This is a genomic window from Cupriavidus sp. 22TCCZM01-5 (assembly GCF_057798915.1).
In genome coordinates this window covers 56,289-111,853 of the sequence record NZ_JBYOJR010000018.1, presented here as the reverse complement: position 1 = coordinate 111,853, position 55,565 = coordinate 56,289, and the positions used below count along the sequence as shown (strand labels likewise).

Sequence of the window (55,565 nt, the reverse complement as noted above, 5' to 3'; positions counted from 1 at the left end):
GCCATCATCGGCGGGGAGGCCATCGTCGCCTGGGCCCACGCCGAGCCGGCCAGCCGCTACTGCCGGCACGACGTGCAGGCCAGCGCCGCATGGGACGGTGCCGGCTATGTACTCAACGGTCACAAGTCGGTGGTTGCGAGCGCTCCATCCGCCACGCATTTCATCGTCAGCGCGCGTACTGGCGGCGCACGGCGCGACACCCGCGGCATCAGTCTGTTCTGGGTGCCGCGCGACACGCCAGGCCTCACGCTGCGCGAGTACCCGACCATCGACGGCAACCGCGCCGCTGAAATGTTGTTCGAGCGGGTCCGGGTGCCGGCCAGCCACCTGATCGGCACCGAAGGCCACGCGCTGCCCCTGATCGATCAACTGAGCGATGCCGCGCTGGTGGCCCTGAGCGCGGAGGCAAACGGTGCGATGGCCCGCATGCTGGCGGACACGATCGACTATGCGCGCCAGCGCAAGCAGTTCGGCGTCGCCATCGGCAGCTTCCAGGTCCTGCAGCACCGCATGGCCGATATGGCGATGCAGCTCGAACAGTCCGTGGCGCTGACCCAGGTCGCGGCGATGCAGGCCACGGCATCGCCGGACGAGCGCGCCCTGGCGGCCTGCGCGGCCAAGGCCCAGGCCGGCCAGGCCGGCCGCTTCATCGGGCAGGCCGCGGTGCAGATCCATGGCGGCATGGGCGTGACCGACGAACTCGCGGTGGGGCACTACTTCAAGCGCGTGACGGCCATCGACCTGCAGTTCGGTTCGGCCGATCACCACCTGGACCGCTACTCCGACCTGCTCTACCCCGCGGCAGCCTGAGGCTGCGCCACCAAAATCCCAAGCATCCTTCAGTCCTTCAGCGAGGCCCGCCGATGCATCTCGAGTTCTCCGAGCAAGACCTGCAGTTCCGCGACGAAGTGCGCGCCTGGATTGGCGAGGCGTTCGACCCTGAACTGCGCGCCATGATGGCGCAAACCAAGAACGGCTACCTGGACAAGGCCGGCCAGGTGCGCTGGCAAAAGGCGCTGCACGCGCGCGGCTGGGCCGCGCCCAACTGGCCCGAGGCCTATGGCGGCCCCGGATGGTCGCCCACGCAGCGACATATTTTCCAGTCGGAACTGGCCGCGGCCGGCTGCCCGCCGGTGTCGCCGATGGGCCTGAAGATGGTGGCGCCCGTCATCATGAAGTACGGCACCGAAGCGCAGAAGGTGCGCTTTCTCCCGCCCATCCTGAAATCCGATGTGTGGTGGTGCCAGGGCTACTCCGAGCCCAATTCAGGCTCCGACCTGGCATCGCTGCAATTGCGCGCCGATCTGGCCACCGACCGTGAAGGCGCCCACTACGTGCTCAACGGCTCCAAGATCTGGACCACACACGCGCAATGGGCCGACTGGATGTTCTGCCTGGTGCGTACCAGCCGCGACGCACGGCGCCAGGAAGGCATCTCGTTCGTGCTGGTGGACATGCGCACGCCTGGCATCACGGTGGCCGCGCTACCCACGCTCGATGGCCCGATGCCCGGGCAGCAGGAAGTCAACCAGGTGTTCTTCGACAATGTGCGCGTGCCGGTCGAGAACCGCATTGGCGAAGAAGGCATGGGCTGGACCTACGCCAAGTACCTGCTCGAGTTCGAGCGCGGCGGCACCTATGGCCCGACCTTGCGCAAACAGCTGGCCAAAGTCGCGGCGATCGCCGCGGACCAGCCCGGCGACGATGGCCGGCCGCTACTCGCGGACGCGTGCTTCCGCCGCAAGCTGGCCCAGCTTCACCTGCGCGCGGCCGGGCTGCAGGCGGTGGAACTGAAGCTGTTCAGCGGCGTGGAATCGGGCAAATCGATCGGCGCCGCGTCGAGCATGCTCAAGCTGCTGGGGACGGAGGCCATGCAGGCCATCAGCGAACTGGCCGTGGATGCGGCGGGTCCGGCGGCGCTGCCCTTCGTGCAGGACACCTGGGCGGAGATCCAGGGCCGGGAGGCGCCGCCGCGCGTCGGGCCCGACTATGCCGCCGTGCTGGCGCCGCGCTATTTCAATTACCGCAAGGCTTCGATCTACGGCGGCTCCAACGAGATTCAGCGCAATATCATCGCCAAGCTGATGCTCGGACTCTAGCGCTACCGATACCGGCCGAACTGCCACATGCCGGATGCGGCGGCGGCTGGTGGAAGACAGAAGCCCGCCGAAGCGGGTTTCTGTTTGTACCAGCCGCCTCCGTCAGATCCCGCCGCTATTCGGCCTTGATGTCGTACTCGCGGATCAGCTTCGCCCATGCGGCGGTTTCCTCGCGGATGCGCGCAGCGAGCGCGTCGGGCGTACTGGCCACCGGCTCCATGCCCTGGCGCTGCAGCTCGGTCCGGACCGAGGCCGTGCCCAGCAAGGCACGCACCTCGGCAGCCAGTCCGTCCACGGCCGCCGCCGGCGTGGCGCGCGGCACCAGCAGCGCATACCAGGAACTGACGTCGATGCCGGCCACGCCCTGCTCGGCCAGCGACGGCACGCCGGGCGCGGCAGGCGAACGCTTCGACTGCGTCACCGCCAGCGCGCGCAGCTTGCCCGACTGGATGAATGGCGCCAGCGTCGGCCATGTGCCCAGCAGCACCGGTACCTGGCCGCCCACCACGTCATTGAGCGCCTGCGTCGTGCCTTTATAGGGCACGTGCATCAGCGTCACGCCTGCCTTGTGCCGGAACAGCTCGCCGGCCAGGTGCAGCCCGCTGCCGACCCCTGGACTGGCATAGCCAAGCGGCGTCCCGGCCTGCGCCGACTGCCGCGCGAGCCCGATCAGTTCCTGCACGGAATTCGCCCTGACCGACGGATGCACGGCCAGCACGTTGGGCGAACTGGCCAGCAGCGACACCGGCCGGAAATCACGCTCCACCTGGTAGGACAGCGCCGGGAACAGCGTCGGGTTGATGGTCAGGTTGCCGGCCGGCACCACGAGCAGCGTGCAGCCATCGCCCGCGGCGCGGCGCACGGCGTCGATGCCGATATTGCCGTTGGCGCCGGGCTTGTTGTCGACGATATACGGAACGTTCGCATGCCGTTGCTGCAGCCCGTGCGAGAGCGTGCGTGCGAGCTGGTCGGCCGGCCCGCCGGCCGGGAACGGCACCACGATGCGCACGTTGGCACAGGCGGCCCAGGCATTCTGCGTGGCGAGGCCGGCTGTCACCAGCAGACCCGCCGCCATGGCAGCAAGCCAGCGGCGTCGGGTAGGGAATCCGGCCTGCTTGCCGTCGTAACTGATATGACTTTGCTGCATCGGTTGAAGGTTCAGCCCAGGCCGAACGGCCGGGGCGGTTCGGGCGGACGGTAGTCGAGCAGACGCGACAGTTCCGCGCCGGCGCCCCTGACCATTTCCACCATATTGTCCAGTTGATCCGGGTCGATACGCGAAGCCGGGATGGTTGCCCCCAGTGCCGCCACGACCTTGCCGGTACGGTCGCGCACGGGCGCCGCGATCGTCGAGATGCTGGCCTCGAAGAAGCCTTCATGCAGCACGTAGCCGCGTTCACGGTCGCGCTGCACCATCTCGTAGAGTTCCTCGACCGTGCGCGGCGTGCTTTCCGAAAACACCTCCAGCCGCGCTTCGGGATACAGCGCCCGCAACTCGTCCAGCGACAGGTCTTCGAGCAGCACGCGCCCGAGCACCGTGGCGTGCGCCGGCAGCCGCGTGCCGACGTTGACCGTGCTGGCAAACGGGCGCGGCGACACGGACTTGGCCACGTAGACGATCGAGCGCCCGTCGCGCACCACGAGGTTGCACGGGTAATGGATCTCGTCGCGCAGCCGGTCCAGCAGCGGGCGGCCCAGCTCGGTCAGTTCCAGCGAGGCCAGGTAGTCAAAGCCCAGCCGCAGCACCGCCATGCCGAGCCGGAACTCGCGGCCGCCATCGGTGCGCTCGACGAAGCCCATCATCTCCAGCGTGGCCAGCAGGCGGAAAACGGTCGAGCGCGGCACCTTCAGGCGCCGCGCCAGCTCGGCGGCCGACAGGGTGCGCTCGCGGCTGCTGAACTCGCCCAGCAAGCGCAGGCCGCGCTCCAGCCCCGGCACGATGTACTTGTCCTGGGCGTCTTCGGGCGGCGATTCGGTGGTCATGGTTTGTCTCTGCTATGCGTGTTATGGCGTTCCGGACATGCTTCGGGTGCCTTGCGGGGCCGTTTTCCACCCCTGCGTACACCGGCAACGTTCCCATATATCACGCCTGAGCCCCATAGGGTACCCGTCGCGCCGACAAACCTCGCGCGGCGGCGGGTTGTTCCCCCGCCACGCCATGTCCCCCGCCCTACTTCAGATAGTCGCGCAACCAGGCCGCGCACTGCTCGCCATGCTGGGCCGGCCAGCGCACGACGATGGTCTCGTCACGCCGGCGCAATTCCACGCAGATGTCCGAGAGCGGCCCGCGCTGCGCCGGCGCACGCCCGAACAGCCTGGACAGCAGGCCACCGTTGTCACTGTGGCCGTTCCAGGCCGGAGCGCTGGCTGCATGGCCGTTGTGCGCGGCGAGCGGTGCCGGCGCTGCCATCGCCGGCATGGCAACCGGTGGCGCCGCGGTCGATGCAGCAGCCGGCACCGCTGCGGCCTGGCCGGCCTGCGGCGACAGCCGCGCCAGCAGGTTGGCGCCGAACTCGTCCCACATCCGGTCGGCCTTGGTCTTCATCACGCTCAGGCCAAAGGTGCCGAGCCGACCCAGCACGTCGACCTGGACCCGGATGCGCAACTGGGTCGAGCCGTCCTCCTGCTCCGTCAGGAAGATCTCGCTCGCCTGGCGCAGCGAACTGGCGACCGACGCATCCTCGCCGGTGCCCTCGGTGCGCAAGTAATGCGGCGCGCGCGTCTCGACGATCTTCGTATGCAGGCGGAAGCGTGCATTGATGAACGCGATCTTCACCGCCATGTGCGCGATGTATTCCACATCGCTGATGACCTCGATCGATTCCATGCCGGGCACGCAGGCGCCCATCACGTTCGGGTCGAGCAACAGTTCCCACACGCGCGCCGGCGGCGCCGCGGTGACCAGGATCTTTTCAATTTCCACGCATTTTCTCCGCGGCGGACAGGATGGATTCGACGATGCCGACGTAGCCCGTGCAGCGGCACAGGTTCCCGTTCAGCCCGTGACGGACCTCCTCTTCCGTTGGGTTGGGGTTGTTGGCCAGCAGCGCGCACGACGTCATCAGAAAGCCCGGCGTGCAGTAGCCGCACTGCAGGCCGCCGCATTCCATGAAGCTTTGCTGCAGTGGGTGCAGTTCGCCATCGGCCGCGAGGCCTTCGACGGTCATCACGTGGCGCCCGCGCACCTGCGCGGCCAGCATCAGGCAGGACTTGACGGCCTCGCCGTCGACCAGCACCGTGCAGGCGCCGCAAATGCCCGTTTCGCAGCCGCGCTTGGTGCCGGTCAGGTTCAGGTCGTCGCGCAGCAGGTCGGACAGCATGCGCCGCGCCGGAACTTCGACGCTATGTTCTTCTCCGTTGACGGTGACATCGATGGTGATTTTGCTCATGGCAACTCCTCATTCCGCGGCCACGCCGAACAGCTCGGCGATGGTGCGGCGTGCGACCGTGCGCACGATGTGGCGGCGGAAGTCCTCCGAACCGCGCATGTCCGATACCGCGTTGATGTCGGCGGCCACGATCTCCGCGGCCTCGGCCGCGAGTTCCGCCGTCACGGCCTGGCCGATCAGCAGCGCTTCGGCACGATGCAGGCGGGCCGGGATCGGCGTGGAAGCGCCGACGGCCAGCCGGGCCTCCACGCAGAAATCGCCCTCGCGGCGTACCGACAGCGCCACGCTGGCGAGCGGGCGGTGCTCGGCCGCTGTACGCAGGAACCGCGCGTAGCGCCCGTCCGCACCCGCTGCCGGCGCCGGCAACCGGATCTCGGTAACGATCTCACCCGGCATCAGGGCCGTGACGTAGTAGTCGACGAGAAAATCTTCGATCGCCAGCACGCGCTCCCCACCCGGACCGCTCAGCACGACCTGCGCACCAAGGGCCATCAGGCAGCCCGGCGGATCGGTGGCCGGATCGGCATAGCAGAGGTTGCCGCCGATGGTGCCCTGGTTGCGCACCTGCGGATTGGCCACGCGCGCGGCCATGCTGGCCAGCATCGGATAGTGCGCCTGCACGACGGGCGAGCGCGCCACCTCGGCATGCAAGCTCAGCGCGCCGACGCGCAGGCCCTGACGCGGGTCGAACGCGATGCTGCGCAGCGCATCCAGCTTGCCGAGGTAGACCACATGGCTCGGCGTCAACATGCGCTGGCGCATGCCGAGCATCAATGCGGTGCCGCCCGCGTAGGCGCGGCAGTTGTCGCCGAGGTCCACCAGCATGCGGCTCGCCTCACCGACCGTGGCCGGCTCCAGGAATTCGAAATCACGCATGGGCGGTCTCCATCTCCGTCTCATTGCGCTCGCGCAGCGCCGCCAGCACCTTCTCCGGCGTGATCGGCAGCGAGTGGATACGCACGCCAATGGCGTGATGCACCGCGTTGGCAATCGCCGCCGCGCCGGGCAGGATCGCGGTTTCGCTTGCGCCCTTGGCACCGAACGGGCCATTGGGATCGTTGGACTCCACGAGGTCGGTGCGCAGCATCGGCAGCGCATCGGCCGTGGCCATGGTGTAGTCGGCAAAGTTGCCGTTCTGCAGGCGGCCGTCTTCGTAGCGCAAGTGTTCGTAGAGCGTCCAGCCGATCGCCTGCACCGTCGCGCCGTGGGTCTGGCCATGCACCGCGAGCGGGTTGATCGCCTTGCCGCAGTCGTCGGCAACAAAGCTGTCGATCACGGTCACGCGGCCCGTGCAGGTATCGACCTCGACCTCCACCGCCTGCGCCGCGAACGAATAGGCGGGCGCGACATTGCCGTAGTAGTTGGCGTCATGCATCACGGTGGGCGCGTCATAGGTAGCGCGCACATGGATGCCCTCGCCGCCGTGGCGGAAGATATGCAGCCGTGCGATCTCGGCCAGCGTTGCCGACTTGTCCGCCTGGCCCGGCACGCTGATGCGGCCATCGGCATACGACAGGCTGTCCGCGTCCACGCCGAATTTCTCCGCCACCAGCGCCAGCACCTTCTGCTTCGCTTCGCGCGCGGCGCGCAGCACGGCATTGCCCGAGATGATGGTCACGCGCGAGGCCAGCGAGCCCAGGCAGAACGGCGAGGTATCGGTATCGGGCGCCATCACGGTCACGTGCGACAGCGGGATCCCCATCTCCTGGGCGCAGATCTGGCTGAGCATGGTGTTGGCGCCCTGCCCCATGTCGCATTCGCTGGTCTGCAGCATCACGCGGCCGTCTTCATTGAGCTTGAGCAGGATGGTCGAGCCGTCCCAGTTGCCAAGCGTGCGGTTGCCGCTGACGTGCATCGCCGCCGCAATGCCCACGCCGCGCCGGCGCATGCCGGTGCCGCGCGGCGCGGCGCGCTTGGCGTCCCAGCCGATCGCCTGGCGCGTCATCTCCAGGCACTCCTGCATGCCCGTGCTGCCGATCTGCCAGCCATGCACGCTGGTCTCGCCACGGCCGATGGCATTGCGCTTGTGCACCTCGATCGGATCCATGCCGAGCATCTCGGCCAGCACCGTCAGGTGGCAGTTCAGCGGGAACTGCATCTGCTGCCCGCCAAAGCCGCGGAAGGCGCCGCGCGGCGGGTTGTTGGTATAGGCCAGCACCGCGTGCGAGCGCACGTTGGTGATGCGGTGCATATTGTCGCTGCGCATCGCGCTGACGTGCATGACATCGCCGGCCAGACCGGAAAAGGCGCCGCACTCGGCCGTGATGCGCACGTCCTTGGCCACGATCATGCCGTCCGCCGACAGGCCCATGCGCAACCAGACCTTCGCGGGCACACTCGCGCGCGCCCCCTGGAAATCTTCGAGGCGGTTGTTGACGAGCCGCACCGGGCGATCGAGCCTGGTCGCCAGGAATGCGCAGATCAGGCTGTTGTTCTCCTCGACGATCTTGGCGCCGAAGCCCCCGCCCGTGGTGGCCTGCACCACGCGGATGGTCGAAGCCGGACGATCGAGCGCCTCGGCCAAGCGGCTGCGCGCGAGGAACACCGACTGCGTCGACGCATACACCGTCAGCCGCCCGTTGCCATCCTGCGCCGCGACGGACGCCATCGGCTCCAGGTAGCCCGGATACTGCGAGTGCATGTCGTAGGTCGCCTCGTATACCGCGGCGGCCTCGGCAAAGCCGGCTTCCACGTCGCCGCGCTCGATATGCATCTCATGGCCGATATTGCGCGTGCCGGCATGGATCTCCGGCGCCCCGTCGGCCAAAGCGGCCTCGGGGCTCAGCAGCGCCGGCAACGGCGCGTACTCGACGCGGATCAGGTCCAGCGCATCGCGGGCGATTTCCTCGCTCACCGCCACCACGGCCGCGACTTCCTCGCCCACGTGGCGCACCACGCCGGCGGCCAGGATGCGCTGCTCCTTGCGGTGCGGCCCCCACAGGCGCGTGGGCGTGTCGCGCCCGGTCACCACCAGCTTGACACCGGGCAGCGCCTTCGCCGCCGAGGTGTCGATGCCGGCGATGCGCGCATGCGGGTGCGGGCTGCGCAGCACCTTCGCGTGCAGCATGCCGGGCAGCTTGATGTCGCCGGCATATTGCGCGCGCCCCATGACCTTCTCCCGCGCGGTCACCTGCGGCGTGGACGCTCCCACGATGGACTGGCTCATGCCCGCCTCCTGCGTCTGGTATTGCATCGATCTGCTGCGTGCTGCGTCATTCCGCGGAAATGCCCATGTCGCGGATGACCTTGCCGAGGCGCTCGTAGTCGGAAGCGTTGACCTTATCAAGCGCCGCAGGGGCGCCACCCACCGGCAGCGCGCCGAAGGTCGCCATCTTTTCCGCGACGTCCGGCAGCTTGATGACGTCGTTAAGCTGCGCGTTGAGCACCTTCACCACCTCGGCGGGCGTGCCCTTGGGCGCCATCACGCCATGCCATGCACCGACCACCACGTCCTTGTAGCCAAGTTCGGCCAGTGTCGGCACGTTCGGCAGCAGCGCGGAGCGCTTCGCATCGGTGATGGCCAGGGAGATCAGTTTGCCCGTGTTGATGTACTGCGCGACCGGGCCCAACGTGACGTAGGCAAAGTTCACGTGACCGGCCACCACGTCGTTGACGGCCGGCGCCACGCCCTTGTACGGCACGTGCTGGATCTTCACGCCCGCGGCGCGGTTCAGCATCTCGCCGGCAATGTGCATCGGCGAGCCCGCGCCCGGGCTGGCATAGGTGAAGCTCTTGCCCGCCTTCGCCGCGGCGATCATCTCCGGGACTGTCTTGACGCCGGCTGCCGGGTTGGCCACCAGCAGCACTGCCTGCACCGCGGTCTGGATCACGGGCGTGAAGCTGTGCAGCGGGTCATAGCTGGCTGCCGGCGCAAGCTTGAGCACCATCGGCGCGAGCGTGAACGGGTTCGGCGTATAGAGCAGCGTGTAGCCATCCGGCTGCGCGCGGCTGACGAAGGAGGTCCCGACCACGCCTGCGGCGCCGGGCCGGTTCTCCACGATCACGGGCTGCTTCAGGCGTGCCGACAGCTTGTCGGCATACAGGCGCGCCATGGCATCCGTGTCGCCGCCCGGCGGATAGGCGACCACCATGGTCACGGTCTTGGTCGGATAGGCGGCGGCAGCGGCCGTGCTGCCCGCGGCAAGCGCCAGCGCCGCCATGGCAGTGGCGGCAAGGAAAAGTCGGCGATCTCGTTTCATCAACAGCTCCTGTGGGGGCGCTTCGCGGCGGGAGTCGGGTCAGTTGTGCTCAACGCGAAGACAGGGTTGGCTCGATGGAAAACATATCTGCGTATGTTTTATTGGTAAAACGCATGTTCACTACAGGAACACAACCACCATCGTAGGTCGCGATTATTGACTACTCAACTTACGTTTATTACCAATTGACAAATTGACTGACGTGTTTTCCGTTCACACTTTTGCCTTTGAGGGCAAAGCGTTCGCCTATGAGACAATCTGGCGCCCTGCACGCCGCTTTCGCGCCTTCCCGGCCCGTTATACGTGCTGAATACGTCTCAACCGGAAAGAACGCGATGACCCGAAGCACCGGGCCTGCAACAGGCCAGCCGGCGCCCCGCACGGAAGACACTCCCTGGACGAACCTGGACGAGGCCGGCAGCGGCCTGACGGTGGACAACTTCCTGACCACCATGCTGAGCCAGCTCATCACGAGGCTGCGCAGCACGGTGACCCAGCCCTATGCCGAACAGTTCGGGCTGACCGTGCCGGAATGGCGCATCCTGGCGCTGCTCGCGCATGCGAAGCGGCTGCCCTTCTCGGAACTGGTGATCCAGTCCACGTCGGACAAGGCGCTGGTCAGCCGCACACTGCGGCTACTGGAGGAACGGGGGCTTGTCCTGCTGGAGACGGAGGGGAACACGCCGCGCAAGAAGCTCATTTGCAGCGTGACGGAGGCCGGGATCGCGCTGCATGACGAGGTCATGCCGCTGGCGCGGCGCGGGCAGGCCGACGTGATCCGGCAGTTGGAGCCGGATGAAAGGCGGGCGGTCTATCTCGGGCTGAAGAAGTTGTTGAAGGGCCAGGGATAAGGCCGGCACTCGACCTCCGTAACGAATGAACAAGAGGGCGCCGCTCATTCTCACGTGAGGTGGCGGGCCTGACGACGGGGGTGAGAAAACCGGTCGTCACGGAAACCGGTCCAGCCGAAGCTGGCCCCGCCCGGCCCGCCGGAAAGCAATTGCGTGCACCAGCGCATCGGGAGGACGAATGATGGCTCGCGCCACCATTCGCCGCAACGTAAACGGGTTCTCACGCCCGACCCCTGCTGTTTCAGGAGCCCGACCAGTCTAGAGAGCCCTGCCGTTCACACTCAAGTAGCGCATTGTGAAAGATTGATGCGGCCAGTCAATCGCAGAATGCTGGGAGATTCAGACGAAGGGCATTGAGGGTTCGGCGCCTGCTCTGCGCGGTCGATCAGCTGCGACACGAGAGGGCTACAATAGCGAGCACGATTTCTCTATGAATCATGCTTTAATTCACTATGCCACTGCACGCGGATCAGCAAGCCGAATTTCTCACCTTTGCCGGTCGCATGGCCGATGCAGCAAGCGCTGTCACGCTCGCCTATTTTCGTGCAGTGATCGATGTGGTGGACAAAGGCGCCACACGCTTTGATCCCGTTACCGTGGCCGACCGGGAAGCCGAGCGGGCCATGCGCGAGCTGATCCGGAGTACCTATCCCACCCACGGCATTCTCGGCGAAGAGGAGCAGCGAATTGTCGGGACCGAGCCGTTCACGTGGGTACTGGATCCCATTGACGGGACACGTGCGTTTATCACAGGACTGCCGCTTTGGGGAACGCTGATTGCGCTCAATGATGGCCAGCACCCGGTACTCGGGGTCATGGATCAGCCGTTCACGCGCGAGCGCTTCTCCGGTGACGGCACCCACGCCTGGCTCAATGGCCACCTATTAAGGGTTCAGCCTTGCAAAGCCCTGTCAGACGCCAAGCTGCTCTGCACGACTCCCGACATGTTTGAAGCGGGTGAACAATGGGAAGCTTTCCAGCGTGTGGCACGTTCCGCCCGAATGCAGCGATACGGCGGAGACTGTTATGGATATTGCATGGTCGCCGCAGGCCAGATCGACGCCGTGGTCGAGGCGGGACTACAGCCTTATGACGTGCAGGCCCTGATCCCAATCATCGAGGGTGCCGGCGGCGTCATGACAAGTTGGACGGGCGACGACCCTCAGAATGGCGGTGCAGTGGTCGCATGTGGCGACGCTCGCGTGCATGAAGAGATTCTGCGTCTACTGAATGCGCGAGGATGAGTGATATGCGATGCCATTCGCTCTGCGCGCAGGGGAATGGCATGACGCTTGGGGCGCAGGGGTTGTTGTACGACCCCCACCCCTTGACCCGCTAGGCGGGTCGAGACAAGCCCATGATGTCACGGGCTTCAGCCGGCGTGGCCACGGACATGCCCAGGTGCTCAATCACGTTGCGAGCACGCTCGACAAGCTGGCCGTTGGTGGCAAAGACGCCACGGCTCAGGTACAGATTGTCCTCCAAGCCAACACGCACATTGCCGCCAAGCAAGGCTGCCTGCGCCATCATTGGCATTTGGTCTCGTCCAATACCGAACGCGGCCCATTGGGCATTCGGCGGAATGAGGTTGCGTTGATAAAGCATTGTCTCCGTGCTCGCGGGCGCTCCCCACAAGACGCCCAGTACCATCTGGAAGAGGGGCACTCCGTCAATCAGGCCCTCTTCGATTAGCGATTTGCCAAACAGAATGTCTCCGGGACTGAATACCTCCAACTCCGGCTTGACGCCGAGCTCCTGGAAACGCCGAGCCATCGCGCGCAGGGTTCGAGTGGTATTCAGGTAGACAAACTCGAGTTTGCCTTCCACCTGGTTTCCAGTCGTAATATCGAGTGAGGCAATTTCCGGCAAACAATCTTCGAGATGCCGGACCCGCTCAGCCACGGGGATGACGTCACTTTCCGGTAGCGCCTTCGATTCGTCTTCGGGATCCGGCAGCAGGAACGCACCCAAGCCACAAGTGAGATTCAGCACGATGTCCGTACCCGAAGAGCGTACCCGGTCGACCACCTCCTTGAATAGCAATGGATCGCGGCTGCCTCCGCCCGTCTTGGGGTCGCGCACGTGAATGTGCGCGACAGAAGCACCGGCCTTCGCCGCCTCCACGCAGGCATCAGCAATCTGTGCCGGCGTAATCGGCATCGAAGGATGCTTGGGATTAAACGGAGCGTTTCCTGTTACGGCACAGGTAAGGATAACTTTGCGTGACATTGTCAGATCTCCCACTCGACGTTTCCGCTGACGGCCAGTAGCTCGCCGGTAATCTTCGCCGCGGCATCCGACGCGAGAAAGAGAACGCTCTGCGCAAGGTCTTCTGGCTGAACCTTGCTGCGCAACGATATGTACTTCAGGTAGTCCGATTCCACCTCTTCGGCGGCACGCCCCGATTCCTGTGCGATGTTGGCGACGATTCGCCGCATCCTGTCGTTATCGATCATGCCCGGCAGGATCGCGTTGCAACGAACATTGAACGGACCCAGCTCGCGGGCTGCATTCAAGGTGAGCGACTCGACTGCGGCTTTTGACACCACATAGGGCGTGCGCATTGGCAGCCGGGTGCGCGTGGACCCGGTCGAGAAATTGATGATTGCGCCATGACGGTGCCGCTTCATGGCCGGGACGACACGCTTCATGAACTGGAACATCGCGCCAACATTGACGTCGAGTGTCTCTCGCCATGCCTCGTCGGGGATATCTTCGATTGCCGCTCGAGGGCCCGCGATGCCGACGTTGTTCACGAGGACCGAGATGTCGCCAAATTGGCGCTCGGCCTCCCGCACGACTCTGCCAACGTCATCGGGCCTACCCACATTGGCGACCGTTCCGGTCATGCCGGGGTTGGCGCGCAGGGTCTCGGCCAGCGCGTCGGCACGTACGTCGCAGATATGCACCAGCGCGCCGCTAGCGCGGAACTGCTCCGCAATAACGCGGCCGACACTATCGGCGCCACCCGTCACCAGGACTCTTTCTTTCATCTTGGAAATGCCTTCTTATCGTTGATTCGAACACCCGGTCACGCTTTCACAGCCCGGCGGATATGCCCTCGTCCATCAACAGGCAACTGCCATGCATGGCGCGCGCGGCGTCGGAGGCTAGGAACGCGATGGCGCCTGCGATGTCCTCGGGCTCGGAGAACGTTCGCGTGCTGGGCGTACGTGCCGCCATGAAATCACGCAGCCCCTGCATGGCAGCCTCATTGCGAATGTCGTCGTTCATGGCGGTGGCCGTATTGCCGGGCGCCACGCAATTGACGTTGATGTTTTCACGGCCCAGTTCGCAGGCCAGGGCACGCGTCGCGAGGATGATGCCGGCCTTCGTCGCGCAATAGATCGCATAGGAGCCAAAGCCGGTCAGCCCGGCGACCGACGCCACATTGACGATTCGCCCTCCACCATTGGCCCTCAGCACAGGCACCACCGCGTCAATGGTGTTCCATGTGCCCTTCAGGTTCGTGTCAATCATCTGGTTGACATGCGTGGCGTCGGAACTGCCAGCCGGTGTCGGCTTGAAGATTCCCGCAGCATTCACCAGGACGTCGATACGGCCGAACGCGTCGTGAACCTCCGCGATAAGCCGGCGGGCCGCGTCGGGATTACGGACGTCGCATGCAAAACCCGCCGCATCGCCCCCTTTGGCATGGATGGCTTCCGCGACCCTGCCGGCCTTCGCCCGGTCCGCGCTGGCAACTACGGCGACGCGGAAGCCCTCGGCCGCGAGCTTCGTTGCGGCGGCTTCGCCAATCCCTTGTGAACCGCCGGTGACGATGGCGACTTTCGTTGTGTCGTGCATTTCCTGCTCCTCTGTTCTGAATTCGTCGACCGCCTTTCGGGCGGGGTTCTGCATCAGGGGCAAAGGTAGCTCTTTTGTGATCACAAATCAAACATATTTTTCATGGGCGCCGAAATTACCCCTTATATCCCGCCGTAAAGTAGTGGTTTACCCGTATTTATCATGTTTCATACTCAATATTCTTGTGATCACAAACATCGATAAATATACTGCCCTCGCTGACGGCGTCATGATGCGACGCCCCACCGGGTTGGCTCACAGGAGACAGTTCATGCGTTTTGCAGTAGACACAGGCGGTACCTTTACCGACCTCATCGTTGAAGATGAGGCCGGTAACTTGCATATGTTCAAGTCCCCCACGACTCCGTCGGATCCAATCAGCGGAGTCCTGGATGCCCTGCAGGTCGCCGCCGACGGCCTTGGGCTTGCGCGCGACACCATGTTGTCGCGCGGCGAGATGTTCATCTATGGAACCACTCACGCGATCAACGCCATCATCACTGGCAACACGGCGCGTACGGCCTTGATCGTGCCGTCTGGCCACCGCGATATCCTTACCTTGCGGGAGGGGGGGCGCCTGGAGCCGTTCAACTTCACGGTGGCGTACCCCGATCCCTTTGTGCCAAGGGCACTCACCTGGGAAGTCCCTGGCCGCATCCTGGCTGACGGAACCGAGCTGGAGCCACTGGACGAGGCCGCCCTCATCCGGTCCCTGGATGAGATGCGGCGCGCGGGGATCGAGGCCGTTGCGGTATGCCTTCTGTGGTCGATCGTGAATCCTGCACACGAGCTGCGGATCGCGGAGTTAATTCAAACCCACCTTCCCGGCGTGCCGTTTACGCTGTCGCACCGCCTCAACCCGATTCCCCGAGAATTCCGTCGGGCCTCGTCCAGCTGCATCGATGCTTCCCTGAAGCCGATGATGCGGGCCTACATGCATACGCTGGTGGATCGGCTCAAGTCAGCGGGCTTCCCGGGACGCGTCGTGGTGGTCACCTCGCAGGGCGGCGTCATGGATGCAGACCACGTCGCGGACGCCCCCATTCATCTCATCAATTCCGGCCCTTCGATGGCCCCCGTTTCCGGCCGCTACTTCGCGCGGGCCGACGAAGACACAGGAACGGCAATCGTGGCCGACACCGGCGGCACGACCTACGATGTCAGCCTGGTGCGCCGCGGCCGCGTGCCGTGGTCCCAGGAAACCTGGATCGGCGCGCCCTACCGCGGCGTCATGACCGGCTTCCCTTCGGTGGACGTGAAAAGCGTGGGTGCAGGGGGTGGCTCCATCGCCTGGGTAGACAGTGGCGGCATGCTCCACGTTGGCCCTAGCAGTGCCGGCGCGGTGCCGGGGCCCGTTTGCTATGGCCGAGGCGGAACGTTCCCGACTGTCACGGACGCCTCGCTCGCGTTGGGCTATATCGACCCCGACTTCTTCCTCGGCGGCACCATGAAACTGGACGCCGTTGCTGCGCGTGAGGCAATTCAGGCCCATATCGCCACTCCGCTGGCTATGTCCGTGGAAGCAGCCGCGGCCTCGATCATCAGCATTGCCACCGAGAACATGGTTCAGGCCATCTGCGACATCACCATCAACCAGGGCATCGACCCAAGCGAGGCCGTCCTCATCGGCGGCGGTGGCGCGGCCGGACTGAATTCCGTACTGATTGCACGTCGCCTGAGTTCGCCGCGCCTGGTCATTCCGCAAGTCGGTGCCACCATGAGCGCTGCCGGCGCCATGATGTCCGACCTGACCTCTCATTACCACGCCACCTTCTTCACGCGAAGCGACGCCTTTGACTTCACGGGAGTGCGGGAAGTCCTGAACGACCTCACGGGTCGTTGCCAGGAATTCATCGATGGGCCAGGCAAGGGCTCCCTGGCTCAGACCGTAACACTCTGGGCAGAGGCACGCTATCCGGAGCAGGTATGGGAACTTGAGGTGCAGCTGCCTCCAGATGGACTCCACACAGAAGCGGATATTGCCGCGCTGGTCGAAGGCTTTCACCGCGCCCACGAAGAAGTCTTTGCGATCCGCGATGCGGACTCGCCCATCGAGATCGTGGGCTGGCGAGCGACGGTTGCCTGCCGCATCCGCACGCAGGAGGGCGGCACGCTTGCCAACTCGATCGCGCGCCCGATCGCAAACCCCGTTCGCAAAGCCTATTTCGAGGGCGCGGGCTATGTCGACACTGCGGTGGTCCGCTTCGAAGCACTCGATTCCTCGGAAACCGTCCAGGGACCAGCAATCATCGAGTCGTCATTCACCACTGTCGTGCTGAACCCTGGGGCGAGCGCCACGCGCCGGGCAAGCGGCAGTCTTTCTATTCTTCCCGGCCGCGATTAATCAGGAGCCACTCATGCAACGAGACCAGATCGAGCGTCCCGCCACGGATGGCGTCCAGCTCGCATTGATTACCAACCGGCTTGAAGGCGTCGCCCGCAAGATGGCCAATACACTGCTTCGTAGTGGTCGGTCAGGCGTGCTCAATATCGCACGGGACTTCTCCTGCTGCATCGTCACCGCGGATTGCCAGCTGCTGGCAGCGGCCGAAAGCCTTCCCATCCATGTGCTGAGCGGTCCGGACATGATGAGCGCGACCATGAAGCAGTTCCACCCTGAACTGCGCCGTGGCGATGCGTTCCTCCACAATTCGCCCTATCACGGCTGCTCTCACCCGGCCGACCACACAATCCTGGTGCCGGTGATCGATGACCAGGGCGTTCACCGCTTCACGGTGGTGGCCAAGGCGCACCAGGCCGACTGCGGCAACTCGGAGCCAACCACTTATATGGGCGGGGCCCGCGACATCTACCATGAGGGAGCCCTGATCTTCCCCGCGGTCAAGGTGCAGCAGGACTACAGCAATATCGACGATATTGTGCGCATGTGCAAAATGCGCATTCGCGTGCCCGAACAATGGTGGGGTGACTATCTCGCGATGGTTGGTGCCGCCCGCATTGGAGAGCGCGAACTGCTGGCGCTGGGTGAAGAACTCGGATGGGACCGACTGGAGCAGTATGCAGTCGATTACCTGGATTACTCCGAGCAGCGCATGATCAGCGCCATTCAGTCCCTGACTCCCGGGCGCGGGACGGGCACCAGCACCCATGACGCGCTATTCCCCGGCATGCCGGAGGAAGGCGTAACAATCCGCGCCGAGATCGAAGTCGATGCCGTCAATGGCAAGGTGACGGTGGATCTGCGTGACAACCCGGATTGCCTGCCGTGTGGTCTCAATCTCAGCGAAGCGTGCGCACGCACGGCCGCGATGGTTGGCGTCTTCAACAGTATCGAGCACACCGTGCCCAAGAACTCAGGGTCCTTCCGCCGAATCGATATTCGCTTGCGCGAAGGCTGCGTGGTTGGCATCCCGCTGCATCCCACCTCGTGTTCCGTCGCCACCACGAATATGGCCGACCGCGTCGCCAATGCCGTGCAGACCGCCGTGGCAGAGATGGCGGATGGCGCCGGACTGGCGGAATGCGGTGCCGTGATCCCACCGGCAATCGGTGTGATTTCGGGCGTCGACCCCAGTACGGGTCACCGTTTCATCAACCAGCTGTTCCTTGGCTTCACCGGCGGCGCCGCGGGGCCGACGGCCGACGCATGGCAGACGATCGGACACGTTGGTAACGCGGGCCTGTGCTTCCAGGACAGTGTCGAACTCGATGAAATGCGCCACCCTCTGTTTGTTCGCTCTCGCAGCTTTGTGCCCGACAGCGAGGGAGCCGGACGCTACAACGGTGCGCGAAGCATGTTTGTCGAGTTCGGCCCGCGCGGTTGCGAAATGGACATTGGCTACGTCAGCGATGGCTCTGTTAACGGCCCCAAGGGCGTCCGTGGCGGTCTCGCCGGTGCCAACTCCGCGCAGCAGCGACGCCTGGTATCCGGCAGCCTCGAAGCCCTGCCGGCCGGCGGCGTCGTCACACTGCGCGACGGCGAGACCATCCTGTCCTATTCCTGCGGGGGCGGAGGCTACGGCGACCCGCATACCCGAGACCCCGAGCTGGTTCGAAAGGACGTGACTGAGGGTTACTTAAGCATCGAGCGTGCGCGTGACGTCTATGCCGTGGTAGTCAGTTACGACGGCGCAATGGATAGCACGGCGACCGCGCGATTGCGTAACGAAGCCTCGACACGGAAGGCGGCGTGATGCGGGTACGTTTTGGCAAATCGATACCGTCGATCGGCAAGTCCTGCTTCCTTGCCGACAATGCGACTGTCGTGGGCGCCGTGACACTGGGAGAGAACAGTTCCGTATGGTTCTCCGCGGTACTGCGTGCGGACGTGGAACCGATTACCATCGGTGCCCGGACCAACCTCCAGGACGGCGTTGTCGTGCATGCCGACCCAGGGCACCCCGTCATCATCGGCGATGGCGTAAGCGTCGGCCATCAGGCTCGGCTGCACGGATGCATCGTCGCGGATGGGTCCTTGATCGGAATCGGGGCCACGGTGCTGGACGGGGCGCGGATCGGCGAACAGTCCCTGATCGGGGCCGGTGCGCTGATTCCTCCCGGAAAAGTCATCCCGCCGCGAAGCCTTGTCATGGGTACGCCAGGCCGTATCGTGCGAACGTTGACCGATGAGGAAGTCGCCGAGCTGGCTTGGGCAGCCGATGAATACGTGAAGCTTGGCCGAGCCTACCTGCAGGAAGCGGAACAGGCCTTTTAGGGCCCGCGAAGGCTGGGAGGCCACTGGCGCTCGCCATGCGCTGTCGACTCCAGCGTATTACTCCGTCGTCGCCGGGGCCCTGCCCCGGCGCTTTCGTTCCGCGGCAGGCACCAGAATCGGCGTACCGTCCGCAGCGAAGATCTGCGTCTTGTACCACTTGGCCGCATCGAGGATATCGGACTGCACCGCGTCGCTGGATGCTTGCGGATCGCGCTTTGCAAGCGCGGCCAGAATATTGAAGTGGTGCATGATGCCCCGGTCATGCAGGATCTCGCGGGTCGACTGCATTTGCTTCATGACCGCTGCAATGTAGGGCCCGCTCTGCAGCCAGAGCATTTCAATGAGCGAGACCAGCAACTCCGAACGCGAGGCCCGGTAGATCGTAAAGTGCAATTGCTCGTTTGCCGCGACCGCGGCCGGCACGTCGCCAGCGTCCACAGCGTGACTGTAGTCTTCCGCCGCAGCCTTGATCAGGGAGAAGTCTGCCTGCGTCATGCGCTCGGCGGCCAGCCAGGCAGCGCGCCCCTCGAGCGTGGCACGCGTGTCGATGAGATCGTCCAGGCGCTCCACCGACACATTCGGGACACGCAGCGTCCGATTCGGCAGCAGCTCCAGCGCGCCCTCGGTTACCAGGCGGCTTACGGCTTCGCGGACCGGCATTGTGCTGGTGCCGAGCAAGGCGGCAAGACCGCGAATGGTCACCGGGCTCCCCGGCGAAAAACGCCCTGCTCGCAACGCGTTGGCCAGTTCGGTATAAGCGCGTTCACGGAGCGCAACATTGGTCAGCCGGGAAACCGCCGGACCGTCGTCGTCGAACCCGCCCTTGTCTTGGCGCCCCTGTTCGCCCAGCCCGTCCATGGATGCTCCTGTGATCTCTGATAGTAGAAGCGCCCTAAAAACAGCATCGATCGCCTCGAATGCGCTTTTAGGGCTTATTTGTGATCACAATTATAGGCGATCCGGCATTGGACTGTCGAATCGCCACAGGAGCAGTGGCTCAGGATACGCCAGCGAGTTTCTCCAGCGCCCACTGGTCGGCTGCGCGCGACAGGGGCTCGCCCGTCTGGCGGGCGCGCATGAACAACGACTCTACCCGGTCGGCGATGCGCAGCACCTCGGCATCCACATCCGATTCAGCAAAGCCGCCCTCGTATTCACGGACGCAACTGATAATTCCGCCCGCGTTCACGAGATAGTCGGGCAGATAGGCGATGCCACGCTCATGCAATGCGTCGCCATCGGCATCTGTGGCCAACTGGTTGTTGGCCGCCCCTGCTACCAGGCGCGCACGCAGGGCAGGAATGCTGTGCCGATCCAGCGTCGCGCCCAGCGCGCAGGGTGCCAGGATGTCGACATCCTGCGCGGCGATATCATCCACCGCAACGACGGTGGCGTCGAACACGCGATTTGCCGCGGCGGTGCGGATAGCGTCAATATCGGCCACCACCAGCTTGCAGCCCGAGCGGTGAAGGCGCTCGGCCAGCGCCCAGCCTACTGCGCCAAGGCCCTGCACCGCGACGCGAAGGCCCTTCAGATGCCCAGCGCCGAATACATGCAATGCGCCACGCTCAATGGCGGCAAATACCCCCAGGGCAGTCTTTGGAGAGGGATTGCCACCAAAGCCGTTTGCGCGCGGAATACCCGCCGCATAAGGCGTGACTTCGCGCACCGAAAGCATATCCGACACCGATGTGCCGACATCTTCCCCAGTGATATAGCTGCCGGCCAGGGCTTGCACCGCCCGGCCGAAGGCCTGGTACATGGCCTTGCGCTCATGCTGCCCATCTCCGCGCAAGATAACGGCCTTGCCTCCGCCAAACGGAAGATCCGCCATTGCATTCTTCAGGCTCATTCCCCGCGACAGGCGCAAGGCGTCTTCCATGGCGGCGAGGTCCGACCCATAGTTCCAGTAGCGGCATCCTCCGAAGGCCGGACCGCGCGCTGTGCTATGGATGGCAATGATGGCCCGTAGTCCGGTTTTTTCATCCGTAACCAGCGTGATGCGCTCGTGGGGCGTGGTGCCGGCCAGGCAAAAAAGGCTCACGGAATGATGATCCGCGCCTGAAACTTCGTGTGCGTTCATTGGGAAAAGTGGTAAGTGCCATAGAAATGGTGCCGACCGAAGCCGGCACGCATGATTGCGTCATCCGTCACTGCGCCCGATCTTCTCTCGAAGGCGTTCGAACTCCGGCCTCGCCTCTTCGAAATGACGGATCTTGACGTGCCCAAATCCCCGGACCTTCTCGTATAGCCGGACCAGCGCGACAGCGTCATCCACGGTCTTCAGTGACAATCGCTCGAGAACCGCATCGACATCGCGCTCGAATTCGATAATCAGCCTACGCTCCAGCTGACGGTCGGCCTGCAGGCCAAAAGGATCGAGCACCGTTCCACGCAGTACCTTGCCGTGCCGCAGCATATGCATCAGCGGCACGATGAACCAGCCCTTCAAGGCAATCTTGCGACGCATTCCATCGGCACCGCGGGCTCGCGCCAGGATCGGGGGAGCCATATGAAAGACACGCTGCGCTCCGGGTGCAAAACCTTGCAGCAGGGCTCGCGACGTCACAGGGTCCGTGTGAAGACGTGCCACTTCGTACTCATCCTTGTAGGCGAGGACCTTGAAATAGCTACGTGCGACAGCTTCCGTCAACGCCCCTGGCGTACCCGCGATATGACCTTCCGCACGGGCGACACGGTCCACGAGGACGGCATACCGCCGGCCATAGGCGGCATTCTGGTAGGCACGAAGGTCTTGCGCGCGTGCGCTGACGAATCCGCCGATGGTGAATGGCTCGCTTGCCGCAGCGGCAGCTTGCCCCGCCTTCTGCAACGCCGTCTGGTCGTGGGCCAGAATCCGGCCCCACAGGAACGCCCGCCGGTTGGTCTCGACAGCAGCGCCATTGAGTTCAATGGCACGCTGGATAGCGATCTCCGAAACCGGGAGCCAACCGCGTTGAAAGGCATGGCCCACCAACATCAGGTTAGCCGCAAAGGTATCACCGAATATCGTTTGCGCTGCGGCGCTCCAGTCATGGAATTCCGCCCTGCCCTCACCAAGCACACGTTCGATTGCATGCCGATGCGCCAGCAGGGAAATCTGCATATCGCCATTGCCGACAAAATCCGCGGTCGGTGTCATTGCGGTTTCCACCACAGCATGCGCCGAGTCTGGATGAAGCCTTGCCAGCACATCCGGCGAGGCCGCCACGACAGCATCGCAGCCAAGCAAAAGATTGGCGCTCTTCGACTCGATGCGTGCCGTGGCAATGTGGTCAGGCGACCGGGCCAGCTGTATATGGCTGACAACCGCCCCATTCTTCTGGGCCAGGCCCGTGAAATCGAGCGTCGAGGCGCCACGACCTTCCAGATGAGCCGCCATGGCGAGGATTGCGCCAACGGTGACGATCCCGGTCCCGCCGATCCCTGCCACAAGTACCCCACAATGCTGCAGTAACTCGGGCGAAGTCGTGGCGGGTGGTGGCAACGTAAGCTGCCACTCGGCTTCCAGACGCTGCAGCGTGCCTGATTGCACCACGCTTTGCCGCTCCCCCTCGATGGTCACGAAGCTTGGGCAGTAGCCTTGCACGCAGGTCATGTCCTTGTTGCACGCTGACTGGTTGACAGCACGCTTGCGGCCAAGCTCCGTCTCCAGCGGCTCGACGGCAATACAACCGGAGCGCGCCGAGCAGTCTCCACAGCCCTCGCACACGGCAGGATGGATAGCGACGTGCCGTTTGGGCGTCGCCAGCGAACCGCGCTTGCGCCGGCGACGCTTCTCGGCCGCACACGTCTGGTCATAGATGATGGCGGAAACGCCGCGGTACTCGCGCAGGCGCTTCTGAACGGTATCAAGTTCGCTGCGCTCCACCACTGCCACACTGGCGGGCATTTCGCCCGTCGAGTGATACCGCGCGGGTTCCTCCGAGACCACCACGATTTCTCTCACCCCTTCGGCCATGAGCTGCGCGGCGACCTTCGATACCGTCAGGCCCCCTTCGGTCGGCTGGCCACCGGTCATTGCGACCGCATCATTGAAGAGGATTTTGTAGGTCACTGCGGTCCCCGCCGCCACGGCCTGCCGAATTGCCAGGCTGCCCGAATGCTGGTAGGTCCCGTCGCCCAGGTTGACGAACAGATGTGGCATGGTGGAGAAGCTCGAAAGACCGACCCACTGCACGCCCTCGCCACCCATCTGACAGAAGGTTGCGGTTCGCTCACGCTGCCCCAGCGCCATGATGTGGCATCCGATGCCGGCCGCAGCATACGAACCGTCTGGCAGGCGCGTGGAGCTGTTATGCGGGCAGCCGGAGCAGAAGAACGGCTTGCGCGACAGGACCGGCTCGGCCGCCTGGATTGGGATCACCCGTGAACGGGCACACGCTTCAGCGCTGGCACGGTCCGTCCCGCGCGCCTCTGCGAGAACAACGCCCTGAGCGTTGAAGAACCCGCGAAGGACACCTGCTACCTGCTCAGGAGAAAACTCCATCGTTGCAGGCAACCACGTTTCACCGTCAGGCCCGTGCTTGCCGTACACCGCGGGACGGACTTCCGCCCGGTGGTTGTACAGCAACGCCTGGATCTGTTGCTCGACCATACTGCGCTTTTCTTCCACCACGATGAGCGCTCGCATGCCCGCGCAAAAGCGCTCCACCCCTTGCCCCTCCAACGGCCAGGACATGCCGACCTTATAGACACCGATACCTTTGGATTCCAGCGCGGCCGTATCCAGATCAAGGCGCCGCAGCGCCGCCATCACATCGAGATGAGCCTTGCCCACAGTGATGATCCCGACTCTGGCGTTTGCCGGCCGTACCACCGCGCGATCGATCGGATTGGCACGGGCAAAGGCAAGCGCGGCGGGCAGCCGTTCCTCGATCAGGCGCCGCTCGAGTTCGGCGCGCTGCTGCGGCCATCGTATGTTGATATCGAGACCAAAACCTCGTTCGGGAATCTGGATATCCGTGGGAACAGCAAAGCCACCATGCAGGCCTGCGCCAGATAGCGTCATCGACCTGCCACTCTCCACCGTTTCGGTAATTGCCTTGAATGCGACCCACAATCCGGAAAAGCGCGAGAGTGCGTAGCCAAACAGGCCGAACTCGATGTACTCCTCCACGGAGGACGGGAACAGGATGGGCATCATCGCCCCCTCGAACACGTGATCCGTCTGGTGCGGGAACATCGAAGACTGCGCCGCGTGATCATCCCCCGCGACCGCAAGTACGCCACCGTGGCGCGACGTGCCGAGGATATTGGCATTGCGGAATACGTCACCGGTTCGATCAACGCCTGGCCCCTTGCCGTACCACATCGAGAACACCCCTTCGACCCGCTTCCCTGGAAAGGCATCAATCTGCTGTGCTCCCCACAGCATTGTTGCCCCCAGATCCTCGTTCAATCCGGGTTCGAAGCGAATATCGTGCTCGGCGAGCATCTTGCGCTGTCGCCACAGCTCTTGATCCAGCCCGCCAAGCGGTGATCCACGATAGCCAGACACCAGACCACCGGTGCGTAACCCGGCGACGCGGTCGGCTCGGGCCTGTTCGAGCAGGATACGCACCAGCGCCTGTGTCCCCGTGAGAAACACTCGTCCGGAAGCGCGCAGATAGCGATCCTCCAGTCGGTAGCTTTCATCGGTAAGAAAGTGGTTCTCGTTTGCGCGCTGGTTCATGCTTTGCCTCCGTGCTTCTGATTGCTTGTGCGAAAATTCTAGGTATCCATCGCCTTTGATATGTGCCAAACTGACTCAAATAATTGACTCCAATTAGCACGATCCGCTGATCTTTTTTCCGAAATACCTTCAGGTGTGCCAAATGCGTTTTGACCGTATCGATGTGCGTATCCTTGCCGAACTTCAGCGCGATGCGCGGGTACGGGCGAACGAACTGGCGGAGCGAGTTGGCCTCTCGCCGTCCCCGTTCTATCGACGTATCCGGCTACTTGAGGAAGAGGGAGTCATCGACGGCTATGTCACGCTGCTAAACCAGGAGAAAGCCGGCTTTCCCGTCAGCGCATACGTGCAAGTGGCAATCGAAAAGAAGACAGAAGAGCGACTGGCACGCTTTGAGGCGGCCATCGCGAAACTCGACGAGGTGATGGAGTGCTATTTGATGACAGGCAGCTTCGACTACATGCTCCGTGTCGTTGCACCCGATATCGCAGGTATCGAGCGATTCGTCATGACGCAACTGACGACCATTGAAGGCGTCAGTGATATCAGTACCTCGCTAGCGCTGCGACGGGTGGTGTACAAGACAGCGCTGCCGGTCCAGGAGCGAAATGGCTCCTAATGATGCGGATGCGCCGGAATTCTCCGGCGCATCCGATACACAGGTCAGCCGGCTAAACCATGGGAGGTTCGGCTGAATTGCGGCGGCACCTAGAACAGCGTACGGATACCGGCGCCCACCGCCAATTGATTGTGTCCGATCGTCGCTGGGCTGGCGAGGATGCTTGTGTTACTCCCCGCACCCAACATGCCCTTGGGCTTGTTATTTGAGTACGCGACGTCGACGTACAAGGTGGTGCGCTTCGAGAACGCATAGCCAGCCCCGATCTTGTAGAGGTCTGCACCGGCTTCACTGACCTGCTTGTCCTGGAGGTGCAGCCAGTCGGCGGTCAGGCGCCAGGCAGGCGTCGCTTGATAGGCAGCTCCGACGTAGTAGTAATTCTGGTCTGCTCCGGTGGTCGGGTTCTTGAACTTGGCAAGATTCACCCCGGTCTTAAGTGCCCCCCACGTATAGGTAACGCCGATGGTATAGGCGCGCATCCAGGGATCGTTGGTCTGCCCTGTTGGATCCTTGCCATCGAAGTATCCCGACGCGAAGCCAATTTTTCCATTGGTCCAGTTCAGGTTGGCCGTCAACGTGGACTTGTTCGAGAAGCTGCCCGCCGTACCACCAAGGCCGTAGGTGACGCCACCGCTGAATCCATAGAACTCATCCGGCAGCATGTACTTGATCGACTTGTTGACCCACGTGTACATCAGGCCACCATTGACAGCGCTGTTTGTACCTGAGGCAATACCGGAAAACCCTTCGCTCGTTTTGAGGTTCGATGAATTCTGGAAGGTCGCGTTCGCGAGCGACCCGAAGTTCATGTACCCCGTGGCATCACCGGCCGAGATGCCATCGAAGAATGAAGACCAGTTGCGCCCTAAGCGCACTGTCCCCCAAGGTGCAACGACACCGATGGTTGCCCCACGGTCGAACAGCGATCCATTATCGTGAGGAAATGGAACAGACGCATTGGCCGCGCCGGTGTCCGCCGCAAAGCCACTCTCCAGCTTGAACGCAATCTTGTACCCCTCGCCAATGTCTTCAACGCCGATGAGACCCCAGCGACTGGTCAGCTCATTCCCGGAGGCGAGTGCCAGCGCACCAGCGGCGCGCCCCGTGGACGGATCCACTCCGGCCACCGATCGATAGTTCAAACCGACGTCGAGCACGCCATATAAGTTCAGGCTTGCGCGGGCGGATCCACCAAAGCCCATACCGATAGCAGTCAGCGCTATTCCGATTCGCCTGACTCCCTGCCTGCGCCGCCGCTGACAGGCCACGCCTCGCATTGACTGTACGACTGCCACTTCTTGATTCCACTTCATGTGTCTCCTCCAAGAAAAGCATTTCGATGCAATACCGGTTGCCGCCCTTACCAGCCTCGGGAACGCATTGTCGATATGCGTAACTCGTCAGGCCAGCGCCGGTGCTTCTGCCGACGCGACGCCCAGGAAGCGCTCCATCAGTACCGGCTGGCCTGCCAGTTTGGTCGCGCGATCCGTATATGCGACGCGTCCACTGACGAGAACCGCCACATCGTCAGCGACCGAAAGCGCAATCTTGCTGTTCTGCTCGACGAGCAGGATCGATATGCCAGCCTCCCGCAGCCGCGCAACAATCGCCGAGACTTCATCAATCATTTGGGGAGAAAGCCCCTCCGTGGGCTCATCCATCAGCAGCACGCGCGGGCGGCTCAACAGCGCCCGTCCGATTGCCAGCATCTGTTGTTCACCACCGGAAAGCGTTGCGGCACGCTGATGGAATCGTTCCCCTAGTCGTGGAAACATCTCCACAATCTGCGCGATAGTCCAGGGCGGACCTGCATGGGCAGCGTCGGCGGTCCTGGCAACGTTAAGGTTTTCGCGTACCGACAGGAGCGAGAAAAGGCGACGACCTTGCGGAACCAGTGCCACGCCGCGTCGGACAATGCTCTCAACCGGCAGCGCGACGATGTTTTCGCCGAACAACTGAATGGCTCCTCGATACGCTGGGACCATGCCCATGACCGTATGGATGCAGGTCGTTTTGCCCGCGCCGTTTCGGCCGAGCAGCGCAAGCACGGTACCAGGGCGAACGGTCAGCGAAACGTCCTGCAGGATTTCACTTTGGTCGTAGCCCGAGGTAACGCCGGACAGCGCGAGTGCGGGAAGGGTATTAGTGGCCAAGGTATATCTCCTGCGTGCGCGGGTCGGCCAGGACAGAGCGCTTGTCCCCATCAACGACAACGCGGCCGCTCTGCAGCACCGTGATGGACTCGGCAAAGGAAAGCGCCACATCCATGTCGTGCTCGACCATCACAATCGTCAGAGCCTTCGGCAGGTGCGACAGCAGTTCGGCAACGCCCACGCGCTCAGCTCCCGACAACCCCGCCAGCGGCTCGTCCAGAAGCAGGATGCTGGGCTGCTGTGCAAGGGCCATAGCAATCTCCAGCCGCCGCAGTTCTCCGTACGAGCAGGCGTGCACGGGTGTTTCGGCGCGGACCTCGAGGTCCACACGCGCCAGCACGGCACGGGCCTCAGCCTCGAGCGCTGAGCCGCCGAAACGCTTCCAAGGACTCAAACGGTCGGGTGTGGTCGATTTCCCAGTCAGCGACATCAGCACGTTCTGCAACAGCGTCTTGTCGCGAAAGGGCGTGAGTATCTGATAGGTCCTGCCCACGCCCATGCGCGCCCGGGCATGCGTGGGTTTGGCTGTGACATCTTGTCCAAGCAACGAGATGCGGCCGCGCGTGGCACGCAGATCTCCCGCGATCAGATTCAGCAAGGTTGTCTTTCCGGCGCCGTTCGGCCCCAGGAGTAGCCTGCGCTCCCCCCGCCGTATCGTCAGATTTACACCGTCCACGACGCGCAAGGCGCCGAACGAGATAGACAGGTCAACAAGGCCGATTGCAGTCGAGCTGCCGTCGACAGAGACCCCCGAAGCGGCGGCATGCGTACCGACCGGTAGGACTGCAGAGTGGATCATCGAATGCTCCTGCTGCGAAAGAGAGAAGCCAGGCCGGGCACGATCCCCGCGGGAACAAACAGCACCACAGCAATGAGCAGCAGGCCCAGGAACGTTGGCCAGCTCTCGATATAGCCGCTTACCAGTACGCGAAAGCCGACAACGATCGCTGCACCGATCACAGGTCCGAGCAGCGTGGCAGGGCCGCCGACTATGACCATCAGCAAGCTTTCCGCGGTTTCGCCAAGCGATAGCGCGTGGGGACTGATGAATTGCTGGTGGAAAGCAAGCAGCACCCCTGCAATCGCTGCTACCAGTCCGGCAAATGCGAAGGCGAGCAGTCGAATACGCCAGACATCAAAGCCCAGGGCGGACATCCGGCGCGGCTGCGATCTCGTGCCGTCCAGACAGCGGCCGAGTTGCGAGCGCATGAACCTGTGCACCAGGCACTGCATCGCGAGAAAGCAGACCGCCACGAACTCAAACCAGACGATGGGATTTCCCGTATCCACCCACGGCAGCGCAGGCCTGGAAATTCCAGTCATGCCATTCTCACCGCCCGTCACGCTGCCCCAGTGCATGGCTACTCCCCACAGCACCTGGGCAATAGCCAGCGTGATCATGCCGATACTGAGTCCACTGGTTCGCAGCGCAAGCATCCCGACGACTACAGAGAGCGCTACGGCGGCGCCCACTGCAATGGCTGCGAGCATCCAGGGCCCCAGCCCTGTGTGCTGGCCGGCGATGGCTAACCCATAGGCGGCCGCACCCGCTAGCGCCGATTGTGCGAACGACAGCAATCCCCCCAGCCCAAGAAGCAGATTAAGACTGGTTGCAACCAAGGCGGCGAGCATGATGTGGATCGCCAGGTCCAGGTAGAAAGGCGAATCGCTCGCCAGCGGCAGCATCAGGACCAGTGCACCAGCAAGGCAAGGGCCGAAGAAAAAAGTAGGGATTTTCATGCCGCGACCCTCCCGAACAATCCCTGGGGCCGATACGCCAGCACGACGATCATCGGCACGAACAAGAGCACGTATGACATCTCCGGTACAAGCGACTGTCCGAAGCTATGGACCAGGCCTGTGATCAGGCTTCCGAGCATTGCGCCGGGAATACTCCCCGTACCCCCCAGCACGACGACGATCAGCACCAGCGGAAGCACCTCCATATCGAGCCCGGGAAACACCGACAAAATTGGTGCGCCAATCGCGCCGCCCATGCCAACGAGTGCCGCGCCGGCGAAGAAGATCGTCATGAAGAGTCGGTCGACGCGAATACCGACGGCACGGGCCATGGCCCGATCCTCAACGGCCGCGCGCAATCGGGCGCCGATCAGCGTCCGGGACAGCGAAAGGTCCAGAGCCACCGCGGTCACCACGGCAAGTGCCATGACGAACAGTCGATAGATGGGAAAGGTCAGCTCGCCAAGGGACACCGCACCCGTTAAGCGTGGTGGCACCGCGACCTCCAGCGGCATGCCGCCCCAGACGGTCTTGCAGCTGTCGGCAATGACGAATGCCATCCCAAGCGTCGCCAGCACCTGTGCCAGCTCGTTTTGCGTAATCCGCTGCAAGATCGCGCGCTCCAGTACGATCCCGAGAATGCCGACGACGATGGCACAACCCAGTGCGGCAAGCACAAACGGCAGTCCTGCATCGACCAGCGTGACACAGAGGTATCCCCCCAGCATGAACAAAGCGCCATGCGCCATGTTGGGGATGCTCATCAAACCGAAGATCAGCGTGAAGCCCGCCGCCATCAGAAACAGCACTGAGGCGAAGGTCAGCCCGTTGAGCGTCTGGATCAGAAACGTAGACATGGTGAATCCTTGACGCATCAGTCGAGGTTGCGTGATGGTGGGTAGTCCCGCGAATAGACGGGATTGGCCAGGAACGCAGACGGGTCATACGTCCAGAACTGGGTGACACCCGGGTATTCACGAACGACCGTGTTGACCAGCTTGCCCCCGACGCGCGCGACCTTGCGAATGTAGACAGTCACCACGGGGTTCCCGAGGCGATCCAGCGTTAGCGGACCGCGAGGGCTTTGCGATATGCGAACCGCATGCATCGCGTCCGCAAGGGCACGGCCCGTCAGCGTGGTTGTGCCACCCGCTTGCAGCGCCTGCTCGAGAATCAGCCCGGCGCTGTAGCCGCCGGTTGCATAGAAGCCTGGCGCGATGTGGTACTGCTTGCGGAAGCCCGCGACATAGCGGTCGTTGGCGGGCGTGGCGATGGCACCGCTATACCAACCGGCGGAGACAATGCCGAGGGCCTCGTCGCCCATCTTCTCAAGCAGAGATTCATCGACCGTATTCATCCCCGCCAGCAGGGGAATCTTCTGCTTGAGCCCATAGTCGCGGTACTGCTTCAGGAAGCGCGCTGCATTGCCGCCAGAGAAATTGATCAGGACCGCGTCAACGCTCGGGCGAATCTGCGCGATCACGGTCGCGAAATCCGTGCCGTTGAATGGCGCCCACAGCTTTTGGACAATCTTCCCGCCGGCTTCCTCGAAGGTCCGCTGGAATCCAGCTACCGTTTCATGGGAGAAGGAGAGGTCCTCTGCAACGACCGCGATGCGCCGGTACTTGAGGGTATTGGCGGCGTACTCGCCAAACGGATGCATGGCCTGCGCGGAAGTCGACGAGCTTCGCACCATCCAGGGGTCCGCCTTGCGCTGGGTCAGGTCTTCGGCTGCGGCGGAACTGAGAATGACCGGGATCTTCGCGCGCGCGATATCGTCGCGAATGGCAACGGCCTCGAAGGCGGCTAGCGGGCCGACCACAACATCGACACGGTCGCGCTCGGTCAGTTGCAGGAACTTCGCCTTCGCGACTGCCGGCGACGCCGCAGTATCGGCCACCACTACCTCCACGTCGCGGCCAGCAAGCTTTCCTCCCCGCTCTTGCAGCAGGTATTCGAAACCGTCCTGCATCTGTTGCCCGATCCCCGCGGCAACACCTGTCTTGACGGTCAGCAACCCCACGCGCAGTGGCGCGGGTTGCGCCGCCATCAGCGACCCGTTGAACACGCTGGCGACCAACGCGGCCAGCACCATTCGAAGCCTTTGACGTGACATCTGTTCTCCCCTTTTGGCGGTCAGGCTCCAAGCACGGCCTGCGTGTTGACACTATCGTTTTAGTGATCACAGATATCAACTAGGGTATACGAGACCGCCGTTCGGACGGCGGTAATTTCCGGAATCCGGCGTATATCGCTTGCCACATATGCCTAGTAGATTGCTTTTCCGCCTCTTGCAACTTTCTATTGCGTGATCACAGATATCACTATATATTTCTGCCGAAATACACAGGAGGGAATCAATGGATGCAATGCGAAAAGGCCAGCGTTGGGTGCTCGACGCATTCCTGGCTGTCGGTGGACTGGATGTCCTTCACCCGGACGCCGGCGCGATCTTCGAGCAGATTGGCTACGACTCGACGGACCTGAAGCGGGTGTTCGGGCCGGTCAAGGCGGGCTCAATGCTCCCTTCCGCGTGGAGCGCGGCCGCCAGGGAGATTGAGCATCGAGCCCGGCATTGGGATGCTCGCGGCTTCAGCCGGACGGCGCGTCGGCTATATGAGCGCGCCACGCTGCTATATGCACGCACGCATTACTCGATCCTCGGCGACGACCCTCGCCGCATGCGATATCTCAAGAAGGTGGTTCAGTCCTTTGAAAAGGTGATCGCGTTCGCCGACCACCCTATCGAGCGGGTCGCCCTGCCTTTCGAGGGTCACCACCTGCATGGGATCCTGGAAACGCCGCCCAACGCCAAGAATCTGCCTTGCGTGATCATGCTGCCCGGCATGGACATGTTTAAGGAGGACTGGCATAAGCTGATGGAGCAGCGGATCCTTCCCCGCGGTTGGGCCGCTTTTGCGCTCGACGGCCCAGGGCAGGGCGAGAGCCTGACCAGGGGCCTGAAAATGTCGCTCGATAACTATGATCGAGCCATTACTGCGGTGATCGATTGGCTGTCCGCACACCCCGCCATAGACCCCGAGCGGATCGTGATCATGGGATCCAGCATGGGATCCTGGTGGGCAACTCGTGCTGCCGCAGTCGAACCGCGCATTCGTGCCATCGCCGCCAATATGTCGAACCTGGGCGACAAGTACGTGCTTCTTAATCAGGCACAGCCCAGTTTCATGGCAAACCTGATGTTTATGACTGGCATTTCCAATACAGAGGAAATTCAGGCGCTGTCGAAGGCCATGACGCTCGACGAGATCGCCTCCAAGGTCGACATTCCGTATCTGATCATCACTGGCGAAAATGATGAGCTGACCACGCTGGACTCCAGCATCGGTGTGTATGAAAAGCTGCGCGGCCCCAAGGAACTGTGGATTTACCAGTATGAGTTCCACCCGATCGGTCCACAGTCCGATGAATGGCTGACAGCCTCACTGGACTGGCTTGGTCACGCGCTGGCAAATGGGTTCGCTCCGAAGCACGAACTTCGCACCTTTATTACGAAGCAAGGGGAATATCTCGAGGGCAGCGGTGAGCCGCCCTGGTGGCATCCCTGATTCCTCGCACGGCAGCACGGACTGAACCGGGCATTCGCACAAGCGGCTGCCCGGTGAGCCTTGGTGAATCCTCCGGCGCCCTCTACGCCACGTCTGCTCAGCGGACAGCGGCAGGCTTCAGGAAGATCTCCGGGTAGTTGTTTTCCGTTACGACGCGCCCCTGCGCCACTGCCTCAGCGAGTTCCCGCCGCACTTGCGCCCGGGTCACGGCCTGGGTTGCACCGCATGGGGGCTGACTCTCCGCGGCAACGGCGGGGAATATGACCGGGATTACGAGTAAAAGTGTACCCAGCAAGCCAGTTCGATTCTTCATGTTCGCTCCTTTCCTGGCCGCCAGCAGTCGCTGGCAGTCCAATACGGTCCAATACGCAGTTTCGATACTCACAACAGTAGCGACCCGAGCGCGATGCGACCAGATTGGGAACGCTCATATGGCGTTTCACCCCCTGAAACAATCCTGAGACATCGAAATTGGATCGACTTTTCAGCATGCGCATCTTTGTGCAGGTGGTGGAGAATGCTTCGTTCGCGGCCGCCGCTCGCGCGCTTGACATCTCGCCTGCCATGGCGACCCGCGCGGTCGCCAGCCTGGAAAGCCGACTCCGGACTCGCCTGCTACAACGCAGTACACGTAGCGTCACGCCGACAGACATTGGACTGGACTACGCCCAACGCTGCCAAGCTATCCTCGATGCTGTCGCGCAGGCTGATGAAGCCGCGGTAAAAGACCACATCCGCCCCAGTGGCGTGCTCAGGATCGCGCTGCCTTCCACCCTCGCGCTTACCCTTTTGCCAAGGGTCTTCTCCGACTTTACTTACCACTTTCCGGAGGTATCACTCGACATCTCGATCGTCGACCGCCACATCGACCTGGTAGAAGAAGGCTACGATATGGCCATCGCACTTGACACAATGCTCACCAGCGAATCTATCGTCAGTAGGTATGTGCCCTTTGGGCGGTTCATCGCATGTTGCACCCCAGCCTATCTTGGATCCAGGCCAGTTCCAACCCAGTGGCACGATCTCATTGATCATCGAGTCTTATGTTTGCGTCGCTTTACCGAAAAGGTCCGTGCATTGCCGAGTAACCGCGTCGACACCAGTACCAGCAGCGCCATGCTGAGAATGCTCGCGCTCGAGAATTGCGGGATAGCGCTAGTGCCGGACTTCATGGTCAGGGACGATCTACGCCAAGGACGCCTCATTCAAGTATTGAGCGCAGCGCCCCTTCCCGATATGTGCCTTTGGCTTGCCTACCCCACCCGCCAATACATATCGGCCAAAGTCAGCAGATTTATGGAGGCGGCGCTTTCCGCGCTTGAAACGTGAGCATCACTGCATCAATGCAGCTCAGCCAGCCCGTCGATGCGGATGATCGTGGCGATGGTGCCGAGCAACTCCATCGACGTACGGTGGTGGTCCTCATTCGCCGCGGCGCAGCCATCTTCCAGCACGAGTACTTCATAGTCGCGGTCGTGGGCGTCGCGCACGGTGCCTTGCACAGCCCAGGCGCTGCTGACCCCGGCCACCAGCAGCCGCTGCACGCCGCGGGCCCGCAATGCCGCGTCGAGGCCGGTACCATAGAAGGCACTGACGCGTGGCTTGACCATGACCAGATCGGCCAGATGCTGGTCCAGGCCGGGATGAAGCGCCGTCCCGGGCGTGCCAAGCTCGATCGCGCCGGTTTCGTGTGCGCGCCCGAACAGCGGCGAGTGCTTGGGTTGATCGGGATAGCCCCTGGCGAAGCCGACGTTGACCAGGATCGTTAGCCAGTTCCGGCTGCGGGCGAAGCGCAGTGCGCGGTTTGCCGCGCCGATCACGTCGCGCTCGGCGACCCGGCGGGCAGCGTGCGCGATCTTTCCGTCCGGATGCGTGATATCGACGATATAGTCGAGTCCGATGAATGCAGTGTTTGTCATGGTCTGAATCGAAACGTTGCGGTGAGTCGGCCGGCATGGCATGCGGCCGCCATGGATCTCAGTGCGGCTCGGCCACGGCCAGGACCCAGGGCCGTGCCTCGCGCAGTAGCTCCTGGTACGCCTCGATCGCAGCCCGGCGTTTCAAGGTCAGGCCGATCGCATCGAGCCCTTCGAGCAGCAAGGTGCGTTCGCTCGGAGGCACGGTGAACGACAGGCTGCGGCCATTCGGGTGTCGCACCGAGCACGACCGCAGGTCGACGGTCAGTTCCAGCGTCTCGCGCTCGGCTTCTGCCGCCAGCGCCGCAATCTCGTGCGCGGGCAGCACCACCGGCAGCACGCCGTTGCGGTAGCAATTGTTCTGGAAGATCGCGCCGAACGACGGCGCGATGACACAGCGGAAGCCGAACTGCCGGACGGCCCAGACGGCTGCCTCGCGCGAGGAGCCGCTGCCGAAGTTGTCGCCGGCCAGCAGGATCGTCGCCCGGCGGTAGGGTTCGCGATTGAGCACGAAATCCGGCCGCTCGACACGCCTGCCGTTCGTTCCCCCTTCATAGCGCCATGGCGCGAGCAGCTTCTCGCCATAGCCATCGCGCCCGGGCGAGTTGATCTCGCGCGAGGGAATGAGCAGGTCGGTATCGATGTTCGCCCGCATCAGCGGCGCGGCGATCCCCTTCAGTTGGATGAACTGTTCCATGGAATTTCCTTAGCCCCCTAGCGCAGCAGCGGACGCGGATCGGCAATGCAGCCGGCAATGGCCGAGGCGGCCACCGTGGCCGGGCTGGCCAGGTGAGAACGCACGCCCGGCCCCTGCCTGCCCTCGAAATTGCGGTTGGTGCTGGTGATCACGCGGCGCCCGGGCTTGCCCGGCTGGTCGAAGTTGTCGCCGCCGGCGAAGAAGCACAACGAACATCCGCTTTCGCGCCATTCGAAGCCCGCTTCCGTGAACACGCGATCCAGGCCCTCGGCTTCCGCGGCATGCTTCACGCTGGTCGACCCAGGCACCACGATGGCCTTGACGCCGGGGCGCACGCGTCGTCCCCGCACCACCTGCGCGGCAGCGCGCAGGTCAGGCAGGCGGCTATTGGTGCAGGAGCCGATGAAGGCAGCGTCGATGGGCGTCCCCAGCAGCGGCTGCGCCGGGTGCAGGTCCATGTAGCGGAGCGCGCGCCCGGCATCCGCGTCGGCGGGGACCGGAACGGTGGCGTCGATACCTACGACCTGGCCGGGGTGGGTTCCCCAGGTCACCTGCGGAGCAAGCTCCGCGCAGTTCAGCTCCAGCTCCTTGTCCCAGCGCGCGCCGTCGTCCGAGCGCAGTGCCAGCCAGTCCGTCACCGCGGCCTCCCAGTCCGCGCCGGCGGGAGCAAAGGGCCGTCCGGCCAGCCATTCGACCGTGCGCGCATCGGGGGCCACCAGCCCGGTCCAGGCACCGAACTCGACAGCCATATTGCACAGGGTCAGCCGCCCTTCCACATCGAGCCCCCGTATCGCCTCTCCGGCGAACTCGATGGCATGGCCGTCGCCACCGCTCACGCCGAACCTGCCGATCAGCGCCAGCACCATGTCCTTGGCCGACACCCCCGGCGCAACGCTGCCGTGGAACGACACCCGCATGGTCCTTGGCTTGCTTCGCACCAGGCACTGCGTGGCCACTGCGTGCTCGCCTTCGGTGGTGCCGATGCCCCATGCCAGCGCGCCGATGCCGCCAACCGTGCAGGTATGGCTGTCGCAGCAGACCAGCGTAGTGCCCGGCAAGGCGATGCCGAGCTCGGGTGAGATCACATGCGCGATGCCCTGATGGGGGTTGCCGAGGTCGAACAGACGGATACCCGAGCGCTGGGTGGCGGCACGAAAGGCCTGGATAAAGCCGCGCCCGCCCTGGACCAGCGTGTCGTCGCCCCGGCCCGGCTGGGTGTCGACGATGTGGTCCATGGTGCCGAACACCAGCCCCGGCCGGGCCACGCGGTGCCCGCCCTCTTCCACACCTGCCAGCACGCGGGGGCCAGCGCGGTCGTGGAGGAAGACCCTGTCGACATGGAGCAGCGCCTGCCCGCCTTCCAACTGGGCCACGACGTGCCGGTCCCAGATCTTCTCGATGATGTTGCGCGGCGATGCATGCATGTTGCCCACCTCAGCGCGCAGTGCCGGGATGCTGCAGCCCGGCCAGATAGCGCTGCTCCAGCGCGAACACCTCCTTGAAGCCGACCAGCTCGAGCTGCTCGCGGAAGTCCGCCAGCCGTGCGCCGGGGCCGCCGGCGTAACCGTTGGCACGCAGCGCCGCCAGCGCGTCGCGCATGCCCTGGATGGCCGCCAGCATCAGCGTGCCTGGCACGCTCACACGCGCGATGCCGATGCGCTCCATCTCCTCGAAGGTGAAGGCCTCGGGCGACCTGCCGCCTTCGACCACATTGATCGCCACTGGCCCGCGGATTCCCTGCACGGCCTGCCGTGCCAGCTCCCTGGACGTCATGCCGTCCACGAAGATCATGGTCGCCCCGGCCTCCAGGTAGGCATTGCCGCGACGGATCACTTCCCCGATACCGCCCACGGCAAGCGCATCGGTACGCGCGTTGATCACGAAATCCGGATCCGTGCGCGCCTCGGCGCAGGCCCGGATCTTCTGCACTGCCTCATCCAGCGGCACGATGGACTTGCCCTCCAGGTGGCCGCAGCGCTTGGGCATGACCTGGTCCTCGATATTGACGCCCGCGCAGCCAATGCGCTCGAACGCCTTGACCGCATGCCAGGCGTTGACGGCATTGCCGAAGCCTGTATCGCCGTCGGCCATGACCGGCAGGTCGACGGCATCGACGATGTGCTGCGTGGCCGCAACCATGTCGGACATCGAAAGGAAGCTGTAGTCCGGCAGCCCCAGCCGGCTCACGGAAATGCCGAAGCCGGAGCACTGCACGGCGGGAAAGCCAGCCTCTTGCACGATGCGGGCGGATAAGGCGTCAAAGGCACCCGGCATGACAAGGAGTTCGGGCGCATGGATCAGTTTCTGGAGCAATGCTGTCTTTCGCATAACGAGTCCTTTTGGTCGCAATGCGAACATTATGTATTCATACATAAGATTTTTCAAGGATGATTTGGCATTCATCGCCATCAGTGGTGCTAACATGCATACATAAACAGAAAGGAGACGTACGCATGGCTAGCCTCACATCCCACCGCCGGACCCGCCCAGTCCTGCTTCTCGCACTCATGTGCGCCATCTGCCAGACACCCCGGGCAAACGCCGAATCGAGCGCGGCATGGCCAGCGCGACCGCTCTCGCTGGTGGTGCCTTTTCCCGCCGGCGGCACCACTGACACAATCGCCCGCCTGCTGTCGAAGAACCTGTCCCGACAGCTCGGCCAGTCAGTGGTGGTCGAAAACAAGAGCGGCGCCAGCGGCACGCTGGGTGCCGCGCAAGTGCTGCGCGCGCCGGCGGACGGCTACTCCCTGCTGCTGGGGACGCCCGCCGAGCAGATCAATGCGCCGCTGATGATGGCGCGTCCGCCCTACGACCCCGCCCGTGACTTCGCACCGGTGGGCTGCGTCAGCCGTGGTCCGAATGTGCTCGTCGTCAATCCAGGATTGAAGGCAAAGACGCTGGCGGACCTGCTGCGCATGGCCCGGGCGCGGCCGGGACAGATCAATTTCGGCAGCGCCGGCAATGGCAATACCTCTCACCTGTCTGGCGAACTGTTTGCGCAGGCCGCCGGTGTCGTGCTCACGCACATCCCTTATCGCGGCAATGCGCCGGCCATCGCCGACACCATCGGCGGCCAGGTTCAGATGATGTTTTCCAATCCGGCCACCGTGCAGCCGCATATCCGCGGCGGCACGCTGCAACCGCTCGCGGTGACCTCGCGCGCGCGGATTGCCGCACTGCCGGACGTACCCACGCTGAAGGAATCGGGCATCCCGGTCGAGATCTATAGCTGGACCTGCCTGTTCACGCGTGCCGGGACACCGCAGGCAATCGTCGGCAAGCTTCACGGCGCGCTCGCGCAGGCGCTCGATGACGGGCAGCTCGCCCAGGCGATCGAGGCCAGCGGCGCCGAAAAATTCCCCTCCACGCCCGAGCAGGCCAGCCGCTTCCTTGCGGCCGAGCGGACAATGTGGGGTAATCTCATCCGCAGCCGACATATCCACACCGACTGATTTCCCGACTCACAAAGATGTCTTCACCTGAAACCTCCCGGACCCGCGCGCTCTCGGTCGCGGAGACCCTGCGCAACCGCATCTTCGACGGAGAGATTCCTCCCGGATCCCACCTGATGGAGGTCACGCTGGCCCAGGAGTTGGGTGTGTCCCGCACGCCGGTGCGCGATGCGCTGGCCCGGCTCGCCGACGAGGGCCTGCTGGTCTACCAGCCGAATCGCGGCTTCCTGGTCCGGCGGTTTCAGCCCAAGGACATCAAGGACGCCTTCACCGTGCGGGCCACGCTGGAGGCCCTGGGTTGCCGGCTGATCGGCGAGCGTGGCCTGATGCACACCGAACAACAGCGGCTCAGCGAACTGCTGGAGGCGCAGCGGCGAGTGCTTCACGACGAGGAGTGGAACGACCAGCAGGCCCTGCTGTGGCAGGACATGAATCTGGATTTCCACTTTGCATTGCTTGAGCTGGCGGACAACAGCTGGCTGACCGATGCCGTGCACCGCGCGCGCCAGCTGCCCATTATTTTCGACAGCAAGTCACGTCCCCATGATCAGGACGCACTGATGCTGCTGTACCAGCGCGACCACAGCCGGCAAGCGCTGGCGGAGCACTACCGCATCGTGGACGCGCTGGCGCTGCGCGAGGTCGGCCGCGCCGAAGCGCTGATGCGTGAGCACATCCTGACTAATCGAGATGTGCTGATTCGCGCTCTGGGGGCGAACGGCGCCGCATAGGACGCATGCCCGCCTTCCCGGCAGCCATGACATGACGGAGGCAAACGATGACACGAGTTCGCGTTGAGGGCTTCACCATTTCGCTCGACGGATACGGGGCCGGCCCGAATCAAGACATCAATAATCCGCTCGGCATTGGCGGGACGGAACTGCACCAGTGGCTGGTCCCGACACGCACGTTCCAGCGGGCCTTGTTCGGCAAGGACGAGGGTACGACCGCGGTTGACGACGAGTTCGCCGCCCGTGGCTTTCGCAATGTCGGGGCCTGGATTCTAGGGAGGAATATGTTCGGACCCATTCGCGGGGACTGGCCGGACACCAACTGGAAAGGCTGGTGGGGAGATAATCCACCGTATCACGTTCCCGTCTTCATCCTGACCCATCATGCTCGTCCCCCCATCGAGATGGAAGGCGGCACGACGTTCACCTTCATAACAGGAGGCATTCGCGAAGCGCTCGACCGTGCGCGCGAGGCCGCTGCCGGAATGGACGTGCGGATCGGCGGCGGGCCGGACACGATCCGGCAGTATCTTCGCGAGGGCCTCATTGAGGAACTGCATATTGCTATCGCGCCGGTCCTGCTCGGCCGGGGAGAGTCGCTGTTCGAAGGGGTTGATTTGCGGGCCCTGGGATACGAATGCGTGGAATCCGTAGCATCGGAAAAGGCCACGCATGTCGTGTTGCGGCGCCAAGGCACCCGCAATGCGACTGAGCCTCGTTAGAGGCCCAGTCCAGTGGCTCATTGCGTCTTCGGGTACCCTACGTAGTAAATGCCGATGATACCCCCACTGGCATCGCGGATCGGCTCATATCCAGTGATGTATGGCTTGCCGAGGATGTCGGCATCACCATAGTAGGCACCACCACCGCGTATTGCCCCGATGGCCTTGCCCTTGGGGTCGAGGACAGTCCCAATCGCCCTCGAACCATCGTCCTTCTGTACATTCGTCGCCACGCGCACGAAATCATCGCCGCTCTTGACGAACAATGTTGCCGTGCCGCCATGCTCCTTTTTGACTTCATCGACTACGGCAAAGTTGTTGTTCATCTTGGTCGCGCCAAAGTACAAAGCTGGCACGGGTTTTCCTGCAACAGCATCTTCTCCTTTAATCCCCGGTACGCCCAATTTGGCCGTCTTGGCCTTCAGTGATGCCATGGCCTGCTTTACGCTTTCCGGTGACTGGGCATAGCTCATGGCGGGAGCGAAGACGGGCAATGCGAGTGCAAAGATCATAGGGGCGACCCATCGCCCCATAGCACCTGCGGGACTTGCTTTTGCCATTTTGTCCCCTTTTGGGCAGCGTCGCCGACTAGACGGGGCGGCAACTTCCCCGGGACCGGGCGGCGTGTCCCCAGTCCGATAGGAAGTATAGGCAGCCGTCGCGGCACCGCGCGAAGGTGATACTCCACATTGACGAGTGGATGTCGCGATGCGCACCGCTTGCCGGCCAGAAGGCGCCGGTCGGCCCCTCGTCCTCCACTATGCGCGGGACTCAATGATTTCCGAGGAGCGCCGCTTCTGGGCAAGGCGCGCCTTCAAATTTCTTGAAAATCAAAAACGCCAACCCTTGCCGGTCAGCTGGCAAACACTGTATATTTATACAGTTGTCGTCGCATCCCGGAAAACCTGGCTCCTGGAGTCAAGCCCGCGCGGCGCTGTGCTTTCTCTCCCCCCACCTCGAAAGGCAATCATGTTCGTGGACCGCACCGAAATCATCAACGCCGCCAAGGCACTGCGCGCCAGCCAGGAAGAATCCAGGTACAGCAAGCTCGTCGCGCTCGCGAACAAGCAGCTCAAGGCAATGCAAACGGCAATCCAGAGGGGCAAGGAAGAATTCGAGACCAGACTGGTACTCGACATCAATGAAGACAATCCGCAAGCAGCGCTGGAACCGCGCGCGCAACGACTAGCCGACGACCTCAAAGCGCAGGGCTACACCGCAACGGTGACCACGTTTGCCGAGGCCAGCACCGACCGCAAGAACTGGACGCCGAATATCACGGTCGTCATCGGTCTGGGCGACATGGTTTCCGAAGTCGACAACGCGATAGCGGAAAGCACGGTGACCGACGAGACGGAAGTCGCGCCGGCTGGCAAGGCTGCCAGTGAAATGGCCTGACAGCAGGCGGGCAATCCGCGATAAGACACGGCATCACGGGGCTTCGCGCATGGTCGCGTGCGTGATGACTGTTCCTACAAGGGAAATCTGCACGCGGTCTACCAGTGGCAAAGACAAACTCTTCACCGCCAATACGGCCGAAATTGCCACGCTGCCGGCCGCGTCCGAGTGTAAGTATCGGTAAAATCTTCCCCGCCTAATCTGAGGCCTCCTGTCTCCCCTTCCCGCCAGTCAAGCCTTTCCAGCCGGGCCTTGGCGACTCTCTGGGGCGCTGAGCCTGCAGGCATTTTCCACGCGCCGACGCGCTGCGCTCCCGAAGTTTGTTACAACCGGATTCGACGCGAGTTCCCCGGTCGGCCACACTGATTCCGAAGAACAACGCTTGCTCACTTCGGAGGCCGAAATGGAAAACGCGAGCCAACAATCAAATCGTTTGCATCCGCTGATTGCTACTGCTGCGGGCGCCGTCATCGTCGTCAGCATGGTGGGTGTCGCAGCGATGACCGGCGTACTGCCCCCAGCCCACGGCAGCGCTGGCACACCCGCTGCGGCAACCGCCGCGCTGGCGCCAACAGGACCCACTGCTCAGGCTGCTGCAGCCGCGCCCCAGCCCGCGACGCCCGTCTCGCCCAGGCCTCACATTTATCGAGTGCCTCATCCAGGTCTGACCGCTGCGCGCTACGCCTCCGCGCCGGACTACAATCCGGAGCCGCGCCACTATCCCGAGCGGCAACAAAGGACAGCAGCTAGCCAAGACGTCGGCACGGTCGAAGCCATCACGCCGATCACGCAGCCGGGCCAGGGCACCGGGCTAGGCGCGGTCGGCGGCGCAGTGGCCGGCGGCCTGCTGGGCCACCAGATCGGCGGGGGGAACGGTCGGATCGTGGCAACGGTTCTCGGTGCCCTGGGTGGCGGCGTAGCGGGCAACATGGTAGAGCAGCGCGTGCGCGCCGACACGGAGTACCAGGTGCGCGTCCGCATGGAAGACGGATCGAGTCGTGTCGTCACCTACCACCAGCAACCTGACGTCGGCGTGGGGCAGCGCGTGCGGGTGGGGAATGGCACGCTACTTGGTAGCGTATAAGCTCGTGGCCAGGTCAATTGCGCTCGCCTGGCACCGCGCTTCTCAAGAGCCGCCGAACCAGTTGTAGCCCTGATCCTCCCAATAGCCGCCCGGGTAAGTGTTGGTGACGAACAGTTCCATGATGTGCTTCGGATTCTTGTAGCCGAGCTTGGTCGGCATCCGCAGCTTCATCGGATAGCCGTACTTGGGCGGCAGGCGCTCGCCGTCATACGTGAACGTCAGCAAGGTCTGCGGATGCAGCGCCGTGGCCATGTCGATGCTCTCGTAATAGTCGTCGGCACAGCGGAATCCCACATACTTCGCGGTGGTGTCGGCGCCGATCCGCTGCAGGAAGCCGGCAAACGGCGTGCCGCCCCACCGCCCGATCGCACTCCAGCCCTCCACGCAGATATGCCGCGTGATCTGCTCGGCCTTGGGCAGGGCATAGAGTTCTTCCAGGGTCCAGCTCTTCTTATCCCGCACTAGCCCACCGACCTTGAGCCGGAAGTCGTCGCCGTTCACCACGGTGACCTCGTCGATGCCGTAGAACGCGTTGAACGGAAACGGGCGCGTGATCTGCGCTTCCGTATAGGTCGGCGCGAGGCGGTTCGGGTCGAACAGCCATGCCTGTACCTTGTCGTTCATGCGCGAAACACGCATGAGGAAGGTCTCCACCGAGGGATCGTCGCTCAGGCTGCAGCCGGTGAGCATGGCAAGGCCGCCGAGCGTGAGGATGCGCTTGCCGAACAGGCGCCGCGACGGTGAATCGAGTTCGCGGCGCACATCAATGATCAGCGACTCGCGGTCGACCGTCATTTGTCTGGAAGGTTTCGGTTTCACGATTCAGGCTCCAGGTTACGTCAGCGTCCGCGAATCATGGTCAGCAGGCTGCGCGGCACCAGCGCCACCATCACCACATGCACGACGATAAAGGCGGCCAGCAGGGACATGGCGCAGAAATGAACCACGCGTGCGAAGTCGTAGCCGCCCATCATCTCGCGCAGCAGCGGGAACTGCACGGGCTTCCAGATGGCGATGCCGGAGAGCACCAGCACCAGCAGCACGATCATCACCAGCAGGTAGGCGAGCTTCTGCACGGCGTTGTAGTGGCTGAGGTCCGCATGAGAGAGACGGCCTCGCAGTGCGGCCACCAGATCGTCCAGTACGGCGCGCGGCCGCAGCGGAAAGAACTTCCGGGCGAACCGGCCCGTGGCGATGTTCATCGCCAGATAGAACAGCCCATTGAAGAACAGCAGCCACATGGCCGCGAAATGCCATAGCAGCGCTCCGCCCAGCCATCCGCCCAGCGTAATGTCGCCAGGGAAGCGGAACCCGGCGAAGACCGGTGAAGCGTTGTAGATGCGCCAGCCCGACAGCATCATCACGATGGCGGCCAGCGCATTGAGCCAGTGTGTGATGCGCACCCAGCGCGGCTGGATCGTGCGTGGCGCGGCTCGGGGCATGACTGCTTCTTGCGAGGGTCCCATTTCAACCTCCTCCGGAAACCTGGCACCGTGCGCAACAGGATGCCGCGCATGGTGCCAGGTCGAGCTTGCTCCAGTGTTACTTGTTCATGCCGCCAGACGTGGCGTCGCCTTCCTTGCCCATCTTGTCGTGCGACTTCGATTTGCCCATCTTGTCCTTGCGCATGCCGTCCTTGGACATGTTGTCCTTGGACATTGCGTCTTTGGACATTGCATCTTTCGACATTGCATCTTTCGACATGCTGTCCTTCGACATGCTGTCCTTCGACATTGAATCTTTGGCCATCGAATCCTTGGCCATCGATCCGCCGGTCTGGGCGAATGCGGTGCCAGACATCAGGAACGCGGCGGAAACCACGGCGATTGCGATCTTGTTCATTTTGACTCCTCGTTGCCTTGCGATGGACCGGGAGCGTCCCGGTTGACCGAACATCGCGCCTGCCATGCCAGGCGGGCGCCAGATTCACACGGTATGTGTGCGTCTGATGGGAAATTCGCCGCGGCGGCACGTCCGGTTACAGCATTCGGAGAATTTTCCTGCCGGCGTGCGGTGCTTCTGGTGACGGAACCGACTTGTCGGCAATGCGCCTTGCAACACACATGACCGCCGCCGCGTCGTAGAATCCACGCAATCAACAGGGCCCGGTGTAACCAACGCGACCGATGGAGCGAACTGTCGAACAGGATGCGCTGAAAAAGCGGGAGTCTCGCCTGCTCGGTCTCTTTACGGGCGGGTTGGCGGGCGACCAGGTGGCGTATGCGCAATTCCTCACCGAATTGGGCGCGATGCTGCGCGGCTATTTCCGCAACCGGCTTCCGCAGCAAGCGGGTGACGTCGAGGATCTGGTCCAGGAAGTCCTGCTGGCCGTGCACAACGCGCGCCATACCTACCTGCCGGGACAGCCGCTCACGGCGTGGGTGTACGCGATCGCCCGGTACAAGCTCGCCGACCATTTTCGCGCGCATGCGCGGCACGATGCACTGAGCGAGCCGCTGGACGCGGCGGAGGAGGTGCTGGCAGCGCCCGACCTCGAGCCGGCGCAAGCGAAGCGCGACCTGAACCTGCTGCTTGACCAGTTGCCGGACCGTCAGCGCCTGCCGATCGTGTACGTCAAGCTGGAGGGACTATCCGTCAGCGAGGCCGCGCAGATGACCGGGATGTCGGAATCGGCGGTGAAGGTGGGCGTGCATCGCGGGCTGAAGGCGCTCGCGGCGAAGATTCGAGGAACGCGATGAGAACGAACGACCTGATTTCCATGCTTGCCACGGGCGTCACGCCAGTCGACCGGCATGTGGTCAGCCGTCGTTTTGGCATCGCGGTGACGACGGGCGCGGCATTGGCAACCTTGCTGATGGCCGCCACGCTGCATATCCGCCCCGACCTGGCCGACGTCGCCGTCACCCCGCTGTTCTGGGCCAAGGTGGCGCTGCCGCTCTCGCTGCTGTTTGGCGCCTTGTGGATAACGACACGGCTGGCGCGTCCCGGGATGGCAATCGGTGCCGGCTGGCTTGGTGTTTCCGTACCCTTCGCCGCCGTCTGGATCGGTGCCATCCATGTCATCACGCAAACGCCCGCTGGTGAACGCGCCGCAGCGGTGTTAGGACAGACCTGGCGCGTCTGCCCGTTCAATATCGCCGTGCTGTCCGTGCCCGTATTCATTGCCGTGTTCTGGGCATTGCGCGGACTGGCTCCGACGCGATTGCGGCTGGCCGGCGCCGTGGGCGGCCTGCTCTCCGGTGCCGTAGCGACCCTGGTGTACTGCCTTCACTGCCCGGAGATGGGCGTCGCGTTCTGGGGCGTCTGGTACGTGCTCGGCATGCTGGTCCCGACTGCCATCGGCGCGATGCTCGGGCCACGGATGCTCCGTTGGTGATTGCCGCTCCGACCTGTTCGGCCGCCGACATTCTTGAATCCGCACCGGCTTGCGGTCTGTACTAGATTTGGATTGTCACCGCCGGGCAGTGCCAGTCGAACCGGCAACAGTTTCTCTGGCGGTGTGATCCCGGTCAGTGGCAACTGACCATACCGGACAGATGGAGGTGAAGACATGGGAGCCCCAGTCGCCGTAACAAGATTTGAAGTGAAATCCCACGCGTCGCCCGACGAAGTTCGCGCCCCTGCGAAGACCCGAATCGAGGTTGTCCAACTCGAAGGTTTCACGATTGGACGATTCAATTTCGAACCCGGATGGCGGTGGTCGGAGTGCATCAAGCCGGTCGTGAAGACCGACCAATGCCAGGCCTCCCACGTGGGCTATGCGGTATCCGGCCGTCTTACGGTTCGAATGAAGGACGGGACCGAGAAGACGATAAGCGCTGGCGATTCCTACACGATCCCGCCAGGACACGAAGCCTGGGTTGAAGGCGATCAACCCTTCGTTGCGCTTGAGGTGATGTCCGCTGACACCTTCGCCAAGGCCTGACAGCGATACACAGGGTCCCTACCCAGAGATGGCTGGGACCTGTGCCATCGACCGAAGGTGCTCTGGCTACCGGGTCGCCTCAGGCGAATCACTGCCCGAGCGCCTTAGAAAGCGTTGCCGCCTCAGTGACCAGCAAGCGGCCGAACGCAGACACCTTGTCCTCCGTCAGCCGCACGCCAGGGCCAAAGATGCATAGCGAGCCCGCGACCCGATCCGCGCCGTTGAAGAACGGCGCCGCCAATGCGACGGCGCCTTCGATCAGTTCGTTGCGGCTGACCGCGTAGCCACGCTGGCGAATGGCGGCCAGCTCGGCCGGATCGACCGTGGCATCGAGCGGTGCTGCAGCGCCACCGTCCATATGCGCGAGGATTGCGCGCCCGCTGGCGCCTAATGCCAGCTTCTCCCGATATCCCAGGCCACGGCGGAAGCTCAAGGGTTGCACGCTCTCGATTTCGGCCACGCACACGCGGTACGCGCCCTCCGGTACGAACAGCGCCACGGTTTCTCCCGTCGCCTCCCACAGGCGGCGTAGCGGGGCTTGTGCGATATCGGCAATCCGATGGCTCGCCGCCCACACGTAGGTCAATCGCGCCACCGAACTCCCCAGCCGGAAGCGCTGCGGCTCCCCGAACGACACCAGAAATCCGTTGTGCTCGAGCGCATTGAGCAGGCGGTACAGCGTCGGCCGGCTCAGATCGACCCGCTTGAGCAGGTCCGCCACCGTCAGGGCCTCGTCGCCCGGACGGAATGCGAGAAGGATGTCCAGCGCGCGGTCCACGGCGCGCACGCTGTCCTGGTTCTTTTCGACTTCCATGTGATCTGTTCCCGTCATTTCTAAATTTTTCATCTTCGCCATTGTATTCAAAGTCGATCTTGACCTTTGTCAATTTGTCCGTAGAATGGATTTCAATCTCACTAGATGGACACAGCAAGGAGGAAGTGGAGATGGACAAGCAGATGTCGGAAACTTTGGTGCGGACGGGCCCCGGTACCGCAATGGGCGAGCTGATGCGTCGGTACTGGGTGCCGGCGCTGTTGGTGAGCGAAATCGCCGAGCCGGACTGCCCGCCCGTCCGCGTGCAGCTTCTGGGTGAAAAGCTGCTGGCGTTCCGCGATACCGAGGGCAAGGCCGCACTGATCGACGAGTTCTGTTCGCACCGTGGTGTGTCGCTGTATTTCGGCCGCAATGAAGAGAACGGCATTCGCTGCGCCTACCACGGCCTCAAGTTCGACCGGGACGGCAAGTGCGTGGATGTGCCTTCGGCACCACAAGCTTGCAAGCACATGGGTGTCAAGGCGTATCCATGCATCGAGCGCGCGGGCATCGTCTGGGCCTACCTGGGCCCAAAGGACAAGCAGCCCGTCCCGCCCGACGTGGAGTGGTGCAACCTGCCGGAGAGCCACGTGTACGTCTCCAAGCGGCTGCAGGAAAGCAATTACCTGCAGGCCATGGAAGGCGGCATCGACACCAGCCACGTGTCGTACGTGCACCGCTACGAGGTCGACGACGATCCCATGCACCAGGGCACCGAGGCGCTGAAGTACATCAAGGCCGACGGCAACGTGATCTTCGACATCGAGAAGACGCCGGTCGGCCTCACGCTGTTCGGCCGCCGCAACGGCGACGCGGACACCTACTACTACCGCATCACGCAGTGGCTGTTCCCGTGGTACACGCTGATTCCGCCGTTTGGCGAGCACGCGCTCGGCGGCCACGTATGGGTGCCCATCGACGACCACAACTGCTGGGCCTGGAGTATCAATTTCCGCCCCGATCGCCCGCTCACTGAGCAGGAGCTGGCCGACATGAAGGCCGGCAAGGGCATTCACAACGAATATGAAGAAGGCACGTGGCGCACCAAGGCCAACAAGGACAACGACTACCTGATCGACCGCCAGGCGCAGAAGGAGAAACGCGCGTATTCGGGCGTGTTCGGCTTTGCGGTGCAGGATTCGTCGCTGCAGGAAAGCATGGGCCCGATCCAGGACCATAGCAAAGAGAAGCTGCTGCCCACCGACCGCGCCATCGTGATGTGCCGCCGCATGCTGTACGAGGCCGCGACGAACATGCAGGGCGATGTCGAGCCGCCCGCGCTGGACGCCAGTGCCCAGCGCGTGCGCGCCGCCGGTGTGCTGCTGCCCAAGGACCAGAAGCCGCAGGACTGGGCCCGCGTGCACCTGGACGATGGCAAGGACCAGCCGGTCTACTCCGTATAAGAGCGCCACGATGGAATATCGCAACCGACTCCAGGGCAAGCGCGCCCTGATCACGGGCGGCGGAGGCGGCATCGGTGCCGCTACCGCCAGCCTGTTCTGCGCGGCGGGTGCTGCGGTGATGCTGGTCGACGCCAGCGCCGAAGCACTGGAACGCACCGCCGCGGCCATTGCCGCGCGGCTCCCGCAAGCCTCGCTGCAGACCGTGGTGGCCAACGTGAATGACCCGGCGCAGGCCGAGCGCGCCGTGCGGCAAGCGGCGGACAAGTTCGGCGGGCTGGACGTGCTGGTGAACAACGCCGCCATGCGCAACTATTCGGCGATGGCGGATGCGACGCCGCAAGCGTGGCACGCCATGGTCGATGTCAACCTGGTGGGCACATCGAACTATTGCAAGGCCGCGCTGCCGCTGCTGCGGGCCGCCGGCCGGGGAAGCATCGTCAACGTCTCGTCCTGTTACGCCGTGACCGGCCGCAAGGGCATGGGCCTGTATGACGCCACCAAGGCGGGCATGCTGGCCATGACGCGGACCCTCGCCTTCGAGGAAGCGGCGCATGGCGTGCGGGCCAACGCGGTGTGCCCGGGCTCGACCCTGACGGACTTCCATATCGGCCGCGCCGAGGCTGCCGGCAAGAGCCTGGACGTGCTCAAGGGGCAGCGTCAGGACACCTCGCTGCTCGGGCGCTGGGCCTCGCCCGACGAGATTGCCTGGCCGATCCTCTGGCTGGCCAGCGACGAGGCTTCGTTCATCACCGGCACCACGCTGATGGTGGATGGTGGCTTGCATGTGATGTAGGAGGTCGTCATGGGTGCATCCCAACTCACCGTGCGCGTGGTGCGCAAGCAGATGGAAGCGGAAGGCATCTGCAGTTTCGAACTGGCCGACCCCGCCGGAGCACCGCTGCCGCCGTTCTCCGCCGGTTCGCACATCGACGTGCACACTCCGGGCGGCATGACACGGCAGTATTCGCTGTGCAATCCGCCTGCCGAGCAGCACAGGTATGTGATTGCCGTGTTGAACGACGCAAAGTCGCGCGGTGGTTCCCGCGCCATGCACGAGGCCGTACAAGAAGGCAGCACGCTGCAGATCGGTACACCGCGCAATCACTTCCCGCTCAAGCCGGAAGCCGGCCGGCACCTGCTGCTGGCTGGCGGCATTGGCATCACGCCGATGCTGTGCATGGCGGAGTCCCTGGCGGACGAAGGACTTCCGTTTGCCATGCACTACTGCGCCCGCTCGCGACGGTACGCCGCCTTCATCGATCATCTTGCGCGCGCGCCGTATGCCGGGCGAGTGCAGTTCCACTTCGATGACGAAGACCCGGCGCAGAGGCTTGACATCCAGGCCCTGCTGGCCGAGGCCAGCGCCGAGGTGCATCTGTATGTCTGCGGCCCGAAGGGCTTCATGGACGCGGTGCTCGACACGGCCCGCCGGCTTGGCTGGGCAGAGGAGCGCCTGCACTACGAGTTCTTCGCAGCCAGCGTCGATACCGCCGGCGGCGCATTCGAGGTGAAGCTCGCCAGTTCGGGAAAGACCGTGGCCGTCCCGGCCGAGCAAACCGTGGCGGAAGCTCTGGCCAACGCCGGCGTGGAAGTGCCGGTGTCCTGCGGACAGGGCGTCTGCGGCACCTGCCTGGTACGCGTGCTCGAGGGCGAACCCGACCACCGTGACCTCTACCTCTCTCCCGAGGAGCAGGCGAGGAACGATCAGTTCACACCATGCTGCTCGCGCGCCAGGTCGCGGACGCTCGTACTGGACCTGTAAGCCATACCCGGTGACGACAGGCAACTGCCACCGGTTGAAACCATGCAGCAAGAAGAGCGGACGACCGAGCCGCCGTCCACGGAAATATTCGCGGACACCTGTACCCAATACACCTGATACTACGCGGAGCGCTCCCACGCACACGCCCGCGATGGAGGAGACCATGAAGACAAGCCTTTCGATGGCGGAGAAGGCCGTCGACGCCGCATCGCCAGCCCAGGCCGACGCATCACGATACCGCTGGGTGGTGCTGGCGGTCGTTTGGGCGGCGTTCCTGCTCAGCTATGTGGATCGCGTGGCGTGGAGCAGCGTTGCCGCGCCGGTCGGTCAGTCACTGGGCCTGGCGGTGTCGATGCTCGGCGCATTCATTACCGCGTTCTATATCGGCTATGTGCTCGCCAATATCGCGGGCGGCATCCTGACCGATGTGCTCGGCGGCCGCGCCACGCTGACCCTGGCACTCGTGCCGCTAGGCGTGCTCACTTTCTGCTTCGGCTTCGCGCATACCTTGTGGACCGGCGTCGCCATCCAGTTCGCGATGGGACTGGCCGCCGGCGCGGACTATTCGGCCGGCATGAAGATCATCGCGGCGTGGTTCCGCAAGGACCGCGGCCGCGCGATGGGCCTGTACACGACGGCCACGTCGCTGGCCATTGTGCTCACCAATGCCACCGTGCCGACCATTTCGCAATGGTATGGCTGGCAAAGCGCCTTTCGCCTGCTGGGAGTGATTACGCTGGCGTGCGCGGCGGTCGCCTGGTTTGTCTTGCGCGACGCCCCCGAAGGAGAACCGCCCATGTCGCGCATCAAGGCTGCCGACGTCGTGGTGCTGCTGAAGCACCGAAACCTCATCCTGCTTGCCATTGCCGGCTGCGGCGGCTTGTGGGCCACCGTGGGTTTCGGGGCATGGGCCAATGCGCTGATGACCAGGCAATACGGGATTACGCCGGTGACGGCGGGTTCTATTGCGGCCACCTTCGGCATAGGCGCAGTCATCGCCAAGCCGGTGCTCGGATGGCTTTCGGACTTGCACAGCAACGCCCGCAAGCGGATCTCGATCCTGTGCTTGTCCGCATTTGCCGTCATGCTGATGGTGTTCGGGCAGAGCTCCACGATCACCCAGTTCTACTTGATTGCCCCCTTGCTGGGCGCAGTCGGATTCGGTTATACGCCCGTGCTCATGGCCCAGGTAAGCGACGCTTCCGGCCGCAACTCCGCCGGTGCCGCCGCCGGCCTGACCAATGCGATCTGGCAATCCGGCAGCGCCATGTCGCCGCTCGTGGTGGGCTACTTCTATGGGCAGACGCATTCGTTTTCGGTTGCGTTGCTGACACTTGCTGTCGGGCCGGTGATTGCGGTGGCAGCCCTTATGTTCCTGTCACGCCGGTCGTAGGATGAATCTCCGCTCGCTTGCCGCCAACGCCTTCCTGGCAGAGGAAAGGGCAAGCCGGAGATAGCCGCTGTCACAGGCTGCGCGGGCCCTGACGAGCTCCTGTTGCTCGCCAGGGCCGACCACTCCCGTTTCTGCCTCGATGGCTCCCATACAGCGCTCGATCAGGTCGGCCACCTCGCGCTCACGATTGATGTCGCCACCAACAATTCGATCCAGGCAATCGCTAAGATCCCCCAAAAGATCGTCGTACATCACTTACCTCCAAGTTTCCGTGTTGCGGCAAACTGCCTGATGGCAACTGGATCTCACATATAGAGCCGTTTCAAAAAAGACTGCACGGCATCGCGAGGCACTTTGCAATCGGAATTTGACAGACTAATGTTGGACTATTCTCCGGGGCCAGACGACGGAGGCAGTCATGAGCACGGTCTCAACAGAACCCGGCAGCTACCACGTAGCACGGCCGCAAAACCCCGGTGAAGTTGTCGATCTGATCAGGAAGCATGCGATCCAGGTCGTAGATCTCAGGTTCACCGACTTGCCCGGCGTGTGGCAGCATTTCTCGATCACGCTGCCGGAAGTCACCGACGATTTATTCTCGGCCGGCATCGGGTTCGACGGGTCTTCCATTCGCGGGTTCCAGGAAATACACGAGTCCGACATGCTGGTCAGGCCCGACCCGACCACGGCATTCATTGATCCGTTTTGCACGGCACCAACGCTGGCGCTGATCTGCGACGTGCTGGACCCGGTCCTGCACCAGCCGTATTCGCGCGATCCGCGCCACATCGCACGCAAGGCGGAGCTGTACCTCCAGCAAACCGGTCTTGCTACGGTTTGCTACGTGGGCCCCGAACTGGAGTTCTTTATTTTCGACTCCATTCGCTTCGGGCAGGACCAGCACTCTGGCTACTACTATGTCGAATCCGCCGAAGGCGACTGGGCCTCGGGCCGTGACGAAGGCGCCTATGGCGGAGGCAATCTTGGCTACAAGCAGCACTACAAGGGCGGATACTTTCCCGTGCCGCCAAGCGATACGCTGCAGGACATCCGCTCCGAAATCGTGCTCGCGCTGATGCAGGCAGGCGTCCAGGTCGAGGTGCATCACCATGAGGTAGCCACCGCGGGCCAGAATGAAATCGACATGCGCTTTGCACCGCTGACCCGCATGGCGGACAACGTGATGATGTACAAATACATCTGCAAGAACGTTGCACGGCGCCACGGCAAGGTCGCCACATTCATGCCCAAGCCCCTGTTCGCCGACAACGCGAGCGGCATGCATTGCCACCAGAGCCTCTGGCGCGGCGACGAGAACCTCTTCTACGACAAAGACGGTTGGGCGCAGACCTCTCAGATCTGCCGGTGGTACATAGGCGGCTTGCTCAGGCACGCCCCCGCCCTGATGGCGTTCTGCGCGCCGAGCACAAACTCCTACAAGCGACTGGTGCCGGGCTACGAGGCGCCTGTCAATCTGGCCATGTCGCAGCGCAACCGGTCTGCCGCAGCCAGGATTCCAATGGTTTCGGATTCCCCAAGCGCCAGACGCGTTGAATTTCGCTGTCCTGACCCGTCGGCCAATGCCTACCTCGCCTTCTCGGCAATGCTGCTCGCCGGCCTTGACGGCATTGAAAACCAGACAGACCCCGGCGACCCGATCGACAAGAATATCTATGATCTGCCACCGGAGGAAGCTGCCAGTATCCGGCAGGTTCCAGGCTCCCTCGAAGAGTCGCTTTGCGCACTGGAATCCGACTCGACTTTCCTGCGAAAGGGAGATGTCTTCACTGAAGACCTGATTCGTACCTGGATTGACTACAAGCGCACGCACGAGATCGATACGTTGAAGTTGCGGCCGCACCCGTGGGAGTTCCAGCTCTACTTCGACATTTGACCAGCTGCGCCCCGTGCCAGGCAAAGCGCTGGTGAGGCCGGAACGATGAACGCGTCCATGGCGCTTCTCCGGTCTCAACGGACCTGGCGCCGGTCGGCCCGACAACTCCGAGAGAGGTCAGCACAGTCAGCCAATGACTGTTTGCATTCAGGCTGGCAATTGGCGAGGAGGGTATGTGATGCCAACCCGTTGCATTGCGTTCGTGTTAGCCGCGCTCGCGGCCGGGACGGTAATGGCGGCCATCGTCAGCCATGACAACACCCATCCAGCCGGCCGACTCGAAGCGAACGTCCTCCATTTGCACATGGTCGCGGATATCGGCACCTGGCGGCCGCAAGGGGTCCGAGGCGTTTCCTTGCAGGTCGCGGCCTTTGCGGAAGAAGGCAAGGACCTCCTGGTGCCGGGGCCGCTCATCCGCGTACCGGAAGGCACAACCGTCGAGCTGACGCTGCGCAACGCGCTGTCGTCGGAGTTGAGCATGTTCGGCCTGTGCGCACGACCGGGGACCTGCGAGCCCATCGCGATTCCCCCTGGCGAGTCACGTAACATCCGGTTCGTCCTGAACGGCGCAGGCACATACCACTATTGGGGATCTACCGGGCCATCCACCTTGGCCGAGAGAACACGCCGTGATTCGCAGCTAGGCGGCGCCATCATCGTGGAACGGCGCGGTGATGCAACGCCCGACAGAATCTTCGTGATCTCCAGCTACGACGCGCCTCGGCCAGAGGTCGACGACCCGCGCAAGGTTGCGGTCCCGGATCGGGACGTGCGGATCTTCGCGATAAACGGTTGGTCGTGGCCGCATACGCCGAGGCTTCGCTATCACGCAGGCGATGCGGTTCGCTGGAGGATCGTCAATCTGTCGAATATCGGACATGCAATGCACCTGCATGGCTTTCATTTCAAGCTGGACTCGGTTGGCGACGGCAGCGTCGATCGGGCTTTGGCCGAAGAGCAACGGCGCACTGAAGTCACGGAGTTCGTCGGCCCGGGCCGCACCTTTGCGCTGTCGTGGACGCCGACCCGCCCAGGGAACTGGCTGTTTCACTGTCACATGGTCGAGCACATGACCCAGCCCGGGTTCGATGCCCACGCGACCCATGGCGACGATCATGCCGCCGGGATGGCGGGGCTCGTGCTGGGCATCGAGATCGACGGCTCCGCCTCCGATGCATCTGCGGCCGCACCGCGAAGGCTGTCGCTCGTCCTGCACGAGGAGCCCCATCGCTATGGCGAGCGCTCGGGCTATCGGATTGACCTGGCTGGCGCGGATGCGCCGCGGCTCGATTCCGGGCCGGTCCCCGGACCGGTCCTGGTGCTGTATCGGGGAGAGCCCGTAGAGATCGAGATCGTGAACCGGCTTTCGGAGTCCACGGCAATGCACTGGCACGGCATTGAAATCGAAAGTTACTACGATGGCGTCCCCGGTTTTGGCGGCCAAGGCGCCAGGCTCGCTCCGCCGATCACTCCCGGCGGGTCCTTCGTGGCCAGGTTCACGCCACCGCGCGCCGGAACGTTCATCTACCACACGCATTGGCACGACGAGGCTCAGCTTGCAGGCGGACTGTACGGCGCGCTGCTCGTGCTGGAGCCGGGCGAACGATATGACCCGTCTACCGACCACATCATCGTCAT

Annotated in this window: 54 protein-coding genes and 1 pseudogene (2 of these 55 cut by a window edge); 25 read left to right on the top strand and 30 right to left on the bottom strand. The window is 63.5% G+C overall.

The genetic code is table 11. From position 1 onward, the window contains the following. Together AC3FNH_RS18075 and AC3FNH_RS18070 are read left to right on the top strand one after the other, a co-directional pair. A protein-coding gene (locus tag AC3FNH_RS18075; protein WP_488721062.1) for an acyl-CoA dehydrogenase family protein crosses the window boundary here: on the top strand, positions 1-810 show its 3' portion. It extends 336 nt beyond the left edge of the window; 810 of the gene's 1,146 nt are visible here — the last part of the coding sequence; its start codon lies beyond the left edge, outside the window; the stop codon is at positions 808-810. 53 nt (positions 811-863) lie between these two features. After that, positions 864-2,099, top strand: coding sequence for an acyl-CoA dehydrogenase family protein (locus AC3FNH_RS18070; RefSeq protein WP_488721061.1), 1,236 nt, complete (start codon positions 864-866; stop codon positions 2,097-2,099). A gap of 115 nt (positions 2,100-2,214) precedes the next feature. On the opposite strand, the gene AC3FNH_RS18065 is transcribed toward AC3FNH_RS18070, so the two are convergent. The 7 genes from AC3FNH_RS18065 to AC3FNH_RS18035 all read right to left on the bottom strand — a co-directional run bounded on the left by AC3FNH_RS18065 (position 2,215) and on the right by AC3FNH_RS18035 (position 9,687). Continuing rightward, positions 2,215-3,246, bottom strand: coding sequence for a Bug family tripartite tricarboxylate transporter substrate binding protein (locus tag AC3FNH_RS18065; RefSeq protein WP_488721060.1), 1,032 nt, complete (start codon positions 3,244-3,246; stop codon positions 2,215-2,217). 11 nt (positions 3,247-3,257) lie between these two features. Further along, positions 3,258-4,082 carry an IclR family transcriptional regulator gene (locus AC3FNH_RS18060; RefSeq protein WP_276100921.1) on the bottom strand — a complete coding sequence of 275 codons (825 nt, stop codon included), beginning with the start codon at positions 4,080-4,082 and terminating at the stop codon, positions 3,258-3,260. 187 nt (positions 4,083-4,269) lie between these two features. Then, positions 4,270-5,022, bottom strand: a complete 753-nt coding sequence (locus AC3FNH_RS18055; RefSeq protein WP_488721059.1) for an SRPBCC family protein — start codon at positions 5,020-5,022, stop codon at positions 4,270-4,272. Continuing rightward, complete coding sequence (locus AC3FNH_RS18050; protein WP_488721058.1) at positions 5,012-5,488, bottom strand: (2Fe-2S)-binding protein; 477 nt, start codon at positions 5,486-5,488, stop codon at positions 5,012-5,014. The genes AC3FNH_RS18055 and AC3FNH_RS18050 overlap by 11 nt, the downstream gene beginning before the upstream one ends. A gap of 9 nt (positions 5,489-5,497) precedes the next feature. Next, positions 5,498-6,364: an FAD binding domain-containing protein gene (locus AC3FNH_RS18045; protein ID WP_488721057.1), complete on the bottom strand. Its 867-nt coding sequence runs from the start codon at positions 6,362-6,364 to the stop codon at positions 5,498-5,500. Continuing rightward, on the bottom strand, positions 6,357-8,654 hold the full coding sequence (locus AC3FNH_RS18040; RefSeq protein WP_488721056.1) for a xanthine dehydrogenase family protein molybdopterin-binding subunit: 2,298 nt from the start codon (positions 8,652-8,654) through the stop codon (positions 6,357-6,359). Before AC3FNH_RS18040 ends, AC3FNH_RS18045 begins: the two co-directional genes overlap by 8 nt. A gap of 46 nt (positions 8,655-8,700) precedes the next feature. Continuing rightward, the gene (locus tag AC3FNH_RS18035) at positions 8,701-9,687 is read right to left on the bottom strand and encodes a Bug family tripartite tricarboxylate transporter substrate binding protein (RefSeq protein ID WP_488721055.1); all 987 of its coding nucleotides are present in this window, start codon (positions 9,685-9,687) and stop codon (positions 8,701-8,703) included. A 335-nt stretch (positions 9,688-10,022) separates the two neighbouring features. Between AC3FNH_RS18035 and AC3FNH_RS18030 the strand changes: the two genes are divergently transcribed. Beyond that, on the top strand, positions 10,023-10,538 hold the full coding sequence (locus AC3FNH_RS18030) for a MarR family winged helix-turn-helix transcriptional regulator (RefSeq protein WP_488721054.1): 516 nt from the start codon (positions 10,023-10,025) through the stop codon (positions 10,536-10,538). 452 nt (positions 10,539-10,990) lie between these two features. Continuing rightward, entirely contained in the window at positions 10,991-11,782 is a 792-nt protein-coding gene (hisN, locus tag AC3FNH_RS18025; protein ID WP_488721053.1) for a histidinol-phosphatase, read from the top strand. 91 nt (positions 11,783-11,873) lie between these two features. Here hisN and AC3FNH_RS18020 read toward each other — a convergent pair whose 3' ends face one another. The 3 genes from AC3FNH_RS18020 to AC3FNH_RS18010 are packed head-to-tail and all read right to left on the bottom strand — an operon-like array spanning position 11,874 to position 14,399. Then, entirely contained in the window at positions 11,874-12,767 is an 894-nt protein-coding gene (locus tag AC3FNH_RS18020) for a beta-keto acid cleavage family enzyme (protein WP_276100913.1), read from the bottom strand. Positions 12,768-12,769: 2 nt separating this feature from the next. Continuing rightward, positions 12,770-13,531, bottom strand: coding sequence for an SDR family oxidoreductase (locus AC3FNH_RS18015; protein ID WP_488721052.1), 762 nt, complete (start codon positions 13,529-13,531; stop codon positions 12,770-12,772). A 46-nt stretch (positions 13,532-13,577) separates the two neighbouring features. Continuing rightward, positions 13,578-14,399, bottom strand: a complete 822-nt coding sequence (locus tag AC3FNH_RS18010; protein WP_488721051.1) for an SDR family NAD(P)-dependent oxidoreductase — start codon at positions 14,397-14,399, stop codon at positions 13,578-13,580. A gap of 217 nt (positions 14,400-14,616) precedes the next feature. On the opposite strand from AC3FNH_RS18010, the gene AC3FNH_RS18005 reads away from it, so the two are divergent. From AC3FNH_RS18005 to AC3FNH_RS17995, 3 genes are read left to right on the top strand one after another with little or no spacing between them, the layout of a single operon-like run. Continuing rightward, positions 14,617-16,689 carry a hydantoinase/oxoprolinase family protein gene (locus tag AC3FNH_RS18005; RefSeq protein WP_488721050.1) on the top strand — a complete coding sequence of 691 codons (2,073 nt, stop codon included), beginning with the start codon at positions 14,617-14,619 and terminating at the stop codon, positions 16,687-16,689. Positions 16,690-16,702: 13 nt separating this feature from the next. Beyond that, on the top strand, positions 16,703-18,499 hold the full coding sequence (locus tag AC3FNH_RS18000; protein WP_488721049.1) for a hydantoinase B/oxoprolinase family protein: 1,797 nt from the start codon (positions 16,703-16,705) through the stop codon (positions 18,497-18,499). Then, positions 18,499-19,020, top strand: coding sequence for a gamma carbonic anhydrase family protein (locus tag AC3FNH_RS17995; RefSeq protein WP_488721048.1), 522 nt, complete (start codon positions 18,499-18,501; stop codon positions 19,018-19,020). The genes AC3FNH_RS18000 and AC3FNH_RS17995 overlap by 1 nt, the downstream gene beginning before the upstream one ends. A gap of 57 nt (positions 19,021-19,077) precedes the next feature. On the opposite strand, the gene AC3FNH_RS17990 is transcribed toward AC3FNH_RS17995, so the two are convergent. The 3 genes from AC3FNH_RS17990 to AC3FNH_RS17980 form a co-directional block, all read right to left on the bottom strand. Beyond that, on the bottom strand, positions 19,078-19,878 hold the full coding sequence (locus tag AC3FNH_RS17990) for a GntR family transcriptional regulator (protein ID WP_488721047.1): 801 nt from the start codon (positions 19,876-19,878) through the stop codon (positions 19,078-19,080). Positions 19,879-20,017: 139 nt separating this feature from the next. Next, positions 20,018-21,103 (bottom strand): Leu/Phe/Val dehydrogenase, encoded by a 1,086-nt coding sequence (locus tag AC3FNH_RS17985; RefSeq protein WP_488721046.1) that lies wholly within the window; start codon positions 21,101-21,103, stop codon positions 20,018-20,020. 60 nt (positions 21,104-21,163) lie between these two features. Next, positions 21,164-24,694 (bottom strand): indolepyruvate ferredoxin oxidoreductase family protein, encoded by a 3,531-nt coding sequence (locus tag AC3FNH_RS17980; protein ID WP_488721045.1) that lies wholly within the window; start codon positions 24,692-24,694, stop codon positions 21,164-21,166. Positions 24,695-24,836: 142 nt separating this feature from the next. Here AC3FNH_RS17980 and AC3FNH_RS17975 point away from each other — a divergent pair, with 142 nt between their 5' ends. Then, complete coding sequence (locus AC3FNH_RS17975; RefSeq protein ID WP_488721044.1) at positions 24,837-25,313, top strand: Lrp/AsnC family transcriptional regulator; 477 nt, start codon at positions 24,837-24,839, stop codon at positions 25,311-25,313. An 89-nt stretch (positions 25,314-25,402) separates the two neighbouring features. On the opposite strand, the gene AC3FNH_RS17970 is transcribed toward AC3FNH_RS17975, so the two are convergent. The 6 genes from AC3FNH_RS17970 to AC3FNH_RS17945 form a co-directional block, all read right to left on the bottom strand. After that, positions 25,403-26,626: a porin gene (locus AC3FNH_RS17970; protein WP_488721043.1), complete on the bottom strand. Its 1,224-nt coding sequence runs from the start codon at positions 26,624-26,626 to the stop codon at positions 25,403-25,405. A gap of 87 nt (positions 26,627-26,713) precedes the next feature. Next, positions 26,714-27,466: an ABC transporter ATP-binding protein gene (locus AC3FNH_RS17965; RefSeq protein WP_488721042.1), complete on the bottom strand. Its 753-nt coding sequence runs from the start codon at positions 27,464-27,466 to the stop codon at positions 26,714-26,716. Further along, positions 27,456-28,265, bottom strand: coding sequence for an ABC transporter ATP-binding protein (locus tag AC3FNH_RS17960; RefSeq protein WP_488721041.1), 810 nt, complete (start codon positions 28,263-28,265; stop codon positions 27,456-27,458). Before AC3FNH_RS17960 ends, AC3FNH_RS17965 begins: the two co-directional genes overlap by 11 nt. Then, entirely contained in the window at positions 28,262-29,206 is a 945-nt protein-coding gene (locus tag AC3FNH_RS17955) for a branched-chain amino acid ABC transporter permease (protein ID WP_488721040.1), read from the bottom strand. Before AC3FNH_RS17955 ends, AC3FNH_RS17960 begins: the two co-directional genes overlap by 4 nt. Next, positions 29,203-30,063 (bottom strand): branched-chain amino acid ABC transporter permease, encoded by an 861-nt coding sequence (locus AC3FNH_RS17950; RefSeq protein ID WP_276100900.1) that lies wholly within the window; start codon positions 30,061-30,063, stop codon positions 29,203-29,205. Before AC3FNH_RS17950 ends, AC3FNH_RS17955 begins: the two co-directional genes overlap by 4 nt. 17 nt (positions 30,064-30,080) lie before the next feature. Further along, entirely contained in the window at positions 30,081-31,301 is a 1,221-nt protein-coding gene (locus AC3FNH_RS17945; protein WP_488721039.1) for an ABC transporter substrate-binding protein, read from the bottom strand. A 265-nt stretch (positions 31,302-31,566) separates the two neighbouring features. Here AC3FNH_RS17945 and AC3FNH_RS17940 point away from each other — a divergent pair, with 265 nt between their 5' ends. Continuing rightward, a complete protein-coding gene (locus AC3FNH_RS17940; RefSeq protein WP_276100898.1) occupies positions 31,567-32,775 on the top strand; it encodes an alpha/beta hydrolase family protein in 1,209 nt (402 codons plus the stop codon). Positions 32,776-32,872: 97 nt separating this feature from the next. Here the strand turns inward: AC3FNH_RS17940 and AC3FNH_RS17935 are convergent, their stop codons facing one another. Further along, positions 32,873-33,088: a DUF4148 domain-containing protein gene (locus AC3FNH_RS17935; protein WP_488721038.1), complete on the bottom strand. Its 216-nt coding sequence runs from the start codon at positions 33,086-33,088 to the stop codon at positions 32,873-32,875. A gap of 176 nt (positions 33,089-33,264) precedes the next feature. Between AC3FNH_RS17935 and AC3FNH_RS17930 the strand changes: the two genes are divergently transcribed. After that, positions 33,265-34,104 (top strand): LysR family transcriptional regulator, encoded by an 840-nt coding sequence (locus AC3FNH_RS17930; RefSeq protein ID WP_488721037.1) that lies wholly within the window; start codon positions 33,265-33,267, stop codon positions 34,102-34,104. Positions 34,105-34,115: 11 nt separating this feature from the next. On the opposite strand, the gene AC3FNH_RS17925 is transcribed toward AC3FNH_RS17930, so the two are convergent. From AC3FNH_RS17925 to AC3FNH_RS17910, 4 genes are read right to left on the bottom strand one after another with little or no spacing between them, the layout of a single operon-like run. After that, on the bottom strand, positions 34,116-34,694 hold the full coding sequence (locus AC3FNH_RS17925) for a cysteine hydrolase family protein (RefSeq protein ID WP_488721036.1): 579 nt from the start codon (positions 34,692-34,694) through the stop codon (positions 34,116-34,118). Between the two features lie 58 nt (positions 34,695-34,752). Continuing rightward, entirely contained in the window at positions 34,753-35,388 is a 636-nt protein-coding gene (gene leuD, locus AC3FNH_RS17920) for a 3-isopropylmalate dehydratase small subunit (protein WP_488721035.1), read from the bottom strand. A 17-nt stretch (positions 35,389-35,405) separates the two neighbouring features. Next, positions 35,406-36,812, bottom strand: coding sequence for a 3-isopropylmalate dehydratase large subunit (locus tag AC3FNH_RS17915; protein ID WP_276100894.1), 1,407 nt, complete (start codon positions 36,810-36,812; stop codon positions 35,406-35,408). Positions 36,813-36,822: 10 nt separating this feature from the next. Beyond that, a complete protein-coding gene (locus AC3FNH_RS17910) occupies positions 36,823-37,716 on the bottom strand; it encodes an isocitrate lyase/PEP mutase family protein (protein WP_276100893.1) in 894 nt (297 codons plus the stop codon). A gap of 125 nt (positions 37,717-37,841) precedes the next feature. Here AC3FNH_RS17910 and AC3FNH_RS17905 point away from each other — a divergent pair, with 125 nt between their 5' ends. The 3 genes from AC3FNH_RS17905 to AC3FNH_RS17895 are packed head-to-tail and all read left to right on the top strand — an operon-like array spanning position 37,842 to position 40,293. Continuing rightward, positions 37,842-38,840, top strand: a complete 999-nt coding sequence (locus AC3FNH_RS17905) for a Bug family tripartite tricarboxylate transporter substrate binding protein (RefSeq protein WP_488721034.1) — start codon at positions 37,842-37,844, stop codon at positions 38,838-38,840. A gap of 17 nt (positions 38,841-38,857) precedes the next feature. Then, complete coding sequence (locus tag AC3FNH_RS17900; RefSeq protein ID WP_488721033.1) at positions 38,858-39,571, top strand: GntR family transcriptional regulator; 714 nt, start codon at positions 38,858-38,860, stop codon at positions 39,569-39,571. Between the two features lie 47 nt (positions 39,572-39,618). Continuing rightward, positions 39,619-40,293: a dihydrofolate reductase family protein gene (locus AC3FNH_RS17895; RefSeq protein ID WP_488721032.1), complete on the top strand. Its 675-nt coding sequence runs from the start codon at positions 39,619-39,621 to the stop codon at positions 40,291-40,293. Positions 40,294-40,310: 17 nt separating this feature from the next. Here the strand turns inward: AC3FNH_RS17895 and AC3FNH_RS17890 are convergent, their stop codons facing one another. Next, entirely contained in the window at positions 40,311-40,805 is a 495-nt protein-coding gene (locus tag AC3FNH_RS17890; RefSeq protein WP_488721031.1) for a Cache 3/Cache 2 fusion domain-containing protein, read from the bottom strand. Between the two features lie 262 nt (positions 40,806-41,067). On the opposite strand from AC3FNH_RS17890, the gene AC3FNH_RS17885 reads away from it, so the two are divergent. Together AC3FNH_RS17885 and AC3FNH_RS17880 are read left to right on the top strand one after the other, a co-directional pair. Further along, positions 41,068-41,691 carry a hypothetical protein gene (locus AC3FNH_RS17885; RefSeq protein ID WP_488721030.1) on the top strand — a complete coding sequence of 208 codons (624 nt, stop codon included), beginning with the start codon at positions 41,068-41,070 and terminating at the stop codon, positions 41,689-41,691. Between the two features lie 403 nt (positions 41,692-42,094). Then, positions 42,095-42,775, top strand: a complete 681-nt coding sequence (locus tag AC3FNH_RS17880) for a glycine zipper 2TM domain-containing protein (RefSeq protein WP_488721029.1) — start codon at positions 42,095-42,097, stop codon at positions 42,773-42,775. A 42-nt stretch (positions 42,776-42,817) separates the two neighbouring features. On the opposite strand, the gene AC3FNH_RS17875 is transcribed toward AC3FNH_RS17880, so the two are convergent. Both AC3FNH_RS17875 and AC3FNH_RS17870 read right to left on the bottom strand, forming a co-directional pair. Then, positions 42,818-43,570: a molybdopterin-dependent oxidoreductase gene (locus AC3FNH_RS17875; RefSeq protein WP_276103180.1), complete on the bottom strand. Its 753-nt coding sequence runs from the start codon at positions 43,568-43,570 to the stop codon at positions 42,818-42,820. A gap of 44 nt (positions 43,571-43,614) precedes the next feature. Continuing rightward, the gene (locus AC3FNH_RS17870) at positions 43,615-44,241 is read right to left on the bottom strand and encodes a cytochrome b/b6 domain-containing protein (protein ID WP_276100886.1); all 627 of its coding nucleotides are present in this window, start codon (positions 44,239-44,241) and stop codon (positions 43,615-43,617) included. Between AC3FNH_RS17870 and AC3FNH_RS17865 the strand changes: the two genes are divergently transcribed. After that, the gene (locus AC3FNH_RS17865; RefSeq protein ID WP_488721076.1) at positions 44,141-44,512 is read left to right on the top strand and encodes a pentapeptide repeat-containing protein; all 372 of its coding nucleotides are present in this window, start codon (positions 44,141-44,143) and stop codon (positions 44,510-44,512) included. The genes AC3FNH_RS17870 and AC3FNH_RS17865 overlap by 101 nt on opposite strands. Here the strand turns inward: AC3FNH_RS17865 and AC3FNH_RS17860 are convergent. Beyond that, a pseudogene (locus AC3FNH_RS17860) lies at positions 44,399-44,671 on the bottom strand (pentapeptide MXKDX repeat protein); the annotation flags it as partial. The gene AC3FNH_RS17865 and the pseudogene AC3FNH_RS17860 overlap by 114 nt on opposite strands. Positions 44,672-44,901: 230 nt before the next feature. On the opposite strand from AC3FNH_RS17860, the gene AC3FNH_RS17855 reads away from it, so the two are divergent. From AC3FNH_RS17855 to AC3FNH_RS17845, 3 genes are all read left to right on the top strand, one after another. Beyond that, positions 44,902-45,474 carry a sigma-70 family RNA polymerase sigma factor gene (locus AC3FNH_RS17855; protein ID WP_488721028.1) on the top strand — a complete coding sequence of 191 codons (573 nt, stop codon included), beginning with the start codon at positions 44,902-44,904 and terminating at the stop codon, positions 45,472-45,474. After that, positions 45,471-46,112 (top strand): DUF1109 domain-containing protein, encoded by a 642-nt coding sequence (locus AC3FNH_RS17850; protein ID WP_488721027.1) that lies wholly within the window; start codon positions 45,471-45,473, stop codon positions 46,110-46,112. Before AC3FNH_RS17855 ends, AC3FNH_RS17850 begins: the two co-directional genes overlap by 4 nt. 174 nt (positions 46,113-46,286) lie before the next feature. Beyond that, on the top strand, positions 46,287-46,661 hold the full coding sequence (locus AC3FNH_RS17845; RefSeq protein ID WP_488721026.1) for a cupin domain-containing protein: 375 nt from the start codon (positions 46,287-46,289) through the stop codon (positions 46,659-46,661). Positions 46,662-46,749: 88 nt separating this feature from the next. On the opposite strand, the gene AC3FNH_RS17840 is transcribed toward AC3FNH_RS17845, so the two are convergent. After that, a complete protein-coding gene (locus AC3FNH_RS17840; protein WP_488721075.1) occupies positions 46,750-47,475 on the bottom strand; it encodes an IclR family transcriptional regulator in 726 nt (241 codons plus the stop codon). A gap of 131 nt (positions 47,476-47,606) precedes the next feature. Between AC3FNH_RS17840 and AC3FNH_RS17835 the strand changes: the two genes are divergently transcribed. From AC3FNH_RS17835 to AC3FNH_RS17820, 4 genes are all read left to right on the top strand, one after another. Beyond that, a complete protein-coding gene (locus tag AC3FNH_RS17835) occupies positions 47,607-48,878 on the top strand; it encodes a Rieske 2Fe-2S domain-containing protein (protein WP_488721025.1) in 1,272 nt (423 codons plus the stop codon). A 10-nt stretch (positions 48,879-48,888) separates the two neighbouring features. After that, positions 48,889-49,671, top strand: a complete 783-nt coding sequence (locus AC3FNH_RS17830) for an SDR family NAD(P)-dependent oxidoreductase (protein ID WP_488721024.1) — start codon at positions 48,889-48,891, stop codon at positions 49,669-49,671. Between the two features lie 9 nt (positions 49,672-49,680). Beyond that, entirely contained in the window at positions 49,681-50,640 is a 960-nt protein-coding gene (locus AC3FNH_RS17825; RefSeq protein WP_488721023.1) for a PDR/VanB family oxidoreductase, read from the top strand. A gap of 163 nt (positions 50,641-50,803) precedes the next feature. Continuing rightward, positions 50,804-52,033 (top strand): MFS transporter, encoded by a 1,230-nt coding sequence (locus AC3FNH_RS17820; protein WP_488721022.1) that lies wholly within the window; start codon positions 50,804-50,806, stop codon positions 52,031-52,033. Here AC3FNH_RS17820 and AC3FNH_RS17815 read toward each other — a convergent pair. Then, complete coding sequence (locus AC3FNH_RS17815; RefSeq protein WP_276103151.1) at positions 52,019-52,285, bottom strand: hypothetical protein; 267 nt, start codon at positions 52,283-52,285, stop codon at positions 52,019-52,021. The two genes, AC3FNH_RS17820 and AC3FNH_RS17815, sit on opposite strands and share 15 nt — an antisense overlap. A gap of 166 nt (positions 52,286-52,451) precedes the next feature. On the opposite strand from AC3FNH_RS17815, the gene glnA reads away from it, so the two are divergent. Both glnA and AC3FNH_RS17805 read left to right on the top strand, forming a co-directional pair. Then, positions 52,452-53,927 (top strand): type I glutamate--ammonia ligase, encoded by a 1,476-nt coding sequence (gene glnA, locus AC3FNH_RS17810; protein WP_488721021.1) that lies wholly within the window; start codon positions 52,452-52,454, stop codon positions 53,925-53,927. 178 nt (positions 53,928-54,105) lie between these two features. Continuing rightward, positions 54,106-55,565, top strand: partial view of a multicopper oxidase domain-containing protein gene (locus AC3FNH_RS17805; protein ID WP_488721020.1) — the 5' portion only. Its footprint extends 370 nt past the window's final position; the window shows 1,460 of its 1,830 coding nt (coding positions 1-1,460); its start codon is at positions 54,106-54,108; its stop codon lies off the right edge, out of view.

Bases quoted from the DNA above. Each gene is read 5' to 3' on its own strand.
- AC3FNH_RS17850 (WP_488721027.1), top strand. From the start codon at position 45,471: ATGAGAACGAACGACCTGATTTCCATGCTTGCCACGGGCGTCACGCCA.
- AC3FNH_RS17990 (WP_488721047.1), bottom strand. From the start codon at position 19,878: ATGGACGGGCTGGGCGAACAGGGGCGCCAAGACAAGGGCGGGTTCGAC.
- AC3FNH_RS17830 (WP_488721024.1), top strand. From the start codon at position 48,889: ATGGAATATCGCAACCGACTCCAGGGCAAGCGCGCCCTGATCACGGGC.
- AC3FNH_RS17935 (WP_488721038.1), bottom strand. From the start codon at position 33,088: ATGAAGAATCGAACTGGCTTGCTGGGTACACTTTTACTCGTAATCCCG.
- AC3FNH_RS17905 (WP_488721034.1), top strand. From the start codon at position 37,842: ATGGCTAGCCTCACATCCCACCGCCGGACCCGCCCAGTCCTGCTTCTC.
- AC3FNH_RS18035 (WP_488721055.1), bottom strand. From the start codon at position 9,687: ATGAAACGAGATCGCCGACTTTTCCTTGCCGCCACTGCCATGGCGGCG.
- AC3FNH_RS17960 (WP_488721041.1), bottom strand. From the start codon at position 28,265: ATGATCCACTCTGCAGTCCTACCGGTCGGTACGCATGCCGCCGCTTCG.
- AC3FNH_RS17895 (WP_488721032.1), top strand. From the start codon at position 39,619: ATGACACGAGTTCGCGTTGAGGGCTTCACCATTTCGCTCGACGGATAC.
- AC3FNH_RS17930 (WP_488721037.1), top strand. From the start codon at position 33,265: ATGCGCATCTTTGTGCAGGTGGTGGAGAATGCTTCGTTCGCGGCCGCC.
- AC3FNH_RS17825 (WP_488721023.1), top strand. From the start codon at position 49,681: ATGGGTGCATCCCAACTCACCGTGCGCGTGGTGCGCAAGCAGATGGAA.
- AC3FNH_RS17955 (WP_488721040.1), bottom strand. From the start codon at position 29,206: ATGAAAATCCCTACTTTTTTCTTCGGCCCTTGCCTTGCTGGTGCACTG.
- leuD (WP_488721035.1), bottom strand. From the start codon at position 35,388: ATGGAACAGTTCATCCAACTGAAGGGGATCGCCGCGCCGCTGATGCGG.
- AC3FNH_RS18005 (WP_488721050.1), top strand. From the start codon at position 14,617: ATGCGTTTTGCAGTAGACACAGGCGGTACCTTTACCGACCTCATCGTT.
- AC3FNH_RS18000 (WP_488721049.1), top strand. From the start codon at position 16,703: ATGCAACGAGACCAGATCGAGCGTCCCGCCACGGATGGCGTCCAGCTC.
- AC3FNH_RS17875 (WP_276103180.1), bottom strand. From the start codon at position 43,570: ATGACGGTCGACCGCGAGTCGCTGATCATTGATGTGCGCCGCGAACTC.
- AC3FNH_RS17845 (WP_488721026.1), top strand. From the start codon at position 46,287: ATGGGAGCCCCAGTCGCCGTAACAAGATTTGAAGTGAAATCCCACGCG.
- AC3FNH_RS17815 (WP_276103151.1), bottom strand. From the start codon at position 52,285: ATGTACGACGATCTTTTGGGGGATCTTAGCGATTGCCTGGATCGAATT.
- AC3FNH_RS17975 (WP_488721044.1), top strand. From the start codon at position 24,837: ATGCGTTTTGACCGTATCGATGTGCGTATCCTTGCCGAACTTCAGCGC.
- AC3FNH_RS17890 (WP_488721031.1), bottom strand. From the start codon at position 40,805: ATGATCTTTGCACTCGCATTGCCCGTCTTCGCTCCCGCCATGAGCTAT.
- AC3FNH_RS17910 (WP_276100893.1), bottom strand. From the start codon at position 37,716: ATGCGAAAGACAGCATTGCTCCAGAAACTGATCCATGCGCCCGAACTC.
- AC3FNH_RS18020 (WP_276100913.1), bottom strand. From the start codon at position 12,767: ATGTCACGCAAAGTTATCCTTACCTGTGCCGTAACAGGAAACGCTCCG.
- AC3FNH_RS17820 (WP_488721022.1), top strand. From the start codon at position 50,804: ATGAAGACAAGCCTTTCGATGGCGGAGAAGGCCGTCGACGCCGCATCG.
- AC3FNH_RS18010 (WP_488721051.1), bottom strand. From the start codon at position 14,399: ATGCAGAACCCCGCCCGAAAGGCGGTCGACGAATTCAGAACAGAGGAG.
- AC3FNH_RS17915 (WP_276100894.1), bottom strand. From the start codon at position 36,812: ATGCATGCATCGCCGCGCAACATCATCGAGAAGATCTGGGACCGGCAC.
- AC3FNH_RS17885 (WP_488721030.1), top strand. From the start codon at position 41,068: ATGATTTCCGAGGAGCGCCGCTTCTGGGCAAGGCGCGCCTTCAAATTT.
- AC3FNH_RS17950 (WP_276100900.1), bottom strand. From the start codon at position 30,063: ATGTCTACGTTTCTGATCCAGACGCTCAACGGGCTGACCTTCGCCTCA.
- AC3FNH_RS17940 (WP_276100898.1), top strand. From the start codon at position 31,567: ATGGATGCAATGCGAAAAGGCCAGCGTTGGGTGCTCGACGCATTCCTG.
- AC3FNH_RS17835 (WP_488721025.1), top strand. From the start codon at position 47,607: ATGGACAAGCAGATGTCGGAAACTTTGGTGCGGACGGGCCCCGGTACC.
- AC3FNH_RS18065 (WP_488721060.1), bottom strand. From the start codon at position 3,246: ATGCAGCAAAGTCATATCAGTTACGACGGCAAGCAGGCCGGATTCCCT.
- AC3FNH_RS18060 (WP_276100921.1), bottom strand. From the start codon at position 4,082: ATGACCACCGAATCGCCGCCCGAAGACGCCCAGGACAAGTACATCGTG.
- AC3FNH_RS18070 (WP_488721061.1), top strand. From the start codon at position 864: ATGCATCTCGAGTTCTCCGAGCAAGACCTGCAGTTCCGCGACGAAGTG.
- AC3FNH_RS17870 (WP_276100886.1), bottom strand. From the start codon at position 44,241: ATGGGACCCTCGCAAGAAGCAGTCATGCCCCGAGCCGCGCCACGCACG.
- AC3FNH_RS17880 (WP_488721029.1), top strand. From the start codon at position 42,095: ATGGAAAACGCGAGCCAACAATCAAATCGTTTGCATCCGCTGATTGCT.
- AC3FNH_RS17970 (WP_488721043.1), bottom strand. From the start codon at position 26,626: ATGAAGTGGAATCAAGAAGTGGCAGTCGTACAGTCAATGCGAGGCGTG.
- AC3FNH_RS18040 (WP_488721056.1), bottom strand. From the start codon at position 8,654: ATGAGCCAGTCCATCGTGGGAGCGTCCACGCCGCAGGTGACCGCGCGG.
- AC3FNH_RS17980 (WP_488721045.1), bottom strand. From the start codon at position 24,694: ATGAACCAGCGCGCAAACGAGAACCACTTTCTTACCGATGAAAGCTAC.
- AC3FNH_RS17855 (WP_488721028.1), top strand. From the start codon at position 44,902: ATGGAGCGAACTGTCGAACAGGATGCGCTGAAAAAGCGGGAGTCTCGC.
- glnA (WP_488721021.1), top strand. From the start codon at position 52,452: ATGAGCACGGTCTCAACAGAACCCGGCAGCTACCACGTAGCACGGCCG.
- AC3FNH_RS17840 (WP_488721075.1), bottom strand. From the start codon at position 47,475: ATGGAAGTCGAAAAGAACCAGGACAGCGTGCGCGCCGTGGACCGCGCG.
- AC3FNH_RS17900 (WP_488721033.1), top strand. From the start codon at position 38,858: ATGTCTTCACCTGAAACCTCCCGGACCCGCGCGCTCTCGGTCGCGGAG.
- AC3FNH_RS17995 (WP_488721048.1), top strand. From the start codon at position 18,499: ATGCGGGTACGTTTTGGCAAATCGATACCGTCGATCGGCAAGTCCTGC.
- AC3FNH_RS18030 (WP_488721054.1), top strand. From the start codon at position 10,023: ATGACCCGAAGCACCGGGCCTGCAACAGGCCAGCCGGCGCCCCGCACG.
- AC3FNH_RS18050 (WP_488721058.1), bottom strand. From the start codon at position 5,488: ATGAGCAAAATCACCATCGATGTCACCGTCAACGGAGAAGAACATAGC.
- AC3FNH_RS17945 (WP_488721039.1), bottom strand. From the start codon at position 31,301: ATGGTGCTGGCCGCGTTGGTCGCCAGCGTGTTCAACGGGTCGCTGATG.
- hisN (WP_488721053.1), top strand. From the start codon at position 10,991: ATGCCACTGCACGCGGATCAGCAAGCCGAATTTCTCACCTTTGCCGGT.
- AC3FNH_RS17865 (WP_488721076.1), top strand. From the start codon at position 44,141: ATGGCGGCCAGCGCATTGAGCCAGTGTGTGATGCGCACCCAGCGCGGC.
- AC3FNH_RS18015 (WP_488721052.1), bottom strand. From the start codon at position 13,531: ATGAAAGAAAGAGTCCTGGTGACGGGTGGCGCCGATAGTGTCGGCCGC.
- AC3FNH_RS17985 (WP_488721046.1), bottom strand. From the start codon at position 21,103: ATGAACGCACACGAAGTTTCAGGCGCGGATCATCATTCCGTGAGCCTT.
- AC3FNH_RS17925 (WP_488721036.1), bottom strand. From the start codon at position 34,694: ATGACAAACACTGCATTCATCGGACTCGACTATATCGTCGATATCACG.
- AC3FNH_RS18045 (WP_488721057.1), bottom strand. From the start codon at position 6,364: ATGCGTGATTTCGAATTCCTGGAGCCGGCCACGGTCGGTGAGGCGAGC.